The organism is Flavobacterium zubiriense (genome assembly GCF_041729725.1).
Lineage (GTDB): Bacteria > Bacteroidota > Bacteroidia > Flavobacteriales > Flavobacteriaceae > Flavobacterium > Flavobacterium zubiriense.
Genome location: NZ_JBCFQL010000005.1, coordinates 173015 through 222493 on the forward strand (window position 1 = coordinate 173015; position 49479 = coordinate 222493).

General features: G+C 32.9%; 49 protein-coding genes and 3 tRNA genes (1 of these 52 running past the window's edge). 39 read left to right on the forward strand and 13 right to left on the reverse strand.

Translation table 11 applies throughout. From position 1 onward, the window contains the following. Positions 1-2220 carry the 5' portion of a DUF5916 domain-containing protein gene (locus tag AAGV28_RS06190; protein ID WP_373405956.1) on the reverse strand. Its footprint begins 192 nt before the window's first position, so only the first 2220 of its 2412 coding nucleotides appear in the window; its start codon is at positions 2218-2220; the stop codon falls past the left edge of the window. A 188-nt stretch (positions 2221-2408) separates the two neighbouring features. On the opposite strand from AAGV28_RS06190, the gene AAGV28_RS06195 reads away from it, so the two are divergent. The 3 genes from AAGV28_RS06195 (at position 2409) to AAGV28_RS06205 (ending at position 3496) form a co-directional block, all read left to right on the forward strand. Continuing rightward, the gene (locus AAGV28_RS06195) at positions 2409-3128 is read left to right on the forward strand and encodes a murein L,D-transpeptidase catalytic domain family protein (RefSeq protein ID WP_373405957.1); all 720 of its coding nucleotides are present in this window, start codon (positions 2409-2411) and stop codon (positions 3126-3128) included. Between the two features lie 180 nt (positions 3129-3308). Continuing rightward, a tRNA-Gly gene (locus AAGV28_RS06200) sits at positions 3309-3381 on the forward strand. Between the two features lie 42 nt (positions 3382-3423). Next, positions 3424-3496: transfer RNA gene (locus AAGV28_RS06205), tRNA-Gly, on the forward strand. A 297-nt stretch (positions 3497-3793) separates the two neighbouring features. Here the strand turns inward: AAGV28_RS06205 and pepE are convergent. Further along, the gene (gene pepE / locus AAGV28_RS06210) at positions 3794-4501 is read right to left on the reverse strand and encodes a dipeptidase PepE (RefSeq protein WP_373405958.1); all 708 of its coding nucleotides are present in this window, start codon (positions 4499-4501) and stop codon (positions 3794-3796) included. A gap of 134 nt (positions 4502-4635) precedes the next feature. Between pepE and AAGV28_RS06215 the strand changes: the two genes are divergently transcribed. The 5 genes from AAGV28_RS06215 to AAGV28_RS06235 all read left to right on the forward strand — a co-directional run bounded on the left by AAGV28_RS06215 (position 4636) and on the right by AAGV28_RS06235 (position 7862). After that, complete coding sequence (locus tag AAGV28_RS06215) at positions 4636-5400, forward strand: hypothetical protein (RefSeq protein WP_373405959.1); 765 nt, start codon at positions 4636-4638, stop codon at positions 5398-5400. Further along, on the forward strand, positions 5387-6112 hold the full coding sequence (locus tag AAGV28_RS06220) for a carboxypeptidase-like regulatory domain-containing protein (RefSeq protein ID WP_373405960.1): 726 nt from the start codon (positions 5387-5389) through the stop codon (positions 6110-6112). Before AAGV28_RS06215 ends, AAGV28_RS06220 begins: the two co-directional genes overlap by 14 nt. Then, complete coding sequence (locus tag AAGV28_RS06225) at positions 6102-6854, forward strand: hypothetical protein (RefSeq protein WP_373405961.1); 753 nt, start codon at positions 6102-6104, stop codon at positions 6852-6854. Before AAGV28_RS06220 ends, AAGV28_RS06225 begins: the two co-directional genes overlap by 11 nt. A gap of 118 nt (positions 6855-6972) precedes the next feature. Beyond that, positions 6973-7299, forward strand: coding sequence for a Sec-independent protein translocase subunit TatA/TatB (locus AAGV28_RS06230; protein WP_373392378.1), 327 nt, complete (start codon positions 6973-6975; stop codon positions 7297-7299). Further along, positions 7299-7862: a phosphatase PAP2 family protein gene (locus AAGV28_RS06235; protein WP_373405962.1), complete on the forward strand. Its 564-nt coding sequence runs from the start codon at positions 7299-7301 to the stop codon at positions 7860-7862. Before AAGV28_RS06230 ends, AAGV28_RS06235 begins: the two co-directional genes overlap by 1 nt. A 94-nt stretch (positions 7863-7956) precedes the next feature. Here AAGV28_RS06235 and AAGV28_RS06240 read toward each other — a convergent pair whose 3' ends face one another. From AAGV28_RS06240 to AAGV28_RS06250, 3 genes are read right to left on the reverse strand one after another with little or no spacing between them, the layout of a single operon-like run. Then, on the reverse strand, positions 7957-8598 hold the full coding sequence (locus AAGV28_RS06240; RefSeq protein ID WP_373405963.1) for an O-methyltransferase: 642 nt from the start codon (positions 8596-8598) through the stop codon (positions 7957-7959). Further along, the gene (locus tag AAGV28_RS06245; RefSeq protein WP_373405964.1) at positions 8598-8888 is read right to left on the reverse strand and encodes a type II toxin-antitoxin system RelE/ParE family toxin; all 291 of its coding nucleotides are present in this window, start codon (positions 8886-8888) and stop codon (positions 8598-8600) included. The genes AAGV28_RS06240 and AAGV28_RS06245 overlap by 1 nt, the downstream gene beginning before the upstream one ends. After that, positions 8878-9144 carry a hypothetical protein gene (locus AAGV28_RS06250; protein ID WP_373405965.1) on the reverse strand — a complete coding sequence of 89 codons (267 nt, stop codon included), beginning with the start codon at positions 9142-9144 and terminating at the stop codon, positions 8878-8880. Before AAGV28_RS06250 ends, AAGV28_RS06245 begins: the two co-directional genes overlap by 11 nt. A 91-nt stretch (positions 9145-9235) precedes the next feature. Between AAGV28_RS06250 and rlmN the strand changes: the two genes are divergently transcribed. The 3 genes from rlmN (at position 9236) to dnaG (ending at position 13498) form a co-directional block, all read left to right on the forward strand. Next, positions 9236-10276: a dual-specificity RNA methyltransferase RlmN gene (rlmN, locus tag AAGV28_RS06255; RefSeq protein WP_373405966.1), complete on the forward strand. Its 1041-nt coding sequence runs from the start codon at positions 9236-9238 to the stop codon at positions 10274-10276. A 65-nt stretch (positions 10277-10341) separates the two neighbouring features. Beyond that, positions 10342-11319 (forward strand): polyprenyl synthetase family protein, encoded by a 978-nt coding sequence (locus tag AAGV28_RS06260; RefSeq protein ID WP_373405967.1) that lies wholly within the window; start codon positions 10342-10344, stop codon positions 11317-11319. Positions 11320-11443: 124 nt separating this feature from the next. Beyond that, positions 11444-13498, forward strand: coding sequence for a DNA primase (gene dnaG, locus AAGV28_RS06265; protein WP_373405968.1), 2055 nt, complete (start codon positions 11444-11446; stop codon positions 13496-13498). On the opposite strand, the gene AAGV28_RS06270 is transcribed toward dnaG, so the two are convergent. Continuing rightward, positions 13499-14128 carry a LuxR C-terminal-related transcriptional regulator gene (locus tag AAGV28_RS06270; RefSeq protein WP_373405969.1) on the reverse strand — a complete coding sequence of 210 codons (630 nt, stop codon included), beginning with the start codon at positions 14126-14128 and terminating at the stop codon, positions 13499-13501. Positions 14129-14221: 93 nt separating this feature from the next. Next, entirely contained in the window at positions 14222-15022 is an 801-nt protein-coding gene (gene nadE / locus AAGV28_RS06275) for an NAD(+) synthase (protein ID WP_373405970.1), read from the reverse strand. A gap of 99 nt (positions 15023-15121) precedes the next feature. On the opposite strand from nadE, the gene gldB reads away from it, so the two are divergent. Together gldB and gldC are read left to right on the forward strand one after the other, a co-directional pair. Beyond that, on the forward strand, positions 15122-16078 hold the full coding sequence (gene gldB, locus AAGV28_RS06280; RefSeq protein WP_373405971.1) for a gliding motility lipoprotein GldB: 957 nt from the start codon (positions 15122-15124) through the stop codon (positions 16076-16078). Continuing rightward, a complete protein-coding gene (gldC, locus tag AAGV28_RS06285; protein WP_373405972.1) occupies positions 16078-16413 on the forward strand; it encodes a gliding motility protein GldC in 336 nt (111 codons plus the stop codon). Before gldB ends, gldC begins: the two co-directional genes overlap by 1 nt. Positions 16414-16495: 82 nt before the next feature. On the opposite strand, the gene yihA is transcribed toward gldC, so the two are convergent. Together yihA and AAGV28_RS06295 are read right to left on the reverse strand one after the other, a co-directional pair. Next, positions 16496-17116, reverse strand: a complete 621-nt coding sequence (yihA, locus tag AAGV28_RS06290; RefSeq protein ID WP_161644289.1) for a ribosome biogenesis GTP-binding protein YihA/YsxC — start codon at positions 17114-17116, stop codon at positions 16496-16498. 26 nt (positions 17117-17142) lie between these two features. Continuing rightward, complete coding sequence (locus tag AAGV28_RS06295) at positions 17143-17922, reverse strand: alpha/beta fold hydrolase (protein ID WP_373405973.1); 780 nt, start codon at positions 17920-17922, stop codon at positions 17143-17145. 379 nt (positions 17923-18301) lie between these two features. Here AAGV28_RS06295 and mraZ point away from each other — a divergent pair, with 379 nt between their 5' ends. The 17 genes from mraZ (at position 18302) to AAGV28_RS06380 (ending at position 36274) form a co-directional block, all read left to right on the forward strand. Then, positions 18302-18772 carry a division/cell wall cluster transcriptional repressor MraZ gene (gene mraZ / locus AAGV28_RS06300; protein ID WP_373405974.1) on the forward strand — a complete coding sequence of 157 codons (471 nt, stop codon included), beginning with the start codon at positions 18302-18304 and terminating at the stop codon, positions 18770-18772. Continuing rightward, positions 18747-19655 carry a 16S rRNA (cytosine(1402)-N(4))-methyltransferase RsmH gene (gene rsmH, locus AAGV28_RS06305; protein WP_373405975.1) on the forward strand — a complete coding sequence of 303 codons (909 nt, stop codon included), beginning with the start codon at positions 18747-18749 and terminating at the stop codon, positions 19653-19655. The genes mraZ and rsmH overlap by 26 nt, the downstream gene beginning before the upstream one ends. Before the next feature lie 60 nt (positions 19656-19715). After that, the gene (locus AAGV28_RS06310) at positions 19716-20063 is read left to right on the forward strand and encodes an FtsL-like putative cell division protein (RefSeq protein WP_373405976.1); all 348 of its coding nucleotides are present in this window, start codon (positions 19716-19718) and stop codon (positions 20061-20063) included. Then, the gene (locus tag AAGV28_RS06315) at positions 20054-22057 is read left to right on the forward strand and encodes a penicillin-binding protein (protein WP_373405977.1); all 2004 of its coding nucleotides are present in this window, start codon (positions 20054-20056) and stop codon (positions 22055-22057) included. Before AAGV28_RS06310 ends, AAGV28_RS06315 begins: the two co-directional genes overlap by 10 nt. A 41-nt stretch (positions 22058-22098) precedes the next feature. Then, positions 22099-23565: a UDP-N-acetylmuramoyl-L-alanyl-D-glutamate--2,6-diaminopimelate ligase gene (locus AAGV28_RS06320; RefSeq protein ID WP_373405978.1), complete on the forward strand. Its 1467-nt coding sequence runs from the start codon at positions 22099-22101 to the stop codon at positions 23563-23565. A gap of 7 nt (positions 23566-23572) precedes the next feature. Continuing rightward, positions 23573-24802, forward strand: coding sequence for a phospho-N-acetylmuramoyl-pentapeptide-transferase (gene mraY / locus AAGV28_RS06325; protein WP_373405979.1), 1230 nt, complete (start codon positions 23573-23575; stop codon positions 24800-24802). Positions 24803-24849: 47 nt separating this feature from the next. Continuing rightward, complete coding sequence (locus AAGV28_RS06330) at positions 24850-25212, forward strand: four helix bundle protein (RefSeq protein ID WP_373405980.1); 363 nt, start codon at positions 24850-24852, stop codon at positions 25210-25212. A 51-nt stretch (positions 25213-25263) separates the two neighbouring features. Next, positions 25264-26598: a UDP-N-acetylmuramoyl-L-alanine--D-glutamate ligase gene (gene murD, locus AAGV28_RS06335; protein WP_373405981.1), complete on the forward strand. Its 1335-nt coding sequence runs from the start codon at positions 25264-25266 to the stop codon at positions 26596-26598. 109 nt (positions 26599-26707) lie between these two features. Continuing rightward, entirely contained in the window at positions 26708-27997 is a 1290-nt protein-coding gene (locus AAGV28_RS06340; RefSeq protein ID WP_373405982.1) for an FtsW/RodA/SpoVE family cell cycle protein, read from the forward strand. A 10-nt stretch (positions 27998-28007) separates the two neighbouring features. Continuing rightward, on the forward strand, positions 28008-29102 hold the full coding sequence (gene murG, locus AAGV28_RS06345) for an undecaprenyldiphospho-muramoylpentapeptide beta-N-acetylglucosaminyltransferase (RefSeq protein WP_373405983.1): 1095 nt from the start codon (positions 28008-28010) through the stop codon (positions 29100-29102). A 21-nt stretch (positions 29103-29123) separates the two neighbouring features. Beyond that, the gene (gene murC / locus AAGV28_RS06350) at positions 29124-30476 is read left to right on the forward strand and encodes a UDP-N-acetylmuramate--L-alanine ligase (protein ID WP_373405984.1); all 1353 of its coding nucleotides are present in this window, start codon (positions 29124-29126) and stop codon (positions 30474-30476) included. Beyond that, entirely contained in the window at positions 30460-31185 is a 726-nt protein-coding gene (locus AAGV28_RS06355; RefSeq protein ID WP_373405985.1) for a cell division protein FtsQ/DivIB, read from the forward strand. Before murC ends, AAGV28_RS06355 begins: the two co-directional genes overlap by 17 nt. Positions 31186-31191: 6 nt before the next feature. Next, positions 31192-32571 (forward strand): cell division protein FtsA, encoded by a 1380-nt coding sequence (ftsA, locus tag AAGV28_RS06360; protein WP_373405986.1) that lies wholly within the window; start codon positions 31192-31194, stop codon positions 32569-32571. Between the two features lie 51 nt (positions 32572-32622). Next, positions 32623-34575: a cell division protein FtsZ gene (gene ftsZ / locus AAGV28_RS06365; RefSeq protein WP_373405987.1), complete on the forward strand. Its 1953-nt coding sequence runs from the start codon at positions 32623-32625 to the stop codon at positions 34573-34575. Positions 34576-34758: 183 nt separating this feature from the next. After that, complete coding sequence (locus AAGV28_RS06370; RefSeq protein ID WP_373405988.1) at positions 34759-35208, forward strand: GatB/YqeY domain-containing protein; 450 nt, start codon at positions 34759-34761, stop codon at positions 35206-35208. A gap of 86 nt (positions 35209-35294) precedes the next feature. Beyond that, positions 35295-35368: transfer RNA gene (locus AAGV28_RS06375), tRNA-Arg, on the forward strand. A 90-nt stretch (positions 35369-35458) separates the two neighbouring features. Continuing rightward, positions 35459-36274: a zinc-dependent peptidase gene (locus AAGV28_RS06380; protein ID WP_373405989.1), complete on the forward strand. Its 816-nt coding sequence runs from the start codon at positions 35459-35461 to the stop codon at positions 36272-36274. Between the two features lie 36 nt (positions 36275-36310). Here the strand turns inward: AAGV28_RS06380 and rpe are convergent, their stop codons facing one another. The 3 genes from rpe to AAGV28_RS06395 all read right to left on the reverse strand — a co-directional run bounded on the left by rpe (position 36311) and on the right by AAGV28_RS06395 (position 39682). Beyond that, entirely contained in the window at positions 36311-36973 is a 663-nt protein-coding gene (gene rpe, locus AAGV28_RS06385) for a ribulose-phosphate 3-epimerase (RefSeq protein ID WP_373405990.1), read from the reverse strand. A 164-nt stretch (positions 36974-37137) separates the two neighbouring features. Beyond that, positions 37138-38001, reverse strand: coding sequence for a sigma-70 family RNA polymerase sigma factor (locus AAGV28_RS06390; protein WP_007804760.1), 864 nt, complete (start codon positions 37999-38001; stop codon positions 37138-37140). Positions 38002-38158: 157 nt separating this feature from the next. Then, the gene (locus AAGV28_RS06395) at positions 38159-39682 is read right to left on the reverse strand and encodes a helicase HerA-like domain-containing protein (RefSeq protein WP_373405991.1); all 1524 of its coding nucleotides are present in this window, start codon (positions 39680-39682) and stop codon (positions 38159-38161) included. Positions 39683-40063: 381 nt separating this feature from the next. On the opposite strand from AAGV28_RS06395, the gene AAGV28_RS06400 reads away from it, so the two are divergent. From AAGV28_RS06400 to AAGV28_RS06430, 7 genes are all read left to right on the forward strand, one after another. Further along, positions 40064-40882, forward strand: a complete 819-nt coding sequence (locus AAGV28_RS06400) for a MotA/TolQ/ExbB proton channel family protein (protein WP_373405992.1) — start codon at positions 40064-40066, stop codon at positions 40880-40882. A 42-nt stretch (positions 40883-40924) separates the two neighbouring features. Next, a complete protein-coding gene (locus AAGV28_RS06405) occupies positions 40925-41548 on the forward strand; it encodes an ExbD/TolR family protein (RefSeq protein WP_373405993.1) in 624 nt (207 codons plus the stop codon). Positions 41549-41567: 19 nt separating this feature from the next. Then, positions 41568-42122 carry an ExbD/TolR family protein gene (locus tag AAGV28_RS06410; RefSeq protein WP_373405994.1) on the forward strand — a complete coding sequence of 185 codons (555 nt, stop codon included), beginning with the start codon at positions 41568-41570 and terminating at the stop codon, positions 42120-42122. Positions 42123-42162: 40 nt separating this feature from the next. After that, entirely contained in the window at positions 42163-42975 is an 813-nt protein-coding gene (locus AAGV28_RS06415) for an energy transducer TonB (protein ID WP_373405995.1), read from the forward strand. Between the two features lie 232 nt (positions 42976-43207). Further along, positions 43208-44119: a PstS family phosphate ABC transporter substrate-binding protein gene (locus tag AAGV28_RS06420; protein WP_373405996.1), complete on the forward strand. Its 912-nt coding sequence runs from the start codon at positions 43208-43210 to the stop codon at positions 44117-44119. Between the two features lie 43 nt (positions 44120-44162). Then, a complete protein-coding gene (locus AAGV28_RS06425; RefSeq protein WP_373405997.1) occupies positions 44163-45827 on the forward strand; it encodes a tetratricopeptide repeat protein in 1665 nt (554 codons plus the stop codon). A gap of 140 nt (positions 45828-45967) precedes the next feature. Then, entirely contained in the window at positions 45968-46600 is a 633-nt protein-coding gene (locus AAGV28_RS06430) for a 7-carboxy-7-deazaguanine synthase QueE (RefSeq protein WP_373405998.1), read from the forward strand. A gap of 48 nt (positions 46601-46648) precedes the next feature. Here AAGV28_RS06430 and AAGV28_RS06435 read toward each other — a convergent pair whose 3' ends face one another. Beyond that, on the reverse strand, positions 46649-47356 hold the full coding sequence (locus AAGV28_RS06435; protein WP_373405999.1) for a class I SAM-dependent methyltransferase: 708 nt from the start codon (positions 47354-47356) through the stop codon (positions 46649-46651). A gap of 76 nt (positions 47357-47432) precedes the next feature. Here AAGV28_RS06435 and AAGV28_RS06440 point away from each other — a divergent pair, with 76 nt between their 5' ends. Then, positions 47433-47930: a YkgJ family cysteine cluster protein gene (locus AAGV28_RS06440; RefSeq protein WP_373406000.1), complete on the forward strand. Its 498-nt coding sequence runs from the start codon at positions 47433-47435 to the stop codon at positions 47928-47930. A 51-nt stretch (positions 47931-47981) separates the two neighbouring features. Next, on the forward strand, positions 47982-49217 hold the full coding sequence (locus AAGV28_RS06445) for an ABC transporter permease (protein WP_373406001.1): 1236 nt from the start codon (positions 47982-47984) through the stop codon (positions 49215-49217). Positions 49218-49479 lie beyond the last annotated feature (262 nt).

Here is a 49479-nt window from a genome sequence, read left to right on the forward strand (position 1 = left end):
GGATAAATCAAAATTCCAAGAATTAAAATTTCGATTCTTATTTGTATTGAAACTATCGTTTGGCGTAACATGACCATCATCATTTAATGTGTAAAAGCTTTTGTTTGATGAATAAGACCAGTAATAACGGGCAGTTAGGTTAATTGTCATTTTATCGGTGATGGAATATTTTCCTGTAAAATCGTTTTGAAAGGTCTCGGTATTTCGTTTGGCAAAAATAATATCCGAATTATCAGTCCCAACCCATCCTAAATCATTCATTTGACGAGTGTAATCAATGTAATAAGCTACAGAGAGTTTGTTATTAAAACGGTATTTTGGCCCAGCATATATATTATAGGTCGACCGACCTTTTTCGTTGTATTTAATTCCAGAGAGATAGATGTCAAAATTAAGATTGTTGTTTCTGTTTGATTCAAATCCTATATAGCTTTCTGAAGCACTTGGAATATAAACATATCTGCCGGAGCTTCTCGGTTCGTAAAAATCAAAGTTCTCAAATGGACTTATAATAAACCCAAATTCTAAATAATGATTTTTTAAAGTAGTGGCTTTTAGTATTGTTTTATACCAAGACTCTTGTAGTTTTCCAGTGGTATTTTGAATTTCTACATTAATTTCTTGTTCAGCATTAAAGGTATTGAAATATTTTGTTGGATTTAGTATCCGATAGCTAGTATTAGCGTAGATACTATGATAATTGGTATAGAAAATAAGACCTAGATCGTTTACATCATAATTTCCTGAAATGTATTTTCCTGAAAAAATGTATCGGTATTTTCCACTTGTTTTGGCAAAATTAAGATAGGTTTTAAAGCCGTCGTAGTCCTCAATGTCATTAATATTACTGTATTTGAAATCTCCCGAAAGTTTATAAGTGTTTGCTTTTGTATTCAAATCGAAAATCAATCCTGCTACATTAGCATCTCTAAAATTTCCATTTCGAGTGGTGTTCAAATTGATGAAGGAAACAGATGAATTTTGTCTAAATCGCTGATCAAATACTAAGATGTTGTAATTAGTTAATGGATTAATGATTTCTTTTTGGCTAGTGTTGGTATCTGTGTTTTCTACTGTTGCATACGTTTTCTCAGTAATTGCGTTTAGAAAACCAATTCCTAATCCGTTTTTAGTTCTTCCTGATATTTTAACCGCATTAATAAGGTCTACTGTGCTAGGAAATTGTGTAATGTCTTCATTTTGCTTTAGTTCTTCTTCTAAGACTTGTTTTTCAACAATAGGAGTTCCGCCAATTCGTCTTGAATAAAAAAGATTTCCAATATTAAAAAGATTAGTTCCTTCGGTAAAAAAAGGTCGGTTCTCATTGAGCTCTTGTTCAAAAGGTTCTAAGTTTAATATGGCATTGTCAAATTTAGTTTGTCCAAAATCAGGAACTAAAATTGCATCTAAGGTAAAAGCATCATTAATTCCGTATTTAATATCTAATCCAGCCTTAAATGTTTTGTCCGTATTTAAAGGATCTTTTTGATAGTAAGCTGAGGTATAAGGAATAAAGAAAAGGCGAGTGGGCGGATTGATATTTTCTATTCCTTTTAATTCTCCAGATTGCGTTAAGACAGCACCAATTTTAGCATCTACATAATTCCAGGTGTATTTTTGATTTTGTCTTTTAATTTCTCGCATGAAATTAATTCCCCAGCTTTGTTTTTTGTTTTTTGGAAAACGAAAAGCAGCATACGGAATTTTCATTTCTACCGTCCAGCCTGTTGAGGTTATTTCTACGCTGCTTTGCCAAATAGCATCCCATGTAAAATCTTCCGTTTCTTCGGTGGCTAAACAATCCATTTGTGTTCCTGAAGCACTTACAAAAAAGCGATAATCTTGTTGTCCGTCGTTAAAGCCATTGATATAAACTGCAAAATGATCGGCTACACCAAAAACATCTCTTTGGGTAAGTTCACGTTGTATTTTTTTAGGTTCGTTATCATTCATTATTGCCGAAATATAGATGGCTTCGTTGTCGTAAAGGATTTTTACGTCTGTTTTTTTATCATCACTGATTATTTTGCCGTTGTCCGGAATGAACATTACAAAATCTGAAGCAATATGAGTGTTATTGTGCCATTCGTCTTCTTCAATTTTCCCGTCAATAGTAATGTTTCCACCTTTTTGTTTTGCTAAAATAATTTTTTTTTGAGCAAAAACACTTAGGTTTAACAGCGAGAGAAAGCAATAAATGGATAATCGAAATAACACCATGAAGAAATAATATGTGGAGCAAAAATAATAAAATTAGCGGGATTAACAATTTTTTAACAACTCATTTTGTAATTAAAAAACTACTAACGAGTTAAATGCGTCTTATAGTGTTGTTTGGAGTTTTTTTTAGCGTCTTTTTTGTATATTTTTGGCAACCAATTATTTGTAATCTAATTAAATAATAGTCAATGATTTATAAGAAGTATGTTTTCTTTTTGGTGTTAGTTTTTTTATTAATGTCTTCGAATGTATTTTTTTCTAAAGCTAGTTCGAACACCTTGGTTTTAAAAACAAATGTATTGAAAGCCAATGAAGATTCAAGTGTAGAGGAAGTATATAAGAAGTTGCATTCGGCTAATTTTAATTTACCCAAAATAGAAAGTTTTAAGGAAGCTTTGGAAGGTTTTTATAAACTAAAATCCCGAGGTTTGGTTACTAAAAATATTTTGACGCTGATAGATTTTAGTTTATCAGCAAATACTAAGAGACTTTGGGTAATTGATTTGGATACTCAAACTATTCTATTACATTCTCTAGTTGCTCATGGAAGAAATACGGGTCAGGAATATGCTAATAACTTTTCTAACGCTGCCGAATCTTACAAAAGTAGTTTAGGGTTTTATAGCACAGGAGAAATTTATAATGGAAAGCATGGTAAGTCATTAAAGTTAGATGGTTTAGAACCTGGGATTAATGATAATGCGCGCAATAGAGCAGTAGTGGTTCATGGAGCTAATTATGTCTCGGAATCCTTTGTTAAAAATAATAAACGATTGGGAAGAAGTCTTGGTTGTCCAGCGGTTCCAGTTGAAATTACAGATGAGTTGATTCGTATTATAAAAGATAAGTCTTGTTTGTTTATTTATTTTCCTTCTGAGTCCTACAAGCGCATTTCTAAATTAATTTAGCGGTAAGAAATAGACGGAGGAATTATAAAAGTAAGGTTTTGGAATAATGTACTTTTAAAAAAGTAAGACTGTAACAATTTAGTTTTAAAAAAGTTAGCAATTAATTTTAGTTTTAAACAAAAATTCTACTTAAAAAATTTGTTTTAAACTTAACTTATTCTTTATATTTGCAGCCGTTATGCGAAAGTAGCTCAGTTGGTAGAGCTCCAGCCTTCCAAGCTGGTTGTCGCGAGTTCGAGCCTCGTCTTTCGCTCTAAAAGCAAGAATAGTTTGCTAGAGTTCTAAAAATATTAATGCGAAAGTAGCTCAGTTGGTAGAGCTCCAGCCTTCCAAGCTGGTTGTCGCGAGTTCGAGCCTCGTCTTTCGCTCTTTGAAACCGAAACTTAACAGTTTCGGTTTTTTTTGTTTTAGGCTGGTTGCGAATAATTTTCAAAATTCTAAATGTTTGGAATCTTGGAATTTTTAAAATTTGGGATTTGATTACCCTTAGCTTTTATAAAAAGGCAAAAGTTCGCAAATCTTTCTATTGATTTATGTTTGCGAACTTTGTGCTTTTAGAAGTATTCTTCGTTAAAATCTTTGCGTTCTTTGCGGTAAAAAATAATTAGAGCGTAGGGTTTTTGTGTTTTTCCACAACATTTAGCATTGATCCATTTGATTGAACTTTATTGGATATAACTCAATTCTGTTTCTGCTGCTATTTCTAATGGAGTCTGATTTTTTCTAAATAATTTAGCGGATAAGTTCCCTTTTAAAGTTGTTTTGCCCTTTTTTATTTCGAGCCAACTCCCTTCTTTTAATCCTAAAACAGGAAAATTGTTGAATTGCAGGAATTCGTTGATTCTGGTTTCACGTGATTCTCCCATGTGTGTCGATTGCGAATCAATATCTAAAAAATGTACATTTAAATTAAACGGAATTAATCCCAAGGTTTTAAAGCTGGGCGGATAAACAATAGGCATGTCGTTTGTGGTTTGCATGCTGAGTCCTGCAATGTTGCTTCCTGCGCTAGTTCCTAGATAAGGAGTTCCTTTTTCAAGAGTTTCTTTTAGTATAATCATGATTTTGTAATAGTATAATTGACTCACTAATAGAAAAGTGTTTCCTCCGCCGGTATAAATTCCTTCTGCATTTTGAACGGCTAATGCTGGATCTTCAAATTCATGAATTCCTTTTATGGTAATATTTATTTTGGCGAAAGCCAAAGCTGTTTTTTGAGTGTATTCTTCATGAGAAATTCCGCTGGGTCTGGCGTACGGAATGAATAATACTGTTTTGCAATTCTTAAAATGTATCTTTAATTCAGGAAGTAAATAGTCTAGATAGTCGCTTCCGTGTAAGGTTGAAGTACTTGCTAAAAGTAAATTTTTCATTTTCTTCTTTTTTAGAGTTTAAAGGTATAAATCAGTTGGGTAAATAGTGGGTTTTATTAACAAATTTTTACCAGCTTTTTAGTAGCAAATTGGCAAAGCCTTAGTTTATTTTTACTGTCTTGGAATAATCATAAATGAATAAAATTTTAATTGCTTTTTTTGTTTTACTTACTGCTACTTTCTTTGGTCAATCAAATGATTTACTGGAAGTGAAAGGGCAAGTAAGTGCTTATATTTCTAATTTGGAAGGAATATATGTCATCAATTTGCAATCGGAAGAAACGGTTTTTACAGATGAAAACGGAAATTTTGCTATTAAAGCTAATGTTGGCGATGTTTTAGTTTTTTCGGGAATGCAGTTCAAGCGGAAAGAAGTGGTGTTGTGTGCTGAAGATTTTGAGAATAAAAGTTTTAAAGTACATTTGGGCGCTATTTTTAATGAGCTGAATGAAGTTGTTATTCGAAATTACAGTACTATTAATGCTGTTTCACTTGGAATTATTCCTTCTAATCAAAAATCATATACGGCAGCCGAAAGGAAATTAAAATCAGCTACTGATTTAGATCCTTCAGCAAGTGCGGGTGGTCTTGCGGGCGGTTCAGTGGCTTTCGATCCTTTGATTAATTTAATTTCTGGAAGAACTGCAATGTTGAAAAAAGAATTAGAAGTTGAGAAAAAAGAAGCTTATATGATGCTTTTAGAAAAAATGTTCGATAAAGATCATTTTATTACTAGATTGCAATTACCTTTAAACTATATAAAAGGCTTTGAATATTATGTGGTGGATAATCAAAAATTCACAAAAATACTAGAAATGAAAAATAAGACAACAATTGAGTTTTTGCTTGCAGAATTAGCTCCAAAATATAAAGAGATAATAGCTTGTGAAAACGAATAATACTTATTTTTTTATATTGCTTTTACTGTGTCAAGTTGTTTTTTGTCAAAATAATGATAGAAGAGAAATTCACGGATTTATTAGTGTTAATTCTGTTTTAGTAGAAGGAGTTAATATTGTAAATGAAACTACTCAAAAAGCGACTTCAAGTAATCGCGATGGAAAATTTATTCTTCTTTTAAAGGAAGGAGATGTTCTAGTGTTTTCTGCTGTAAACCTCAAAACATTACGTAAAAAGATATTCTCTTCTGATTTAGATAACAAGGTTTTAGAAATTCAATTAGAAACAGAAAGTATTCCTCTTGATGAAGTAATTATCAAAGAAGAATCTAAAATTACTGCCGAAAGCTTAGGGATTATTCCTTATGGTCAAAAAAAATATACTGTAGCCGAAAGAAGATTGTATACCGCAAGATCTGGTTTGTTGGATCGGCCTTTAAATTGGATGTCCGGAAGGACTGCTCAACTAAGGAAAGAATTAGTAGTTTCTGAAAAAGAACAATTATTAGCAAAATTAGAGTATCTTTTCGAAGAAATTTTTTATATTGAGACTTTAAAAATCAATAAAGATTACATTAGAGATTTTCAATTGTATTGCATAGAAAACGATGATTTTGCATCTTCATTGAAATCAAAAAACAAAACTCTGTCAAAGTTTTATATTATTACTTTGGCTAAAAACTATAATAAAATAACAGTATATGAAAACTAAAATTACGATTGTCTTTTTTCTTCTCTTAGCTCAATTTTCTTTTTGTCAAGTGGGAACAGCTCGTAAAACTTTAAAAGGACAGGTTCGAAATGATTTGGTTCCAGTAGAAAACGTAATTGTTTTTAATGTGAATGCGAATGAAGGAATTGTGGTAGATCAATTTGGTTCATTTGAAGTTGAAGCTAAAGTTAATGACACCTTAGTTTTTTCAAGTTTGTCTTTTAAATCTAAAAAAATTATTCTAAGCGAAGCAGATTTTATTATGGCTAAATTAATTGTAAAAATGGATGTTTTTACAAATGAATTAGCCGAAGTTCTTATTCGTGCTAAAAAAGAATTGAGTCCGATTGAAGGAAATTCTCAAAAGTATGTAGATATGAAATATTTTGATGACGAAAAATCATCACCTAAAAACAGAACGTTGCCTCCAGTGGGTGGTATTGAAAACGGGATGGATTTTGTTCGAATTTATAAAGATGTTTTAGGTGTTTTAAGAAAGAATAATCCTCAAAAATCTGATTTTTATAAAGAAACAAGTTTTTCAGAATTTGCATTGCACAAGGTGAATTACTCCTTTTTTTCTAATACATTGCACTTAAAAGACGATGAGATTAAATTGTTTTTAATGTTTTGTGAAAATGATTCTAAATCTAGAGAATTAATGCAACCAACCGAAGAATTCAGGCTAATGGATTTTCTTGTAAATAAGAATAAAGAGTATAAAAAAATCACTAAACACTAAGGTCTCATTTAAGAAAGCAAAGTCTATTGTTAAATATTACTTCTGTTTTTATTTTATGAAAAAATTAAAAGTAGGCTTTTTTAATTTTGGTATATTTGCATATAAAAAAATATAGAATATGTTTGGTATTGGAGGAGGAGAACTAGTCTTTATAATGTTTGTTGTGTTGTTGCTTTTTGGTTCTGATAAAATACCAGAAGTGGCTCGTACTATGGGTAAAGCCATGGCGCAATTGAAAAATGCAACGAATGATATAAAGAGTGAAATTCAAAGAGGAGCCGAAGAAAATGGTCTTGATCCTAAATCCTTGACAGAAATGACAGGTGGTTTCAATGCACAAATTAATAAAGTAAAAGAAGATCTTCTTGGAGATAGCGTCGTTCAAGCTAATAAAATTAAAGAAGATATTGAAGATATTGCAGGTCCAGTAAAACGTAGCCGATAATGTTAGACAAACTCCTTTCATTAGATGTTCAACTTCTGGTTTACTTAAACGGACTAGGATCGGAATCTTACGATGGATTATGGCTTTTTATAACTAAGCAAACCAATTGGATTCCCCTTTTCTTAATTTTACTCTATATTATTTATAAAAAAATAGGTGCTAAACAAACTTTATATGTTTTATTGTTTATCTCTCTATTGATACTAATCACAGACCAAACTACTAACTTGGTTAAGTATGGAGTTCAACGATTGCGTCCTTGCAATAATCCAGATATTGATTCGATTATTAGAATTGTTAAAAGCTCAAAATCATTTAGTTTTTTCTCAGGTCATGCATCTAATAGTATGGCGTCAGCAATGTTTATATATCTTTTAGTCAAGCCGTATTTTAAATACACATTTTTATTGTTTTTATGGCCGTTAATTTTTGCATACAGCCGTATTTATCTGGGATTGCATTATCCATTGGATATTCTGTCTGGATATCTTTTTGGAATGATGACAGGATTATTTATTTATAGAATTTATCAGTTTACACAAATAAAATATTTTCCGCTTTAATTTTTTAAAGCCTGATTGTAAACACAAACCGCATATCCGAAATCTATATTAATTTCGAATATGCGGTTTGTGTTTTTAGGATTTTAAGTTGAACTTAAAGTACTCTGCTTACTGTTAATCCATCACGAATAGGAAGCAATACCGTTTCTACTCTTGGATCTTCTTTTAAGAGTTTATTGTATTCGAGTAATATTTTAGTGCTAACATCCTTTGGGTTTAGTGGTTCAAGAATTTTTCCGCTCCATAATACATTATCCGAAAGTATAATGCCGCCTTTATTCATTTTTGGAACAATTAATTCAAAATAGTTGATGTAGTTTTCTTTATCGGCATCAATAAAAACCAAATCAAATTTCACATCTAATGTTGGAATAATAGCTACTGCTTCACCAAGATGTTGTCTGATTTGTTTTCCCCAAGGTGATTTGTCAAAATGTTTCCTTTGGAAATCAATTAATTCTTCTTTGATGTCTATGGTGTGAAGTTGTCCGTTTTCTTGCATTCCTTCACATAAACACAAAGCGGAATAACCAGTGTAAGTACCAATTTCAAGAATATTTACAGGACAAATTAATTTAGATAACATGCTCAAAACACGTCCTTGAAAATGTCCGCTAAGCATTCGAGGCAAAAGAATTTTTTGATAGGTTTCTTTGTTTAACGCAGCTAATAATTCAGGTTCTTTTTCAGAATGCTGTTCGATGTAGTCTTCTAATTCTTGGGAAATGAAATGCATTATTTTAATTTAAAATTACTTAAATCTTGGTAGTTGTTCCAAAATCGCAATAAGTAAACGGTTTCGTTTTTGATAGAATAATAAAGAGTAATTTGTTTTATAATTACTATTTTGTAAACATTGAGATAATCAGATTGTATGAAAATAACATTTCCTTTTGCTAATAAATTGAGAGAATAATCAACTTCGTTAATAAAATTCAAAACCTCCTTTTCTGTCCAATTATTTTCTAAGTATTCAATGTTTTTCCAATAATCCTCTCTAGCAAGTAATGTCCATTCAATTTTCATTCTTGAAATATTTGGAATATCTTTCTTTAGTTTCCTCCATTACTAATTCATGTGAAATAGTTTGATTGTTTTCAACTTGAATAAGTGCTTCGTCAATTGCTTTTTTTTCTAGTAAAATAGATTGATTTGGGATAGTGTCATTTGATTTATCTTCATTTAAATAACTATCACAAACAGATGAAACAATACGCAATAAACGTTCATCGGCATTTTCAATTTGCATTTGAATTTTATGTTTTAATTCTAGAAGTCCCATAACTTATTGTTTTACAAAACAAAGTTACAAAATATAATTTTGTAGGTCAGAAAAATTGATTATAATTCAAAATTGTAATTAACTTTGCAGTATGATTGAGAAAAAAGACATACGAGCCTTATCTAAAGAAGAATTACGCAATTTTTTTGTTGCCAATGGTGATAAATCTTTTCGAGGAAACCAAGTTTATGAATGGCTGTGGAGCAAAGGTGCTCATAGTTTTGAAGACATGACTAATGTGGCGAAAGCGACTCGTAATATACTCGAAAATAACTTTGTCATCAATCACATCAAAGTAGATACGATGCAGCGTTCGGAAGACGGAACGGTCAAAAACGCGGTTCGTTTGCATGATGGCTTGGTGGTAGAATCGGTTTTGATTCCTACGCAAACACGCACTACTGCTTGTGTTTCTAGCCAGGTGGGTTGTAGTTTAGATTGTAATTTTTGTGCTACAGCGCGATTAAAAAGAATGCGAAATCTAGAACCAGCCGAAATTTATGATCAGGTTATTGCTATAGACCGAGAAAGTCGTTTGTATTATAACCATCCTTTGTCGAATATTGTTTTTATGGGAATGGGCGAGCCACTCATGAATTACAATAATGTATTGAAAGCCATAGAAATGATTACTTCTGAAGAAGGATTAGGGATGTCTCCAAAACGAATTATGGTTTCGACTTCGGGAATTCCAAAAATGATTAAGAAAATGGCCGATGATGAAGTGAGATTCAAACTGGCCGTTTCGCTGCATTCGGCAATTGATGAAATTCGAGCCAGAATTATGCCTTTTAGTAAAAATTTCCCTTTGGCTGATTTGCGTGAAGCATTGGAATATTGGTACCGAAAAACCAAAAGTAAGATTTCTTATGAATATGTGGTTTGGAAAGGAATTAATGATGATAAAAAATCTATTGATGCACTAGTTAAATTCTGTAAATATGTGCCTTGCAAGGTCAATTTGATAGAATACAACCCAATTGATGATGGCGAATTCCAACAAGCATCTGAAGAATCCATCAATGCTTACATCAAAGCACTTGAGGCTACAGGAATAGTAGTTAAGGTGAGAAGAAGCCGCGGAAAAGACATTGACGCTGCTTGCGGACAATTGGCCAATAAAGAAGCATAAAAAAACGACTTTCAGTTCAAAAAAGTGCTGTTTTTTTACTCGGAAAGCAGTATATTTGGACTCGAATGAATATTACTTCTCAAATAAAACAGCCCATCCTGAAAGAAATGGAACTTTTTGAAAAAAAGTTCTATGAATCGATGACTTCGCAGGTGGCTTTGTTAAACAGAATCACTTATTACATAGTTAATCGAAAGGGAAAACAAATGCGTCCGATGTTTGTTTTTCTAACTGCCAAAATGGTTTCAGCTGGAATTGTAAACGAAAGAACCTATCGTGGCGCATCGGTTATTGAGTTGATTCATACCGCTACTTTGGTGCATGATGATGTGGTTGATGATAGTAATCGTCGAAGAGGTTTTTTCTCGATTAATGCACTTTGGAAAAATAAAATTGCAGTTCTAGTTGGAGATTATTTATTGTCCAAAGGATTGTTGCTTTCTATAGATAATGGTGATTTCGATTTATTGAAAATTATCTCAGTTGCCGTTCGTGAAATGAGTGAAGGCGAATTACTCCAAATTGAAAAAGCCCGAAGACTTGATATTACCGAAGGAATTTACTACGAAATCATTCGAAAAAAAACGGCTACTCTTATTGCTGCTTGTTGTGCTCTTGGGGCGAAATCAGTTATTGAAGATGAGGTTGAGGTAGAGAATATGCGTAAGTTTGGAGAACTCATAGGAATGGCTTTTCAGATAAAAGATGATTTGTTTGATTATACCGATGATGCCATAGGAAAACCAACCGGTATTGACATAAAAGAGCAAAAAATGACTTTGCCACTTATTCATGTTTTGAATAATTGTACTTCTAAAGAAAAAAGTTGGTTGATTAATTCCATAAAAAACCACAACAAAGACAAGAAACGAGTTAAAGAAGTAATTTCTTTTGTGAAAGATAATAACGGCTTGACTTATGCCGAAAATAAAATGGTCGAATTCCAGCAGGAAGCACTACAGCTTTTAGACCATTATCCTAATTCAGAATTCAAAGACGCTTTGACTTTGATGGTGAATTATGTTATCGAAAGAAAAAAATAAACAAAGACAATATCAATATCAAAAAATCAATTTCAATTTTAAATGGAGATTGATTTTTGTCATTGAAATTGAAAATTGCCATTGATATTGTATCTTTGATCTTTCCAACTTTATACCTTAAAAATTGATTTCAAAAGCGACCATAGATACTGTTTTCGAAACTGCTCGAGTAGAGGAGGTTATTGGCGATTTTGTGCAATTAAAACGAGCAGGAAGTAATTTTAAAGGATTAAGTCCATTTTCTGATGAGCGTTCACCATCCTTTATGGTGTCGCCGGCTAAAGGAATCTGGAAAGATTTTAGCTCAGGAAAAGGCGGAAATGCGGTGGCTTTCCTAATGGAACACTCGCATTTCACGTATCCAGAAGCCATTCGATATTTGGCTAAAAAATACAATATCGAAATTGAGGAAACAGAACAAACTGATGCCGAAAAAGCCAATACCGATGCACGAGAAAGTATGTATTTGGTCTCTGAATTTGCAAAAGATTATTTCCATAAAACACTTTTAAATACCGAAGAAGGGCAGGCTATTGGACTTTCGTATTTTAAAGAAAGAGGATTTACTACCGAAACGATTAAGAAGTTTAGTTTAGGATATTCGCCTGAAACCTGGGATGCTTTCACCAAAAAAGCGCTGGGCAAAGGTTATAAACTGGAATTTCTGGAAAGCACAGGTTTGACCATTCCAAGAGAGGATCGTCCTTTTGATCGATTTAAAGGGCGTGTAATGTTTCCTATCCAGAGTATGTCTGGAAGGATTTTAGGTTTTGGTGGTCGAATTTTGACTAATGATAAGAAAGCGGCTAAATACCTTAATTCTCCGGAAAGTGAAATTTACCATAAGAGTAAAGTTTTGTATGGTATTTTTCAAGCCAAACAATCTATAGCCAAATTAAATAATTGTTTTTTGGTTGAAGGTTATACGGATGTGATTCAGTTTAATCAAGCGGGAATTGAAAATGTGGTGGCTTCTTCAGGAACGGCTTTGACTCCAGATCAAATTAGACTTGTTAATCGATTGACTAAAAATATTACCGTTCTTTTTGATGGTGATGCTGCTGGACTTCGGGCTTCTATTCGAGGAATCGATCTGATTTTGGAGGAAGGAATGAATGTGAAAGTTTGTACTTTTCCTGATGGAGATGATCCGGATAGTTTTGCCAAAAAAACAGCACATGATGATTTGGTGGCTTATTTAGAAAACAATGCTAAGGATTTTATTCAGTTTAAAGCTTCGTTGTTAATGGATGAAGCCAAGAATGATCCTATTAAGAAAGCCGATTTGATTCGGGATATGGTGCAAAGTATTTCTAAAATTCCAGATCGTATTCAGCGTGAAGTTTATATTCAGGAATGTTCCCGAATTATGGATATCTCCGAGCAGGTGCTTATTAGTACTTTAGCTCAAATGATTCAAAAAGATGCTGCTGAAGTTGCTAAAAAACAAAAACAGGAACAAAAACCTTTTGAAGTTTATAGAAACCAAAAACAAATAAACACTGGGTATTCAGGAGGTGATCCAGAAGATCCTAGGTTTGGACCACCAGAGGATTATCCGGGAGAATCCGAATATCAAAGCGCGCCTACAGAAAAAGTAGATGTTCTATATCGTTTAGAGCGAAAAATAATTGAAATTTTACTTTTGTACGGAAATAAAACGGAAGAATTTGAAGATGTTTTGATGAAAACAAATGATGATGGAGAAATTGTTAATGTCTCAGAAAAGAAATCCTATAAAGTATTTCAACGTGTTTATTTGAGTTTGCAAGAAGATGAAGTTGAATTAGCTAATCCTTTGTTCCGCGCCATTTTTACTGATTTGATTAACCACTATCTTCAAAATGATACGTTCAGTTTAGAACAATACTTGATGCATTTACCCTCAGAATATGCACAAGAGGTGACTGATATTTTGATGGAAGACGAGCGATTAGTATTGCATGACTGGGAGGGACAGAATATTTTTCCCAAATCAAAACAGGATACTATAAGTCAAAATGTGTCTGAGACAATTTTAACCTTGAGATGGTATTTAGTGGGGAAAATTATAGATGAATTAAAAAACTCCATATCTCCTGACCAGGATAATATGGAGTCTTTAATGATGATTAGAGATTATAATGAACTTACTCGAGCTTTTTCAAAAAAGCTGGGTAGAGTCATGTCTCGTTTTTAATTAAACGATCTCTAAACTTTTAGCTTTATTTACTAAATCAACTAAGTTAGTTACATTTAGTTTTGTTAACAAACGCAATTTGTAAGTACTAATCGTTTTTTCATTTAAACCTAAGATTTCTGCAATCTCGTGGTTTTTCTTTCCTCCACTTAAGTAGCGTAAAACTTCAACCTCACGGTTAGAAAGTTTACGATACAAGCGTTCGCTTTTACTTTGTTTAGCAATTAAAGCTAGGTTTTTCTTAACCGTTTCATTCATGATAATTTTACCTTGATGAACTTTGATTATTGATTGTCCTAAAGTCTCTAATTTTTCTTTCTTATGAACATATCCTGAAACTCCTGCTTTTATAGCATTAGGAGCATAAATTTGTTCAGAAAGTCCACTAAAAATAATAATTTTTGTTTTAGGAAAACTTTTTAGAAGCGCTTTTACTTCAAAAATACTCGAAAGACCTTCTAACTCTAAGTCTAAGACCAATACGTCAATTTCTTTAGTTAAAAGAATATCTCTAATCATCAAAAAACTACCAACATTGGCAGTCATTGATATTTCTGCATGGTCTTTGAAGTACGATTTTACTCCAAAATGTACTACCGGAAAATTATCGGCTAGACAAACTTTAATCATGATTTTTTTTTTTAGGGTTGTATTTGTGTGAAATGTATATATAAAATTAGGAAAAAAAAAGGAATTGTGCTATTTATTATGGATAAAATCGTATTAAACCCGTTTAATAACACAAACGGGTATTGGATTCATCTTGTGTTGATTGATTTTGTTGAGTTTTTTGTAAATCTCAAACACCTTTTTTTCTCTTTCCGTGTAATTCGTTGTGTGGTTATTGTGTTGATCCTCAATCATTGCCCATTCTAATTCGTCATAAGAGGCACCTAATTGTTGCTCGTCTGTTTTTTCATCTCCAAATAAACCATCTGAAGGTTGTGCTACTAAAATGGAATGCGGAACTTGTAAATATTTGGCTAATACAAAAACATCCGATTTCATTAAATCAGCAATCGGACTCACATCCACTCCACCATCTCCATATTTAGTAAAAAAACCAACGCCAAAATCTTCTACTTTGTTACCTGTGCCTGCAACTAAAAGCCCGTGAATTCCCGCGTAATAGTATAAAGTAGTCATTCTTAATCTGGCGCGAGTATTAGCTAAGGTTAAATTTACTTTGTTTTCTTCAAAATCAGTAGGTACTTGACTTTTAAAAGTTTCAAATACAGGAGTCAAATCAGTATGCACGCTGCTTACATTGTCAAATCGTTTTTTGAGTTGCTCTATATGTTCTTGAGCCCGACTAACGTGGCTCGCATGTTGATGAATGGGCATTTCTACGCACAAAACTTGAAGTCCAGTTTGTGCACATAATGTTGAGGTTACTGCTGAATCTACACCACCAGAAATCCCTACCACAAAACCGTTGACTTTTGCAGTTTCGGCATAAGACTTTAACCAGTTGACAATCTGATTGTTCACTTGATCAACATTTATCGTAGTTTTTTTAGACATAATAGTTCATATTTTAGCTTTCAGCAACGTATCTTTGCGTGATATTTTGATAACATACTGGTTATCCTAATTTAATGATGCAAATTTAACAAAAATAAAATGAAAACTTGTGTAATTTTCTTAGTTCTCTCGTTCTTTTTTTTGTCATGCAATACTAAAAATAAAACGGAGAATTCTACAGAGGTATTTCCAGTAGTATTAGAAGTGATTCGCTTTGATAAAATATTTTTCGAAACAGAACCTCAGGATTTAGTAAAAGTTAAAAAAGAGTTTCCTTTTTTCTTTCCAGCTGGAAATGATGATGCTGTTTGGTTAGAGAAAATGCAAAATCCGCTATGGAGAGAATTGTATACCGAAGTTCAAAAGAAGTTTTCTAATTTTGATTCGTATAAAGCCCAATTGGAAACTACTTTCCAGAACATACAGCATTATTTTCCAAAAACAAAAACGCCAAAAGTGTATACTGTTATTTCCGAAATGGATTATAATAATAAGGTAATTTATGCAGATAGTTTATTGATTATTTCCCTTGAAATGTATTTGGGTAAGGAACATAAATTCTATCAGTTTCCTAATTATATTAAACAAAATTTTGAAGACCAACAACTTTTACCTGATGTGGTAGAAAGTTTTGCTAAAAGTCAAATTCCACCTTCAAAAGAAAAAAGTTTTTTAGCTGCGATGATTTATGTTGGAAAAGAATTATATAGTAAAGATAGGCTTTTGCCTGATTATAAAGATTCCGACAAAATAGGCTATACGCCACAACAATTGCAATGGTGTGAAGAAAATGAAAGTTACATGTGGCGTTATTTTATTGAAGACCAATTGTTGTATAATGATGATCCTAAATTAATTCCACGATTCATTAGTCCAGCACCTTTTTCTAAATTTTATTTAGAGATTGATAATGAGTCGCCGGGTAGAGTGGGAACATGGATAGGTTGGCAAATTGTTCGCTCATATATGAAAAATAATGAAGTATCTTTGCCGCAATTAATGCACACTAGTGCTAAAGAAATCTTTGAAAAATCAAAATATAAACCTAAAAAGTAATGTCAGATAAAAATAGATCAGAAATTAATTTTCTAGTAGAATTAGATGAAAACCGCATTCCGGAAAAATTGTATTGGACAGCAAAAGATGGCGGAATAGAATTAGAGGAATCAAAAGCGATAATGTTGTCTGTTTGGGATAGTAAAGTGAAAGAAAGCATGCGTATTGATTTGTGGACAAAGGATATGCCAGTGGATGAAATGAAGATTTTCTTTCACCAAACTTTAGTAGCAATGTCTGATACGTTTCATCGTGCTACTGGCGATGAAAAAATGGCGGCTACAATGAAAGATTTTTGTGAGTATTTTGCAGAAAAATTAGAGTTGACTAAATAAGTTTTGAAAAATCCAATACAAAAATCCCAAATTCCAATTGTTAAACTTGGAATTTGGGATTTTTTATATTGGGTGTTTTTATCTAAAATCCGCTGTTGTTCTTGAAGATTTCTTGATTTACTTCGTCAATATAGCTTAATAAATCTTCTTTTCCTGTTCCTTCAGTTGACGAGGTTACGAAATAAGGTGGCATTTCGGCCCAATGGTTAGCAAACATTTGTTTTTTGTAGGCAGCAACGTGCGCGTCGATTTTTACTCTACTGATTTTGTCAGCTTTGGTAAAAATAATGCAAAAAGGAATTTCGCTTTCGCCCATATAGCTCATAAATTCAATATCGATGGCTTGTGCGTCATGACGAATATCAATCAGTACAAAAGCGCAAGCTAGTTGTTCTCTTTTTTCAAAATAATCGGTAATGAATTGTTGGAAAACTGATTTTGTTTTTTTTGAAACTTTAGCGTAACCATATCCCGGCAAATCGACTAAAAACCAATTGTTATTTATTAAAAAATGATTAATCAATTGTGTTTTTCCTGGTCTTCCAGATGTTTTGGCTAATTTTTTTTGGTTAGTCAACATGTTTATTAATGAAGACTTTCCTACATTCGACCTGCCTATAAAAGCATATTCGGGCAAAAAGTCTTTAGGACATTTGCTTACGTCTGAGTTGCTAATTACGAATTCGGCGGTGTTGATTTTCATATTTTTTGATGTAAAAAAGCTCTAAATTATAGTGTAGGAACTTTTAAATTAGTTTTTGTTAGCCATTCTTCTAGTAGATTATTGAATTCATCTGGGCGTTCCATCATGGCAGCATGGCCACACTGGTCGATCCAGTACAAAGAAGAATTTGGTAATAATTTATTGAATTCTGTTGCTACTTCCGGAGGGGTAACTTTATCATTTTTTCCCCATATAATGCAAGTTTGAACGTGCATTTTTGGTAAATCTTTGGCCATATTATGACGAATGGCACTTTTAGCAATGGTTAACGTTTTGATTAATTTGATACGGTCATTTACCGTTGCATATACTTCGTCAATCAATTCTGGAGTAGCAATTTTTGGGTCGTAAAATACGTCTTCAGCTTTTTTCTTAATGTATTCGTAGTCTCCTCTTTTAGGGTAGCTGTCGCCCATGGCGCTTTCGTAAAGTCCTGAGCTTCCTGTTATTACAAGTCCTGCTACTTTTTCAGGATACATTTTAGTATGATACAATGCAATGTGTCCTCCTAGTGAATTACCTAAAAGAATAACTCTTTCAAAACCTTTGAAAGTGATAAAGTCTTTTACGTATTTAGCGAATGCTTTTACGTTAGTTTTTAGTAAGCTTTGTGTATATATGGGTAAATCGGGTATAATAATTTTGTATCCTTTGTCAGAGAAGTAACGAGCTACGCCATCAAAGTTGCTTAAGCCTCCCATTAATCCATGTAAAATGACAATAGGGGTTCCTTCTCCTGCCTCGTAATAGCTATATCTTCCTTCTTTTTTATAGTTTTTTTCCATGCTTTTGAATGCGAATTTCAATTTCGACAAATATAGGATATAATCAGTTAAAATGAGTTTCTGAATACTTTTTTTGAGGAAAATATTATAGAATTTACTTGTGCTTGTAAATAACGGGTTTGGTTATGGTTTCGAATTTTTAATGCTTTTTTAGAAAATTAAGTTCTGTTTTATGCCTGATAAAAGCTTGTAGCAGCCACTTGCTTTTTTGAATTGAATTGTGTTGTCTACTAGAAAAGTGAAATAGCTAATGTTCTGATAGTCTAAAAATTAAGGGTTTTGTGGTAGAAGTGGGTAAACTTATCAACAAAGTGGTAGAAAGTGGTAAAAGGTGGTGAAATTTTTTATATTTTTGCTCTATATCATTAAAGCGATTCTTTTGAATACAATTGTAGGAACATATGAGTGTAAAGTCGATGCTAAAGGAAGGGTTTTGTTGCCTGCTCCTTTAAAGAAGCAATTGGCGGCCTCTCTTCAAGACGGTTTTGTCTTGAAGCGTTCTTTGTTTCAGCCTTGTTTAGAGTTGTATCCAATGGAAGAGTGGAATTTGATGATGCAAAAAATCAACAAACTCAATCGATTTGTAAAGAAGAACAATGACTTTATTCGCAAGTTTACTGCTGGTGTTAAGGTAGTTGAGATTGATGCTTTGGGGCGTTTATTAGTGCCTAAGGATTTGGTGAATTTTGCCAGTATTGCTAAAGATGTTGTTTTTTCGTCTGCGGTGAATATTGTGGAAATCTGGGATAAAGATTTGTATGAGCAGTCAATAGATGATGGAGTTGATTTTGCAGATTTGGCCGAAGAGGTAATGGGTAATATAAATGACGAGAACAATGGAGTATCATAATCCAGTTTTGCTTAAAGAAACAGTAGATGGTTTAAATATTAAGCCTGATGGAGTGTATGTAGATGTGACTTTTGGTGGTGGTGGTCATTCGAAAGAAATTTTAAGACGATTAGGTCCAAATGGAAAATTATTCGCTTTTGATCAAGATGAAGATGCTTTAGCAAATGCGCTTCCTGATGAGCGATTTGTATTGATTAATGAGAATTTTAGACATATAAAACGATTCTTGCGATTTTACGGCGCAAGAAATGTTGATGGGATTTTAGGCGATTTAGGAGTTTCTTCTCATCAGTTTGATGTGCCGGAAAGAGGTTTTTCAACTCGATTTGATGCCGAATTGGATATGAGAATGAGTCAGAAAAACGATTTGAATGCTTATAAGGTAGTTAATGAATACGATGACGCTAATTTGAGAAGAGTTTTCTATGATTATGGTGAGTTGAAAAATGCACCAGCTTTATCAAGAACAATTATAGAAGCCAGAGAAAATCGACCAATAAAAACTACCGATGAACTGAAAGATGTGTTGGCGAAATATTTACCAGAACGCGTTCGAAATAAAATTTTAGCCCAAATCTATCAAGCCATTCGTATTGAGGTAAATCAAGAAATGGATGTTTTAAAAGAATTTTTAGAGCAATCATTAGAGATTTTGAATCCACAAGGAAGATTAAGTGTGATTTCGTATCATTCTCTGGAAGATCGTTTGGTAAAAAGATTTATGAAAAACGGCATGTTTGAAGGAGAACCAGAACGCGATTTTTTTGGAAATTTTTCAGTTCCATTCAAAACAATTGGAAAATTAATTGTTCCGGATAACGAAGAAATTAAGATCAATAATAGAGCAAGAAGTGCCAAGTTAAGAATTGCCGAAAAAAAATAAAGATAACAAATTAACGCCCAGTTTTCCTCTACTTTGGAGAGGGTTGGGGGAGAGAAATAAATGAAAGCAAGTGTCTATAATTTATTAAAAGCAAGATTTTTAATCGATGATGATGCGATAAAGAATTGGCGTTTTATTGTTTTTTTGATTGTTTTGGCAATCGTTATGATTGCCAATACACAGCGTTACGAGCAAAAAGTATTTAAAATAGCCGAATTAACTTCAGAAGTAAAAGAAATGCGTTCGGAGTTTGTAGACAGACGTTCGGAATTGATGAAACTACGAATGGAATCTACGGTTTCTGAAAAAATGTTAGAAAAAGAAATTTTTCCATCAACAGTGCCTCCAGTGAAGATAAAAGTAAAAAAAGTAGAAGAAAAAAGTTTCCTAAAGAAATTATGGCAGTAGATGATAAATACATATCGTACCGAATTTATCTAGTTGCATTTGCTATTTTTTTAATGGCAATTGCAATTGCTGTTAAGTTGACCAATATTCAATGGGTTGAAGGAGATTATTATAGAGAATTAGCTAAGGAAAGAACGGTTAGAAACTTTGTTATTCCTGCTAATAAAGGAAATATTTATTCTTCTGATGGAAGTTTGCTTGCCACTTCGATACCAAAATACATTATTCGTTTTGATGCTTTGGCTCCAAAAAAAGAAGCTTTTGAGCAAAATGTGAATGCTTTAGCCGATTCATTAGCGACTATTTTAGAAAAATCAGCAGGCTATTATCAAAACGAATTAAGAAAAGCAAGAGCGAATAATAACCGATATTTTTTAGTTGCCAGAGATTTGAGCTATACTGATTATATGAAAATAAAGAGTTTCCCTTTATTTGGATTAGGTCCTTACAAAGGTGGAATTATTGTAGATCAAAAAACAGTGCGCGAACATCCTATTGGAAAAATTGCAGAGAGAACTATTGGTTACGAACGAAAATATCAAGAAGGACATTCGGATGGAAAAGGAATCGAATGGGCTTACAAAGATTATTTAAATGGTAAGGATGGTAGAATTCTAAAACAAAAAATTGCTAAAGGACAGTGGAAGCCTATTCGAGATATAAACGAAGTGGATCCTCAGGATGGATACGATGTCATTTCGACTATTGATGTTTACATTCAAGATATTGCCCACCACGCTCTGTTGAAACAATTGCAAGATTACGAAGCCGATCATGGTTGTGTGGTAGTAATGGAAACGCATACGGGTCAAGTTAAAGCAATTTCTAATTTAGGGAGAGCTAGCGATGGTACGTATTATGAAACTACTAATTATGCAGTAGCCGAATCTCACGAGCCAGGTTCTACTTTTAAATTAGTTGATTTAATGACTATCCTAGAAGATAAAGTAGCTGATACCAGTACCGTTTATGATACAAAAGGAGGGATAATTAGATATTCAGGTAAGGCGGTTAGGGATTCACATGAAGGAGGTTATGGAAAAATTTCTTTAGCGAGAGGTTTTGAATTGTCATCAAACACGGTTTTAGTTCAAGCGGTGTATGAAAATTATAAAAACAATCCTTCTAAGTTTGTTAATCGCGTTAATTCCTATGGTTTGAACAAGCGATTGAATATGGATTTTAAAGGAGAAGGACGACCGTTTATTCCGCAACCTACAGATAAAAACTGGTCTAATATCTCATTGCCATGGATGGCTTTTGGATATGGAGTTTCGGTTACGCCAATGCAAACCTTAGCGTATTACAATGCTGTTGCAAATAATGGTGTCATGGTAAAACCACAATTTGTTTCCGAAATTAAAGAATGGAACAAAACCATCAAAAAAATGGAACCTGAAGTGATTAATCCTAGAATTTGTTCACAAGAAACACTTTTAAAATTGAAAGAGGTTCTGAAAAATGTGGTTAAAAGAGGAACAGGTTCTAAATTATATTCTAAGGATTTTTCTATGGCAGGAAAAACAGGAACAGCTCAGGTAAATTATGGAAAAAGCGATGGCTCAAGCTTGTATTATGCTTCTTCTTTTGTGGGTTATTTTCCAGCTGATCATCCTAAATATTCTTGTATTGTAGTAGTGCATAAGCCTAATACAGCAAAAAACAACTATTACGGAGCCGATGTTGCTGGTCCAGTTTTTAAACGAATTGCACAAAAGATTTTTACCGAAGTTCCTTCGACAAACGAAATCAAAAAACTAGATAAAAAGATTCCAAAGCAAGAGAAAAGTTACAACGAATATTTTGTAAAGCTTCAAAAATCGCAACAATTGATTCCTAATGTTAAGGGAATGCCAGGGATGGATGCCATTGCTTTATTGGAAAACTTAGGAATGAATGTTAGAATAAAAGGTATTGGAAAAGTAAAAAATCAATCGCTACAGGCGGGTCAAAATATTATAAAAAACACCACTATAACATTAGAATTGTTGTAGCTCACCCAACCTCTCCACACGAGAGCGGAAAAATAAAAAAAATGAATAAATTATTAAAAGACATATTATATAGAGTAGCAATCGAAGCCGTTCATGGTTCGACTGATATTGCTATCGGTAAATTAGATTTCGATTCTAGAAAAATCGAAGCTAATGATGTGTTTATTGCCATTCGTGGTTCGATTTCAGACGGACATGATTATATTCAAAAAGCTATCGATTTAGGTGCTAAAGCCATTATTTGTGATACTTTTCCAGAACAATTTGTTAGTGAAATAACTTATGTTCAAGTAAGCGACACTAACAAAGCGCTTGCTTTTATGGCGGCTAATTATTTCGGAAATCCTTCTGAAAAATTAAAGTTAATAGGAATAACAGGTACTAACGGAAAAACGACAATTGCTTCTTTATTATATCAATTATTTAAAAAAGCAGGATTCAAAGTAGGCTTGCTTTCTACTGTAAAAATTTTGGTTGATGATGTAGAGTACAAGGCAACTCATACCACACCTGATTCTATTACAATCAATCATTTTTTGAATGAGATGATTAATGCAGGCGTAGAATACTGTTTTATGGAAGTGAGTTCGCATGGAATTCATCAAAAACGTACCGAAGCCTTGCATTTTAGAGGTGGCGTTTTTACTAATTTATCTCACGATCATTTAGATTATCATCCCACTTTTGCAGAATACAGAGATGTTAAAAAATCATTTTTTGACAATTTGCCAAAAACTGCTTTTGCTATTTCTAACATTGATGATAAAAATGGAGCGGTAATGTTGCAAAATACAATAGCTCAAAAAAGGACTTATGCACTAAAATCCTATGCGGATTATAAAGCGCAAATTTTAGAGAATTTGTTGTCAGGCTTATTACTGAAAATTGAAGGCAATGAAGTTTGGGTGAAATTAATAGGTGTTTTTAATGCTTACAATTTATTAGCTATTTACGGAACCGCTATCGAACTGGGTATGGATTCTTTAGAAACGCTTCGTTTATTATCCGAATTAGAAAGTGTTTCAGGAAGATTCCAATATATTGTTTCGGATTCGAATATTACTGCAATAGTTGATTATGCACATACTCCGGACGCTTTAGAAAATGTATTAAAAACCATCAATGAAGTACGTACTAAAAACGAACAATTAATCACAATTGTTGGTTGTGGTGGAAATAGAGATAAGGCTAAGCGACCAATTATGGGTGGAATTGCATCTGATTTGAGTAACAAAACCATTTTAACATCAGATAATCCCAGAGACGAAGATCCAGATGTTATTATTAGCGAAATGGAAGCAGGAGTGTTGCCGCACAATCACAAAAAAGTTTTTGCTGTTACTGATAGAAAGCAAGCTATAAAAATTGCTTGTCAATTGGCTCAGCCCAACGATATTATTTTAATTGCAGGAAAAGGACATGAAACGTATCAGGAAATCAAAGGTATTCGTACTGTTTTTGATGATATGAAAATTGTAAAAGAAATTTTAGACCAACTTCATAAATAGTAAAAATATGCTGTATTATTTATTTGATTATTTCAACAAAACATTGAATCTTTCTGGAACGGGAGTATTTCAATACATCACTTTTAGATCGGCATTGGCTTTTATTCTCTCATTGTTGTTATCTACAATTTACGGAAAAAGAGTAATTCATTTTTTACAAAGGCAGCAAGTTGGCGAAACGGTCCGTGAACTTGGATTAGCTGGTCAAAATGAAAAAGCAGGTACGCCTACTATGGGAGGTTTGATTATTATTTTTGCTACTTTAATTCCTGTTTTTCTGTTTGCCAAATTGCAAAATATTTATATCGTTTTACTAATTGTAACTACTTTATGGATGGGAACTATTGGTTTTGTGGATGATTATATCAAAATATTTAAAAAAGACAAACAAGGTCTTAAAGGAATCTTTAAAGTGTTTGGTCAGGTAGGATTAGGATTAATTGTGGGAAGCGTATTGTATTTTAATCCGCAGGTTACGGTTCGAACCGATACAGGAAAAATAAATATTTTTAAACAAACCACCGAAACTGTTATCACTCCAGCTGCTGTTGAAGAAAAATCCACAGCAACTACAATTCCTTTTTTCAAAAATAATGAGTTTGATTATGCTGAAATACTTTCGTTTATGGGAGACGGCTATGAAAAATGGGCTTGGATCATCTTTATTCCGGTAGTAATTTTCATTATTACAGCAGTTTCAAATGGAGCTAATTTAACCGATGGAATTGACGGACTCGCCGCGGGAACTTCAGCTATTTCAGTACTGGCATTAGCGATTTTTACTTTCGTTTCTGGAAATATTATTTTCTCTAATTATCTCAATATTATGTATATCCCTAATTCGGGAGAAATGACGGTTTTTATTGCCGCATTTGTGGGATCTCTCATTGGGTTTTTATGGTATAATTCATATCCCGCATCAGTTTTTATGGGAGATACTGGAAGTTTAACTATTGGAGGAATTATCGCAGTTTTAGCAATAGCTGTTCGAAAAGAATTATTGATTCCTTTATTATGCGGAATTTTCCTGGTCGAAAATTTCTCAGTCGTTTTGCAAGTGGCTTATTTTAAATATACCAAGAAACGTTTTGGCGAAGGCCGAAGAATTTTTCTGATGTCGCCGTTGCATCATCATTATCAAAAGAAAGGCTACCACGAAAGTAAGATTGTTACCCGATTTTGGATTGTGGCCATCATGTTAGCTATACTTTCCATTGTTACCTTAAAATTAAGATAGATAGTGTAATTAAAAATTGCGAATTACGAATTAAAAATAGATCACAAATGAAGGAGAATATAATTCAACAGAAATCATTTTTATTCGCAGTAAGGATTGTTAATTTATATAAATATTTGGTTTCTGAAAAGAAGGAATTTGTATTAAGTAAACAATTATTAAGGTCAGGTACATCGATAGGAGCTAATATTGAGGAATCCATTGGAGGTCAATCTGAAAAAGATTTTTTATCTAAGTTGAGTATATCATATAAAGAAGCAAGAGAGACAATTTATTGGTTAAAACTACTTAAAGAGACTGAATATATTTCAAAAAATGAATTTGAAAGTATTTTTAACGAAGCGGAAGAAATTTGTAAAATATTAGCAAAAATTCAGATAACAATAAAAAATAAATTTATGAATCAGTAAGTGAATGTGCGTAATGTAATTCATGATTTTTAATTCGTAATTTTTAATTAAATGAAGAGATTAGTAGTATTAGGTGGAGGCGAAAGCGGAGTAGGGACAGCCATTCTGGGAAAGGAAAAAGGATACGATGTTTTTGTATCTGATTTTGGAAAAATAAAAGAAAGTTACAAAGAAGTTCTTATAAAAAATGGTATCGATTGGGAGGATGAAAAACATACAGAATCTCTTATCTTAAATGCTGATGTGGTGATGAAAAGCCCTGGGATTCCAGAGAAAGTACCCATAGTAAAAAAATTAGTCGAAAAGGGAATTCCAGTAATTTCTGAAATAGAATTTGCAGCTCCTTTTACTAAAGCCATTACGATAGGAATAACAGGAAGTAACGGAAAGACAACCACAACAATGTTAACCTATCATTTGCTAAAATCAGCGGGGTTGAATGTAGGCTTGGCAGGGAATATCGGAAAAAGTTTTGCAGAACAAGTTGCCGAAGACAAGTACGATAGTTATGTGTTAGAGCTGAGTAGTTTTCAGTTGGACGGAATCATAAATTATAAGCCGCACATAGCTATTATAACGAATATTAGTCCAGATCATTTAGACCGATACGATTATAAATATGAGAATTATATCGCTTCGAAATTTAGAATTACCATGAATCAAACTGAAGAGGATTATCTCATTTATGATGCAGATGATGAAGCGATTTCAGAATGGTTACAAAAGAACAAAACAAGAGCAAAATTAATTCCTTTCTCACTGACAAAAACATTTGAAGAAGGAGCCTTTATAAAAAACAATACAATGGAAGCAACAATCAATCAAGAGGAATTTAAAATGGAAACAGAATCAATTGCCTTGGAAGGAAAACATAATTTAAAAAATGCAATGGCAGCAACTTCTGTAGCTAAATTGATGCAAATTAGAAAAGCAACAATTCGCGAAAGTCTATCTAATTTTCAAGGTGTTGAACACCGTCTTGAGAAAGTATTGAAAATCCAAAATGTACAATACATCAATGATTCGAAAGCAACAAATGTAAATGCTACTTTTTTTGCTTTAGATAGCATGAATACGCCAACAGTCTGGATTGTGGGTGGTGTTGATAAAGGAAATGATTACAATGAATTGATGGCTTTAGTTCGTGAGAAAGTAAAAGCTATTATTTGCCTTGGAGTAGATAATAAAAAAATTATCGATGCTTTTGGAAATGTAGTTGATATGATGATTGAAGTACAAAATATGCGTGAAGCCGTTATTATGGCACAACGTTTAACTGAAAAAGGAGATACGGTTTTGTTGTCGCCAGCTTGTGCTAGTTTTGATTTGTTTGAAAACTATGAAGACAGAGGTCGTCAGTTTAAAGATGCAGTACATAATTTGTAAAAAAAGTTAGGAGTTAGAGGTTAGGAGTTAGAAGTCCTCCATTTATTGAAAGTTTTTTCTAATAACCCAACCCCATAACTTATAACTGACAACACATAACTTAAAAACGATGAAACAACTAATTAGCAGATTAAAAGGAGATAAAGGGATTTGGTCATTCGTGGCCTTATTAGCCTTGTTTTCCTTTATGCCTGTTTTTAGTGCCAGTAGTAATTTGGCTTATTTGGGTCATGGAACGGGAAATACTTTAGGGTATTTGTTGAAACATTTGGCGCATATTGGCTGTGGTTTTGCCATTATTTATTACATTCATAAAATACCGTATCATTATTTCCGTTCTATATCTAAATGGTTGTTGCCTATAGTTTGGGTAGTTCTAGCCATTACCATGATAAAAGGAACGGTAATTGGCGGAGCTAATGCTAGTAGGTGGCTCCAAATTCCGTTTGTGGGGATTTCATTTCAGCCATCAGCTTTTGCGGCTTTGGTTTTGTTTGTATTTGTAGCACGTTATTTATCAAAAACAAGAACAGCACCTATTGATTTCTTAGAATCGTTGAGAGAACTTTGGTTGCCCGTTTTTATCACTTTGATATTTATTCTTCCTTCGAATTTTTCTACTACTGCATTAATTTTTTCTATGGTTTTAATGTTGGTCTTCATTGGGAAATATCCCATGAAGTACATCGGAATTATTGTAGGTTCTGGAATTATATTTCTAACCTTTTTTGTTTTGGTTTCCAAAGCGTTTCCAGATGCTAAATTTTTTAGTAGGGTTAGAACCTGGGAAAGCCGAATTGAAAATTTCAGTACAGATAAACCAGATGAAGACGATTACCAAATAGAGAAAGCTAAAATTGCTATTGCATCAGGTAAAATATATGGATTAGGACCAGGGAAAAGCGTTCAGAAAAACTTTTTGCCACAATCTTCTTCCGATTTTATTTATGCCATTATTGTTGAAGAATATGGTTTGATTGGAGGTTTAGGAGTGTTGTTTTTGTATTTGTTGTTGCTTTTTAGATTCGTAATAGCTTCGCATAAGGCCAATACACTTTTTGGGAAATTAGTCGTCATAGGACTCGGTTTTCCAATGATTTTTCAGGCTATGATTAATATGGCTGTGGCTGTAGAATTATTACCTGTTACGGGACAAACCTTACCTTTAATTAGTAGTGGAGGAACTTCAATCTGGATGACTTGTATTGCATTGGGAATTATCATTGGTGTAACCAAAAAAGAAGAAGAAATAGAACAGGAACAAAAAGATGCAGCGAAAAGAGAAGAAGCATTGCAACGATTAATTGATGCTGAAATTGCATTAGAAGAACAACAAAAAGAGTCTTATTCGATAGAAGATAAAATGGCTAATCCGATGAATGCCGTTTTAAATAAATAGATTGATAGCAATGAAACAGTATAAATTCATATTAAGCGGCGGAGGAACAGGTGGACATATCTATCCTGCAATTGCAATTGCCAATGAATTAAAATCGCGATTTCCGGATGCGGAATTTCTTTTTGTGGGAGCTGAAGATAAGATGGAAATGCAAAAAGTACCGCAAGCAGGATATGCTATTAAAGGTTTATGGATTGTTGGTTTGCAAAGAAAATTAACTTTGCAAAATTTATTGTTCCCGGTTAAACTCTTTGATAGTTTACAGAAATCGAGAAAGATAATCAAACAATTCAAGCCCGATGTCGTTATCGGTACAGGAGGTTTTGCAAGTGGTCCTTTGTTGCAAATGGCCAATACGCTTGGGATTCCAACGCTAATTCAGGAGCAAAATTCTTTTCCAGGAATTACTAATAAATTGTTGAGTAAAAAAGCACACACTATTTGTGTGGCCTATGAAAATCTAGAACGATTTTTTCCAAAAGGGAAAATGATTTTGACAGGAAATCCTGTTCGTCAGGATTTAATTGCTATTGAAAGCAAAAGAGCAGAAGCAATAGCATATTTTAATTTGGATGCCAATAAAAAAACGCTTTTGGTTCTTGGTGGAAGTCTAGGTGCCAGAAGAGTAAATCAGTTAATTGAAAAAGAACTAAAAAATATTCAGGATCAAAATGTTCAAATTATCTGGCAATGTGGAAAATTGTATTTTGAAGAGTATAAAAAATACAATTCAGAAAATGTTCAGGTAGTAGCTTTTATTGAAAAAATGGATTTTGTTTATGCTGCTGCTGATGTTATTATTTCGCGTGCAGGAGCTTCTTCGGTATCGGAATTATGTATTGTGGGGAAACCAGTAATTTTTATTCCATCGCCTAATGTGGCCGAAGATCATCAAACAAAAAATGCTAAAGCTATTGTCGATAAAAAAGGAGCACTTTTAATTAAAGAATCCGAATTGGAATCTGAATTTATTTTGGTTTTTGAAGCTTTGCTGAAAGATCCGGAAAAACAAAAGCAGTTGAGCGAAAATATAAAAGAACTCGCTTTGCCTGAAGCAACAAAGCAAATTGCTGACGAAATTGTGAAATTAATTAGAAATAAATAATCAGAAATACATTTAATAATTATGAACTTAAACCAAATACATAACGTCTATTTTATCGGTATCGGTGGTATTGGTATGAGTGCTTTGGCGCGCTATTTTAAGTATATTGGAAAACAAGTTTCTGGTTATGATAAAACACCAACAATTTTAACGAATGAGTTAATTGAAAGTGGAATTGATATTCATTTTGATGATGATATTAGTTTAATTCCCAAAGATTATTTTATCGAAAATACCTTAGTTATTATTACGCCTGCAGTTCCAAAAACACATGCCGAATGGAATTTCTTTTTAGAGCGTGATTATCAGGTCAAAAAAAGAGCAGAAGTTTTAGGAATAATTACCAAGGATACTTTCTGTTTTGCAGTGGCAGGAACACACGGGAAAACGACTACATCTAGTATTTTAGGACATATTTTACATGAAAGTGGTGCTGATGTTACGGCTTTTATTGGTGGAATTGTAGAGAATTACAATTCGAATTTAATAGGAAGTGGAAAAACCGTTACGGTTGTTGAAGCAGATGAATTTGATCGTTCGTTTTTGCATTTGCATCCGGATATTGCTTGTGTGACTTCTATGGATGCCGATCATTTGGATATTTATGGTACTAGTGATGCTATTAAAGAATCGTTTACTGAATTTGCTAATAAAGTAGAAGATAAAAGAAGGCTGTTTATTACTACTGATTTGCCTCTTTCGGGAGTTTCAGTAGGAGTTAATGAAGAAGCTGTATATAATGCTTTTAATATCAGAATAGAAAATGGTAGTTATGTTTTTGATGTACAAACACCTAATGCTATTTTAAAAGATTTCCGTTTTGGTTTACCAGGAAGACATAATTTGATGAATGCTTTAATGGCTCTTGCGATGGCTGTAAATTTCGGTACCCCAACCGATGCGATTGCAAAAGCCTTGGCTTCATTCAAAGGAATAAGAAGACGTTTTTCATACCAAATTAGAACTGAAAATTTTGTTTATATTGATGATTACGCTCATCATCCTACTGAAATAAATGCAGTGCATCAAGCGGTGAGGGAATTGTATCCAAATAAAAAAGTATTGGCTATTTTTCAACCGCATTTGTTTAGTAGAACAAAAGATTTTGCAGAAGATTTTGCAAAAAGTCTTTCGCAATTTGATGAAGTGTTGTTGATGGATATTTATCCAGCTAGAGAATTACCTATGGAAGGAGTAACTTCGGAATGGTTGTTGTCTAAAATGGATAACGAGAATAAAAAAATAGTTTCGAAAGAAGATTTAATAGCAACAATGTTGAAAAGTGACGCTCCAGTTGTAGTAACAATTGGTGCGGGCGATATAGGTGAAATGGTAGGAGCAATTAAAATAGCTTTAGATGAAAAAAATATTTAATTGGACAAACATCAGACTAATCCTAATGCTAGGGCTAATGGTTTTTCTTTTTTCATTCACTTCAAAGCGAAATGAAAAACGTAAAATAAGTAAAATTGATGTTGTTTTTGTAGGAGAAAACAATCTTTTTATTAAATCGGAAACGGTTAATAAATTGTTAATAGAAAATAAGAGTAACCCCTTAGGTATTGAAAAAGATAAATTAGATTTGAATAAGCTGGAAAGAAAACTCAATTCAAATGCGATGATTGATAAATCGGATGTTTTTGTAAGTATTGATGGTGTTCTAAAAGCGGTGGTGAAGCAAAAAACTCCTGTAGCCAGAGTGGTTGATGATTTTGATTCTTTTTATATTGATTATAAGGGAGGTAAGATGCCGTTATCGGATAATTTTACAGCTAGAGTTCCTCTCGTTTCGGGTAATGTAAATACTCAAAATGCAGAAAAATTAGCACAATTGTTTCGGGTAATTCATGAAGATGATTTTTTGAAAAAAAACATCATTGCAATTCAGGTTATGCCCAATGCTAGCTTAAAAATGTTCAATAGAAATTACCATTACCAAATTGAGTTTGGCAGTATGATGGATTTTGAAACAAAATTTAAGAACTATAAAGCTTTTTTTCAAAAAGCAGTTTTAGATAGTACATTGTATAAATATAAGAAGATTGACCTCAGGTTTACAAAACAAGTAGTTTGCACTAAATAATAGGAAATGGAAAAAGAGAATATTGCAGTAGGTCTAGATATAGGGACAACCAAAATCGTTGCCATGATAGGCAAGAAAAATGAGTATGGTAAGTTAGAGATTTTGGGAGTTGGAAAATCCAAAAGTCTAGGTGTGGCTAGAGGTGTGGTTAATAATATTACACAAACCATTCAGTCTATTCAGCAAGCAATTAATGAAGCAGAAACAAATTCAGGTTATAAAATTAAAGATGTTGTTGTAGGGATTGCAGGTCAGCACATTCGTAGTATTCAACATACTGATTACATTAGTAGAAGTAATCCAGAAGAAGTAATCGGTGGAAATGACATTCAATTATTGATTGATCAGGTAAATAAATTGGCCATGTTACCGGGTGAGGAAATTATTCATGTTTTACCTCAGGAATTTAAAATAGATGGACAATCGGAAATAAAAGAACCAATCGGAATGTATGGTGGACGACTAGAATCTAGTTTTCACGTTGTTGTTGGTCAGGCATCGTCTATACGTAATGTAGGACGTTGTATTCAAAGTTCTGGTATCGAATTATCAGGTTTGACTTTAGAGCCATTAGCTTCGTCTGATGCAGTTTTGAGTCAAGAAGAAAAAGAAGCAGGAGTAGCACTAATTGACATTGGTGGTGGAACAACTGATTTGGCTATTTTTAAAGATGGAATTATTCGTCATACGGCAGTAATTCCTTTTGGAGGAAATGTAATTACTGATGATATCAAAGAAGGCTGTTCTATTATAGAAAAACAGGCGGAATTGTTGAAAGTAAAATTTGGTTCAGCTTGGCCAGGAGAAAATAAAGACAACGAGATTGTATCTATTCCAGGATTAAGAGGAAGAGAACCAAAGGAGATTTCGTTAAAAAACCTATCAAAAATTATTCATGCTCGTGTAGTAGAAATAATCGAGCAGGTTTTTACAGAAGTAAAAGCGTATGGTCACGAAGATCCAAGAAAAAAATTAATTGCTGGAATTGTACTTACTGGAGGTGGAGCTCAATTGAAACACATCAAACAATTAGTAGAATACATCACAGGAATGGATACCAGAATAGGATATCCTAATGAGCATTTAGCAGGAAATTCAGATGAAGAATTTTCTAGTCCTTTATATGCAACAGCAGTGGGATTAGTAATGAATAGCATTTGTAATAATACACAAAGTGCTATTAGAAAAGAAGAGGTTGTTGCCCAAAGAGCGGTTTATTATCGCGAACCAGTTGTTGAAACTGTAGAACGATATGAGCATGAAGTAGAACAGTTAGAAACACAAAGTTATTCTAAAAAAGAAGAATCAACAGGAGAAAAAATTAAACGTTCCTTTTTTGATCGGTATGTTGATAAGATTAAAGATTTTTTAGATAACGCAGAGTAGTAAGATAAAACGATTAAAGACATAATAAATTAATATCAAATACCAAATAATATGACGAGCAACTCAGAATTTGGAAGCATTTCATTTGATTTACCCAAAAATCAATCCAATGTTATAAAAGTAATAGGTGTAGGTGGAGGCGGAAGTAATGCAATTAATCACATGTTCAAGCAAGGAATCAAAGGAGTTGATTTTATTGTTTGTAACACGGATTCACAAGCATTACAAAATAGTTCAGTTCCTAATAAAATTCAATTAGGAGTTAATCTAACAGAAGGTCTTGGTGCTGGAGCAAATCCAGATGTGGGACAACAATCAGCTATAGAAAGCATTGCCGATATCGAAAAGATGTTAGATCGTGGAACTAAAATGGTTTTTATTACAGCTGGAATGGGTGGTGGTACCGGAACTGGTGCAGCCCCTGTAATTGCTCAACTGGCTAAAGAAAGAGAAATTCTTACTGTAGGTATTGTAACCTTACCGTTTACTTTCGAAGGAAAAGTGCGTCAGGAACAAGCGCTTATTGGAATTGAAAAATTGCGTAAACAAGTAGATTCTTTAATTGTTATCAATAATAACAAATTAAGAGAAGTATATGGAAATCTTGGTTTTAAAGCAGGATTCTCAAAAGCAGACGAAGTTTTGGCAACAGCCTCTAGAGGAATTGCCGAAGTAATTACACATCACTATACTCAAAATATCGATTTACGTGATGCTAAAACCGTATTAGCAAATAGCGGAACAGCTATCATGGGTTCATCTGTAGCTTCAGGTGAAAACAGAGCTAAAGAAGCTATAATTGCGGCTTTAGATTCTCCGTTATTAAATGATAATAAAATTACAGGGGCCAAAAACGTATTGTTGCTCATCGTTTCTGGGTCTAACGAAATTACCTTAGATGAAATTGGTGAAATTAATGACCACATTCAAAGTGAAGCGGGTTATAACGCTAATATCATCATGGGAGTTGGTGAAGATGATACATTAGGTGATGCAGTTGCTGTAACAATCATTGCAACTGGATTTGATATTGAACAACAAAACGGAATTGTAAATACAGAACCAAAAAAAATCATACACACGCTGGAAGATGAGCAAAGAAGTGTTCATAATTTAAGTAATAATACAGTTGCAGGTTTTGATTTAAATATTGACAAACCAGTAAATAAAACCGAAGATAGAGTAGTATTTGATTTAATAGATGAAGATGAAGTGGTTGCTTTTGCTCCAACTCCAATCGTTCCAGTTGAGGGAAACGAACAATTGATGGCAATGTCTGAATTTATTAAAAATATAGATGTTACTTTCGAAATAGTTTCACCAATTAAAGAAGAAGAATTTACTTTTTCTACACCAAAAGTAGAAGAAGTAAAACAACAACTAATTATTGAACAACCAAAAGCATTCGAAAAACAAGAACAAACTTCTATTTCTTTTGATATGCCTTTGTTTAAAGCAGAACCAGTTCAGGAAAAAGAAGAAAAAGTATTTTTCGAATTAACAAATGAAACTAAAGAGATAAAAGTAAATCAAGCGGTTCAATTTGTGCCAGTTACTGAATTATCCGACAAAGGAGTTATCAAGTATTCTCTTGAAGAATATATGGATGCAGAAAATGAATTATTAGCTTCTAAACCAGTTTCAAAAGTGGCAGAAGAAGTAATTCCAGAGGAGTTAAACATTACAATGAAAAAAGTAGAAATGGCTCCAGAAAATTTTTCAAATGCCGAAGATATTTCTCCTATTGAGATGACAATTGAAGAAACTTTGCGTTTAAGAGCCGATGAAAGAAGAAAAAAATTAAAAGAATTTAATTATAAGTTTCATAACAACGTTTCTAAAATTGATGAGTACGAAAAAGAACCTGCTTACAAAAGATTAGGCATCGATATTTCTAACAATCAAACTAACAATGCTAACTCAAGAATTTCAGTGGGAACAGATAGTAATAACGATTTACAATTGCGTTCTAATAATTCTTATTTGCATGATAATGTAGATTAGTGAACTTAACTTTTTAGAGAATAACCCGAAAATTGCATTTAATTTTCGGGTTATTTTTTTTACCTTCGCATGGGGTTTAAGTCAAAGGAAATGCTTTTAAAAAGTATTTCTATCTTATCAAATTCGATTTATTCAAAACAACATCAAACAAAGCAGTTATTGCTTTTTAATAAAAAAATACAAATGAGTTTATCAACACAAATCATGGATGAAATGAAAACAGCCATGAAAGCCAAAGATACCGTTGCATTAGAAGCTTTAAGAGCCATAAAATCAGAATTACTTTTAGCACAAACTGCATCAGGTTCTAAAGAAGAAATTTCAGAAGATGAAGAGGTTAAATTGTTACAACGTTTGGTGAAAACTCGTAAAGAAAGTGCTAGGATTTTTGCAGAACAAAACCGTCCTGATTTAGTAGAGCCAGAATTAGCTCAAGTTGCAGTAATTGAGAAATTCTTACCAGCTCAATTAAGTGAAGAAGAAATTGAAGCTATAATTGCAAAAATCATTGCCGAAACAGGAGCATCTGGAATTGCATCTATGGGAAAAGTAATGGGATTAGCTTCGGCTCAACTAGGAGGGACTGCTGAAGGAAAAACTATTTCAACAATCGTAAAAAAATTATTAGTTTAATAAAATAGATTGTTAGTTTGAGATATTGGTTGAGTGATTTTTAAATCTAAAATCAGCAATCGTTAATCTAAAATCAACAATCAAATGACTGAGTAGTTCAACTGGATAGAATATCAGATTTCGACTCTGAGGGTTGCAGGTTCGAACCCTGTCTCGGTCACAAAATAAATAGCCTCAAAAATAATCAAGTGAGATTGGTTGTTTTTGAGGCTTTTTATTTTAAATTGTGTCCAATTATAAAATCAATTTAATGGAGTTCAATATATTATTTCATCTTTTTGTGCTTCTTGTTTTTGGAATACTTGCTCTTCTGTTGATTGTATTTAGGATTATTGAACCAACTTATGTTTTAATCTTTAAAAAACCGTTGTTTTTGCATATTTATCCTTTGTTGAAAAAGTTGAATGATGAGCAAAAAGTGATTTTAAAAAATCATTTCCCTTTTTACAATCGGCTTAATTTAAAAAAGAAAAGGTATTTTGAACATAGAGTAAAAGAATTTATAAGTAAATATGAGTTTGAGGGTAAGGATATAGAAATTACCGAATTCATGAAAATACTTATTGCTGGAACGTATGTTATGTTAACTTTTGGATTAAGGAAATATTTGATTGAATTATTTTCAAGAATAGTTGTTTATCCGTCCAGTTATTATTCGTCTTCAAATGATGCGTATCATAAAGGAGAATTTAATCTTGGAATGAAATCAGTTGTTTTTTCATGGGAAGATTATATTTTAGGGAATGAGATTTCCAATGATAATATTAATTTAGGATTGCATGAATTTGCTCATGCACTGCATTTTCATTGTTTGAAGAGTAATGACCCTAGTGCAGTTATCTTTTATGATGAGTTTAATAAAAGTATGCGATATTATAAAGATGAATTTCTGAATAATGAACTACGTTCTAAGGGCTATTTCAGGTTATATGCTTATCAAAACCAATTCGAATTTTTAGCTGTAATCCTTGAGCATTTTTTTGAGACGCCAGCTATTTTTAAAAAGCAGCATCCGGAACTATTTAAAATTATCGTAAAGATGATTAATTTTGAAGAAAGGGTTTAAAAATAAGAAAGTCCCAATTAAGGGACTTTTCTAGTTTTATAATGTGGTGATTTTCTTCAGATCGGCTACTGTTGCAATAGGATCAGCAGCGCCAAAAACGTAACTTCCTGCTACAAGAACGTCAGCACCTGCTTCTACGAGTTGAGCAGCATTTTTATTAGTAACGCCACCGTCAATTTCGATAAGTGTTGAAGCTCCTTTTTTATTAATCAAAGCTTTTAGTTTTCTGATTTTATCGTATGTGTTTTCAATAAATGATTGTCCTCCAAAACCAGGATTCACACTCATGATGCAAACTAGGTCAATATCATTGATTACATCTTCTAACAAATCTACATTGGTATGCGGATTTAATGCCACTCCTGCTTTCATTCCTTCGGCCTTAATCGCTTGTAGAGTTCTGTGTAAGTGAGTTGTTGCTTCCAGGTGAACCGTAAGTACATCAGCTCCTAGTTTTTTAAAAGTGCTAATATATCTGTCTGGGTCAACAATCATCAAGTGTACGTCGATAGTTTTTGTAGCGTGTCTTTTAATTGCTTCTAAAACCGGCATTCCAAAAGAAATATTAGGAACAAAAACACCATCCATGATGTCAATGTGAAACCAGTCTGCCTCACTAGCATTAATCATTTTGATGTCACGTTCTAGATTAGCAAAATCAGCTGCTAAAACTGAAGGGGCAATAAGTGTGTTTTTCATTATGGTTGTGTTGTGTATGATTTTTTGCAAAGGTACAAAATCAAATTAGAAATTATGTTTTCTTGATTGAGCAGTTTTTTTGCATGACTAAAAAGGGGGCGTTATGATTAGTGCAAAAAAAACTCCAGTGTTTAGCTGGAGTTTTTGTGATATTAATTTTAGGATTAACCTAAATATGTTTTTAATATTTTACTTCTAGAAGTATGTTTTAATCTACGGATTGCTTTTTCTTTAATTTGGCGAACTCGCTCACGAGTTAAGTCGAAAGTTTCTCCAATTTCTTCTAAAGTCATTGGGTGTTGATCGCCAAGGCCAAAATACAAACGAACTACATCAGCTTCACGAGGAGTTAATGTTTCTAATGAACGCTCGATTTCAGTGCGCAATGATTCATGGATTAATTCTCTATCTGGATTTGGAGATTCACCTGAACGCAATACATCATATAGGTTAGAGTCTTCTCCTTCAACAAGAGGTGCATCCATAGATAGGTGACGACCAGAGTTTTTCATAGACTCTTTTACATCATTTACTGTCATGTCTAGTTCTTTTGCGATTTCCTCAGCAGAAGGTGGACGCTCATTAGATTGCTCTAATAACGCATACATTTTGTTGATTTTATTGATAGAACCAATTTTATTTAAAGGCAAACGTACAATACGAGATTGTTCAGCTAAAGCTTGCAAAATCGATTGACGAATCCACCATACAGCGTAAGAGATGAATTTGAAACCACGAGTTTCATCAAAACGTTGAGCCGCTTTAATTAAACCTAAGTTTCCTTCGTTAATTAAATCAGGAAGGGTTAATCCTTGATTTTGATATTGTTTTGCTACCGAAACAACGAAACGTAAATTGGCTTTCGTCAATTTTTCAAGAGCTCTCTGATCTCCAGCTTTGATGCGTTGCGCTAATTCTACTTCTTCGTCAGCAGTAATAAGGTCAACTTTTCCAATTTCTTGTAAATATTTGTCTAATGATGCAGTTTCACGATTAGTAACCTGCTTGGTGATTTTAAGTTGTCTCATGATAATGTTGTCCCAATTTTTATAGTGTACAAATGATTATACGTGTACAGTTGAAAAAAGTTACAAAACTTTTAAAATAATTTATTTAATTTCAATATTGAACATTTAAAAAGCTAGTTTGAAGTGTACTTTTCGAACAGTCTTTCTTGTTTAGTCTTTATTTTTTTCTTAGAATTTTAGAAAGAATCCCAAAAGCACCCCGGATAAAAGTAGCACTTGTAAGTACTTTTAAGACTGATTTCCCAACAACTTCGGTAGTGCTAGTTTCTTTTTTGGCAGAAGTTTTTGTTGCTTTTTTTTCCTCTTCTTTGATGTTTTCTTCTTCAATATGTGCAATTTTTTTGTTCAGTATTTCATAAGCACTTTCGCGATCAATGTTTTCGCTGTATTTTTTAACCAGTTTAGATTTAGTGTTAATTTCTTGAATTTCACTTTCGGTTAAAACATCCATTCTACTCATTGGGGCTCTGAGCATTGTTGCTGCTAATGGTGTTGGAATTCCTTTTTCGTTTAAAGCGGTTACTAAGGCTTCTCCAATTCCAAGACTAGTTAGTATTTCGCTGGTGTTGTAAAATTCAGAACTCGGGTAATTATCAGCAGTTTGCTTGATGGCTTGTCTGTCTTTGGCAGTAAAAGCTCTAAGCGCGTGTTGGATTTTAAGGCCTAATTGGGCTAGTATCCCACTTGGTACGTCCATTGGATTTTGAGTGATAAAGTAAATTCCAATTCCTTTCGAACGAATTAATTTTACAATCGTTTCAATTTGTTCTAATAGTGTTTTGCTTGCTTCTTTGAATATTAAATGCGCTTCATCAATAAAAATCACTAATTCAGGTTGGTCTGCATCTCCCTTTTCAGGCATTTGTTGGTAGATTTCGGCAAGTAAACTTAGCATGAATGTGGAGAATAATTTGGGTTTGTCCTGAATGTCAGTCAAGCGAAGAATGTTTACATAGCCTTTTCCGTTTTGATCGATTCTCATTAAATCATCAATGTCAAAGGACATTTCTCCAAAAAAGAGTTCTGCACCTTGTTGTTCTAATTCGATAATTTTTCTCAGAATAATTCCTGTTGTTGAAGTTGATATTTTACCATAACTGGCTGATATTTCTTCTTTTCCTTCTTCGGTAATAAAATTAATTACTTTTTTAAAATCTTTGAGATCGAGTAGTGGCATCTTATTATCGTCACAATATTTAAATATAATAGATACAACACCTGCTTGCGTATCGTTTAAATCTAATATTCGAGAGAATAAAACCGGGCCAAATTCAGAAACCGTTGCTCGCATCCGGACACCACTTTGTTCTGATAAACTTAAAAGCTCTACTGGAAAACCAGCTGTTTGATAGGGGATATTGATTTTGTTATGTCTTTCGGTAATGAATGATTTTTCTTCCCCTTCTTTAGCGATGCCACTGAAATCACCTTTTATATCCATCATTAAAACGGGAATTCCGAAGGAAGATAGTTGTTCAGACAAGACTTGAATGGTCTTGGTTTTCCCCGTTCCAGTTGCTCCAGCAATCAATCCGTGTCTATTTAAGGTCTTTAAAGGTATTTTTATGTGGGCATTATTTAAAGTTTCTCCGTCTAGAATAGCTCCACCCAGTATTATGCTTTCTCCTTTAGATTGGTAACCTTGAGTGATGTGTTCGGTAAATTTTTCGCTCTTATTCATGAAAAGTGTGGGTATTTTAAGGTTATACAATATATGTGATTAATGTTCATTGGGGTTATCAATTTAATATTTACTGTAATTTTAAGCCTTTTTTTTTGTTAAATGAAAAAAAAAAATGCTTTTTGCACAAAGGAATCATATCTTGAAATATTACTGTATATAATCACAAATTAATAAATTTTTTTATCAAAATCTGTCGATTTTTATGAAGATATTGATAAAAAAATAATGTCAATGTTTTTTAAACATCAATTTACAATTGATTAATTTGAATATAATGAAAAAAAATTTTTTTATTTGAACTAAACATATAAATTTGCGGGACTACAAGTTAATTATAACTATATTAAATTATTTAAAACTATTAAAATTTAAAAAAAAATGGCAAACGTTAAAAAAGAAAGCAGTTCAAAAGGAGGAGGAATGATTTCAGGAATCATTATTTTATTGTGTGTGGGTGTAGGAGTTATGATTTGGAAATTTGTCATGGGCTCACCTGCTAACTTTGAGGGAGGAAATCCAGAAACTGGTCACCCAATTAATGCTTTAGGACAAGTATACCATGGAGGTGCAATTGTACCAGTATTGTTAGGGATGTTATTGATGGTTCTTGTTTTTTCAATCGAGAGATATTTTGTAATTTCTAAAGCGGCTGGAAAAGCAAATTTAGATGTTTTTATGACAAATGTTCAATCAAGTATTAAAGGTGGGCAAATTGAAGAAGCTATTGCTGCTTGTGACAAACAACAAGGTTCGGTTGCAAATGCAATCAAATCAGCATTAATTAAGTATCAAGACGTTAAAAAAGAAGGATTCAATAGTGAAGAAGCTTCTGAAACTATACACAAAGAAATCGAAGAGGCTACGTCACTGGAAATGCCAATGTTGCAAAAAAACATGACTATCATTTCTTCTTTAGTGTCTTTAGGTACCCTTATTGGTTTGTTAGGAACGGTATCTGGTATGATTAAAGCGTTTGGTGCGTTAGCTTCTGCTGGTACTCCCGATCAAGCTGCTCTTGCAAGTGGTATTTCTGAGGCACTTATCAATACTGCAACTGGTATTGGAACTTCTGCTGTAGCAATTATTTCTTATAATTTCTTTACTTCTAAAATTGATGATTTGACTTATTCAATTGATGAGGCTGCTGTTTCAATTGTAAATACTTACAGAAGATTCAGAGGAAGTTTGAAGCAATAATTATTTTGGTATTTTATAATATCAAATTAAAAAACAAAAAGAATGGCTAAAATAAAAATAAATAAAAATCCGGGGTCAACAGATATGACCGCCATGTGTGATGTTGCATTCCTTTTGCTTACTTTCTTTGTTATGACTTCAACAGCTAAGATTCCTGAAGTAATGCCTGTTGACACACCTGCATCAACTGTTCAAACAAAGTTGCCTGATTCAGATTTGGCAACCTTGACTATAGGTAATGTTGATGGTGAGGATAGAGTGTTTTTTGATCTTAAAGGGAAAGATGTTCGTAAAAAAACGCTTGAACTGATGGCAGAAAAATATGGTGTAACTTTCTCAGAAGAAGATAAGGATAAGTTTGCTTTAATGACTGATTTTGGAGTGCCAATTGGAAGTCTTAAGCAAATAATCGATATGAAATCTTCTGATCGTGTTAAGGCTAATCAAACTGGTATACCAATGGATTCGCTAAACAATCAATTGAAAGAATGGGTTTACAACGCTCGTAAGGCGAATATTGAAGTGAATGATAAAGAGTTGCAGGTAGCAATAAAAGGTGATGCTAAAGAGCAATATCCTGTTATTAGAAAAGTAATGGATCTTTTGCAAGATCAGAATGTAAATACTTTTAGCTTGATAACTGGACTAAGAGGAAAAGATTTTTAATAAATAAAAATACACTAAAATGGCTGAATTAAATACCGGCGACAGTGGTGGTGGTAAAGGCGGCAAAGTAAGAAGTAAAAAACAAAATTCAAAGGTAGATTTAACTGCCATGGTGGATTTGGCCTTCCTGCTAATTACGTTCTTTATGCTTACTACTTCGTTGTCAAAACCTCAATCGATGAGTTTAGGGTTGCCAGATAAAAAACCTAAGGAAGATTCAAAGGATATGAAAGTTGACGAAAATCGTACAATGACAGTAATGTTAGGCGAGAATGATGAATTAACTTTTTATATGGGGTTGATTTACAGTCCCATAGCTGGCCCGAAGAAGATTGCTTACGGTAAAGATGGGATACGCAAAGAGTTGTTAAAAAGGAAAAAAGAAGTTTTAGCATATTCTACTGCAAAAGGAAGACCAGATCAAGGAATGATTGTTATTATCAAGCCTACTAAAAAGTCTACTTACAAAAATGTGGTTGATATTTTAGATGAAATGGCAATTTCTTCTATTCCTATCTATACAATTAGTAATGACTTTTTGCCTGAGGAACAAAAATTGTTAGAAGGAAAATAAGAGTAATCTTATTTTCTTAATAACCTAATAATTAAGAAAAATGAAATTAGATATATTAAAAAATTCATGGGTTGATATCGTTTTCGAAGGACGTAACAAACTTTATGGAGCTTATGATTTAAGAAAATCTAGCGGCAAAACTTCTACAAAAGCTCTTATTCTTGGCGCTTTGTTTTTTAGTTTGGCAGTTAGTGCTCCTCTTATTATCAGTATGATTCCTAAATCGGTTGATGATGAAGATCTTACAATAAGAGAAGTTAAGCTTACAGATGTAAAGTTGCCTCCAAAGAAAGTTGAACCACCTAAATTGAATGCACCGCCACCTCCACCACCACCTCCAAAAGTTGATCAGGTGAAATTTGTTAAGCCTGTTGTGGCCAAAGCAGAAGAAGTAGTTGAGGAACCGCCTAAGATTGTCGATTTGAAAGATAAAAAAATCGGTAATCAAACTATAAAAGGTGATCCAGATGCTGTACTAACTGTAGCTCCAGCTGGTACTGGTCCTAAGACTAGTCAAGTAGTTGAAGAATCTGATGATCAAGTTTATAATACTGCGGGTATTGAAGTAAAACCTGAGTTTCCTGGTGGTATGGAAAAATTCTATTCTTTTGTAGGTAAAAACTATCGTACTCCAGAAGAAGAAGGTTTAAAAGGAAAGGTGTATGTTACTTTTGTTGTTGAAAAAGATGGTTCATTAACAGATATCAAAGTATTAAGAGATATTGGTTATGGAACAGGAAAGGAAGCGATAAGAGTATTACAAAAATCACCAAAATGGAATCCAGGTATACAAAATGGAAAGCCTGTTAGGGTTCTTTACTCCTTACCGATTTCAATTCAAAGTGCTGATTAATGCTGCGAAAATTTATTACAAATAGGAAGAAGAAATCGCTGAAAGAGCGATTTCTTCTCGTTATAGCCGTTTTGTTTTTTATGCTATACTTCGTTTTGGGATTAGTTGTTCTATTTATGGATGATTTCCCAATTAAAATGCCAATGAATTATCGAATTGCTTTTGGAATACTTTTGATGGTGTATGCTTTTATTCGCTGTTGGAGAGTTATTAATGATAATAAGGAATAGTTATGAAAAAATTAATGTTATCACTTTCTTTTTTTTTGTTTCTAGCAATAGGGATTTTTGTTTCGTGTAAGCAATCGGATTCGAAAAAAGATAAAGAATCTATTATTAAAGGTAAGGTTGACTTATTAGTTGATGAGACTGTAAAGCCTTTGCTAGAGGATCAAATAGCTGTTTTTGAAAGTGAATATGATGCTCAAATTACACTTCAAGCTAAATCCGAAAAGGAATTAATGCAAAAATTCCTTAAAGATACTTCTGGTATTGCTATTTTGACAAGACCTTTAAGTGCAAATGAAACTAAGTTTTTCGAACAAATGAAAATCAAGCCTAAAACAACCAAATTTGCAACTGATGCGATTGCTTTAATTTCGAATAAAAAGGATTTGGATACTTTAATTGCAATGAAAGATGTAGTTGCTTTTTTGAAAGGGGATTTAAAAACTAAGATTAAAGGTTTGGTATTTGATAATCCTAATTCAAGCACAGTTCGCTATTTTACTGCTCTTGCAGGAGTAAAAGAAGTTCCTAAAGAAGGGGTCTATTCTTTTAAATCGAATGAAGAAGTTGTTAAGTTTGTAGCGGAAAACGATGGGATTATTGGTGTAATAGGAGTAAATTGGTTATTGCAGCCCACAGCTAGTATTAAGGATTATTTAACTAATATTAATGTATTAAGTGTCCAAGGTTTGAATAAAAATTCTTATTTTGCACCTACTCAGAACAATCTAGCAGAAGGAACTTATCCTTTGGCACGTGATTTGTTTATTATTAATTGTCAGGGGTATTCAGGATTAGGGATGGGCTTTGCTTCTTTTTTAGCTGGAGACATTGGACAAAGAATCATTTTGAAATCAGGAATGCTACCTAAAGATATTCCCGGTCGAAAGATTTTGATAAAAAGTAGATTGAAATAAAGTGTAAAGAAAAATGAAAATGAATAAATTAAATAAAACAACAATGAACAATTTTAAAATTTTAAGTGTTGCTCTTTTTGCTTCGGTTTCTGTGGTTAATGCACAGGATATTAATGAGGTAAAGAAACAAATTGATGCAGAGCAATTTCAAAAAGCTAAAACATCTTTAAAATCGATAATTAATTCTAATCCTTCAGAAGGAAAGGCTTTTTTTCTTTTAGGAAATATATATTTGAATCAATCAGTTATTGATTCGGCTAGTATTACTTATAATGAAGGTTTAAAAGCTAAAAATGAAGCTCATTTTAATTACATTGGATTGGGGCAAATTGATTTAGAGAAAAAAGATGTAGCTGCAGCAAAAGCAAAGTTTGAGTCAGCTAAAAAAGAAATGCGTAAAAAAGATTTTGAAGAATTCATTTATATAGCAAAAGCGTATATGGATAATTCAAATCCTGATTACAAAGCGGCTCTTGCAATTTTAGAGCTTGCAAAAGAAAAAAATGCTGCTGAACCACAAGTGCTTTTAGCTTTAGGTGATGCCTTTTATGGAGATAAAAATCAAAATGAAGCTTTTTCAGCTTATCGTAATGCTTTTCAAGCGGACAATACTTTAATTAGGGCTAAAATGCAATTAGGAGTTTTGTTAAAGGGAGCAAAAGCATATAAAGAAGCTGTAGCTGCATACAACGAAGTAATTGCTTTAAGTCCAAATTATGGCCCTGTGTACAGAGAATTAGCTGAAACCTACTACTACTGGGCATTAAATGTACCTGGTCGTTATGAGGAATACATGAAAGAAGCGTTGTCTTTTTATGAAAAATACATGACTCTTACAGATTATTCATTAGTTTCTCGTATGCGTCATGCTGATTTCTTAATTCTTGCTAAAGATTACAAAGCTTTAGAAATAGAAGCTAACAAAATGAAAGAATTGGATAAAGTTAATCCAAGAATCCTAAGATATTTAGGATATGCTGCTTTTGAAAATGGTAATATTGAAGAGGCAATTTCTTCTTTACAAGAATTTATCAATGCTCCTGGTAATAAAGTCATTTCATTAGATTATTTGTATTTAGGTCAAGCAAAAATTAAAAAAGGAACAAGTGCAGATGGAACTACAATTGATCCACTTCTATTTGAAGAAGCAACTGTATTAATTAAAAAAGCAGTTGAGCTTGAAAAATCTATTGCAGCTGATCTTGGAGATATAGGTAAAGATTTATATGGTAAAAAACTGTATAAAGAAGCAGCAACTATTTTTGAAATTGCTGTAACTGATCCTGAATCTAAAAATTATTTACTTGATAATTTTTATTTAGGTACTTCTATATACTTTGCTAACGGAAGTTTACCAGAAGGACAAAAAGCAGATCCTATTGTTTTACAAAAAGCTGATACAGCTTTAGGAAATTTAATTACAGGTTCTCCATCTACTTTAGATGCTTATATTTATAGAGCTAGGGTTAACAGTTTGGCAGATAAACCAGCGATGATGATTCAGTACTATGAAGAATTTATAAAAGTTGCAAATGGAAGTGGAGCTGAAGAGTTAGCAAAATCTTCTACTAAAGCAAAATTAGCAGAAGCATATAATACTATTGCTGCTAATTCTGATAAAGTAAAAGCAAAAGAGTATTTCACTAAAACATTGGAAATTGATCCAACTAATAAGTTTGCTACTCAATCTTTGCAAACTTTAAAATAGAATACTAGATCATTCAAGAAAGCCGGTAATTTTAAATTATCGGCTTTTTTATTTATTTATTACTATGTTATAAAAGCCATCTATAGTTTAGTGTGTAACTCTTTTACAAATTAGCTATCTTTGCACCCTAAATTATAAAAATGCTATCAAAAGAAATTCAATTAGAAGTGAACAAAGGTGCGATGTTGCCTTTAATGGAGGAATTTTATACTATTCAAGGAGAAGGATTTCATACCGGAACAGCAGCTTATTTTATTAGAATTGGTGGTTGCGATGTGGGTTGCCACTGGTGTGATGTAAAGGAAAGTTGGAATGCCGAATTGCATCCGCCAACTGCATTGGATGTAATTGTCGAAAATGCTAGTAAATATGCTGATACTGTAGTGGTGACAGGAGGCGAGCCACTAACATGGGATATGACTTTATTAACGCAAAAGTTAAAAGAAAATAATAGAAAAGTTCATATTGAAACTTCTGGAGCTTATCCGCTTTCAGGAACCTGGGATTGGATTTGTTTGTCTCCAAAGAAAAATAAGTTACCAACTCAAACTGTTTATGATAATGCACATGAGTTAAAAGTAATTATTCACAACAAACATGATTTTATTTTTGCCGAAGAACAAGCAGAGTTAGTAAATGAAAATGCAATATTATTTCTTCAGCCAGAATGGAGTAAAAAAGAAGAAATGACTCCACTAATTGTTGATTATGTTATGAATCATCCTAAATGGAGAATTTCTTTGCAAACACATAAATATTTGAATATTCCTTAAAAACAAAAAAGCCAGTAAAATTTTTACTGGCTTTTTTGTTTTGGATTTTTACAAAGTCAATCGAGCTAAATAATCATAATGTTCCCCTTCTAGAATTAATTCGCATCCTAAACCATTGGCGAAAGCTGCATTTTGCAAAGTATTGTAATCAAGATAAAGCCACGAAAAGGAATCTTCTTTTTCGCCTTTATACGAAAGTGAAAATACTAATTCTCCATAATATCCATTAGCGGGGATTTCGTGTGCTCCGTCTTCATCTTGGTCAAACATATAAATAATGTCGGATGAATCAATAAGAATCTGACCATTTGGTAGAAGTAAGCTTTTTAGTTTTTGTAAATATTTAGCCGTTTCTTTCAATGTGCCAAATATTCCTGTACCGTTCATTAATAATAAAATGGTATCGAACTTTTCGTCAGAATCTAAATCGAGGATATTAGTCACTTTTGTGTGAGCTAAACCCCTTAATTGACAAGCTTCGATAGCATTTTTCGAAATATCGATAGCGGTAACATCTAAATTCCTCTTGTTTTGTAAATAGAGGCTGTGGCTTCCTGCACCGCAACCCACATCGAGTGTTTTTCCTTTAGCTAATTCTAATGCTTTTTGTTCGATTAGAGGCATTGCTTCGAAATTTCGAAATAAATAAGAAATACTCATTTCGTCTTCTTCTGAAATAGAAGTTTCGGTGATTAAATTCTCTGGTGTATTGTTGGTTTGGAAATCAAGTATTGCTTTGCCAAAAAGGTCTTTCATAATAGTTTATTTGGTTATTCGGTTATTTGTAAATTCGTTTTGTGTAATTTTGCGATTCATTTATCAAATAACCAAATTGACAAATCCACAAATTAATATACTACAAAAGCTGGCCAAAGATAAGCATATCGAAAATAAAAAGTATTTTGATAAGTTGAAAAAGAAACCGCCAAAGAATTTAGATTATGTAATGCAGGATTTACACGATGCCGAATTCAAAAAAACGGATTGTTTGGATTGTGCTAATTGTTGTAAAACTACTGGTCCGTTATTTACGCTAGCTGACATTGAGCGTATTTCAAAACATTTGAGACAAAAACCACAGCAGTTTATTGAGCAATATCTTCGAATTGATGAAGATCAGGATTATGTTTTGCAAAATGTACCCTGTGCTTTTTTAGATACTGATAATACTTGTTTTATATATGATGTACGTCCAAAAGCTTGCCGAGAATTTCCGCATACCGACAGAAAGAAGTTTCAACAAATAACGGATATTACTTTAAAGAATACGCCTATTTGTCCCGCAGCTTTTAATATAGTAGAAGAAATGAAAAAGAAATTGCCTCTTTAGCCATTTTATCCAGATAGAATAATGTTTAACATCATTTGATACCCTATAAATTTGAACTTAGAATATTTTATAGCCAAAAGACTTATTACTGCTAAAAATAATAAAAGCAGTATTTCAGCACCAATTATAAAAATTGCAATTTCAGCAATTGCTATCGGTATGATCATGATGATTGTTTCGGTTGCAACGGGTATTGGACTGCAGCAAAAAATTCGAGAAAAGATATCGGCTTTCAATGGCCATATCATAATTGCTAATTTTGATAATAATCAATCCGAGACTACTTTAGTTCCAGTTTCTAAAAAACAGGATTTTTATCCTAAATTTAGTTCCGTTCCTGAAGTCAGCCATATACAGGCTGTTGCTAGTAAGGCGGGGATTATTAGAACGGCTGATGCTTTCGAGGGGATTGTTTTTAAAGGAGTGGGAACAGATTATAGTTGGGTTAATATAAAAGAATATTTGGTTTCAGGACGATTACCTAATTTGTTGGGCCAACTTAATCCTGAAGTTATCATTTCTCAATATTTAGCTAATCGACTAAAATTGAAAGTAGGTGATGATTTTAATACTTTCTTTATTAAAGAAGGTCAAAATAAGTTACCTAATATTAGAAGATTTAAAATTGTAGGGATTTTTAATTCGGGTTTTCAGGAATTTGACGCCACATTTGTATTGGGTGATATTCGACACATTCAGCGAATCAATAAATGGAGTGCTGATCAGGTAGGGGCTTTTGAGGTTTTTGTAGATGATTTTGATAATATCAATACAGTAGGAGAGAAAGTCTACGAGCACACGGGTTCTACTTTGGATTCTAAAACAATTGTAGAAAAATACAGTTATATTTTTGAATGGCTTCAATTGTTTGATTTCAATATTGTGGTTATACTTATTGTAATGATATTAGTGGCTACTATAAATATGGTAGTCGCTTTGTTGGTTTTAATTTTGGAGCGAACTCAAATGATAGGAATCTTAAAAGCATTAGGCGCAAATAACTGGTCGATTAGAAAGGTGTTTTTGTATAATGCCTCTTATTTAATTTTGAGAGGATTATTTTGGGGGAATTTAATAGGTATTAGTATTCTTTTAATTCAAAAGTATTTTGGGGTTATCGAACTCAACCCGGAAAATTACTACGTAAACCAAGCGCCGGTATATATTAATGTAGTGTATATAGTGCTGTTAAATGTATTAACGGTGGGGGTTTGCTTTCTGGTTTTGTTGATTCCATCCTATATTATTACTAAAATCACCCCAGTCAAAGCCATCCGATTCGATTAACTAAGTGTTGATATATTATATAAAGAGGCTAAAACGGTATTTTATTGCTGTTTTAGTCTCTTTTTTTTTCTGAAGCTCTTTCCTGCTATCCGTTTCAATCTTTCATGCCTCCCGAAGACTCGGGACCGGCATAAAAGGATTTCCACTGCTATCAGGGCTAGGGTTGTGGTTGTTAAATAAAGTTTTAGTTATCACTTCGAGTGATTTTAAATAATAATGCGGTAGCTTTATTGTTTAAAATTGTATCGAGAAGCTTTGTTTG

Coding starts and splice junctions, on each gene's coding strand:
- gldB (WP_373405971.1), top strand. CDS start 15,122: ATGAAAACTTGTGTAATTTTCTTAGTTCTCTCGTTCTTTTTTTTGTCA.
- ftsZ (WP_373405987.1), top strand. CDS start 32,623: ATGACGAGCAACTCAGAATTTGGAAGCATTTCATTTGATTTACCCAAA.
- mraY (WP_373405979.1), top strand. CDS start 23,573: ATGCTGTATTATTTATTTGATTATTTCAACAAAACATTGAATCTTTCT.
- AAGV28_RS06230 (WP_373392378.1), top strand. CDS start 6,973: ATGTTTGGTATTGGAGGAGGAGAACTAGTCTTTATAATGTTTGTTGTG.
- AAGV28_RS06355 (WP_373405985.1), top strand. CDS start 30,460: ATGAAAAAAATATTTAATTGGACAAACATCAGACTAATCCTAATGCTA.
- AAGV28_RS06245 (WP_373405964.1), bottom strand. CDS start 8,888: ATGAAAATTGAATGGACATTACTTGCTAGAGAGGATTATTGGAAAAAC.
- AAGV28_RS06225 (WP_373405961.1), top strand. CDS start 6,102: ATGAAAACTAAAATTACGATTGTCTTTTTTCTTCTCTTAGCTCAATTT.
- AAGV28_RS06235 (WP_373405962.1), top strand. CDS start 7,299: ATGTTAGACAAACTCCTTTCATTAGATGTTCAACTTCTGGTTTACTTA.
- AAGV28_RS06310 (WP_373405976.1), top strand. CDS start 19,716: ATGAAAGCAAGTGTCTATAATTTATTAAAAGCAAGATTTTTAATCGAT.
- rlmN (WP_373405966.1), top strand. CDS start 9,236: ATGATTGAGAAAAAAGACATACGAGCCTTATCTAAAGAAGAATTACGC.
- AAGV28_RS06250 (WP_373405965.1), bottom strand. CDS start 9,144: ATGGGACTTCTAGAATTAAAACATAAAATTCAAATGCAAATTGAAAAT.
- AAGV28_RS06430 (WP_373405998.1), top strand. CDS start 45,968: ATGCTATCAAAAGAAATTCAATTAGAAGTGAACAAAGGTGCGATGTTG.
- murD (WP_373405981.1), top strand. CDS start 25,264: ATGAAGAGATTAGTAGTATTAGGTGGAGGCGAAAGCGGAGTAGGGACA.
- AAGV28_RS06420 (WP_373405996.1), top strand. CDS start 43,208: ATGAAAAAATTAATGTTATCACTTTCTTTTTTTTTGTTTCTAGCAATA.
- AAGV28_RS06320 (WP_373405978.1), top strand. CDS start 22,099: ATGAATAAATTATTAAAAGACATATTATATAGAGTAGCAATCGAAGCC.
- AAGV28_RS06410 (WP_373405994.1), top strand. CDS start 41,568: ATGGCTGAATTAAATACCGGCGACAGTGGTGGTGGTAAAGGCGGCAAA.
- AAGV28_RS06435 (WP_373405999.1), bottom strand. CDS start 47,356: ATGAAAGACCTTTTTGGCAAAGCAATACTTGATTTCCAAACCAACAAT.
- pepE (WP_373405958.1), bottom strand. CDS start 4,501: ATGAAAAATTTACTTTTAGCAAGTACTTCAACCTTACACGGAAGCGAC.
- AAGV28_RS06315 (WP_373405977.1), top strand. CDS start 20,054: ATGGCAGTAGATGATAAATACATATCGTACCGAATTTATCTAGTTGCA.
- AAGV28_RS06295 (WP_373405973.1), bottom strand. CDS start 17,922: ATGGAAAAAAACTATAAAAAAGAAGGAAGATATAGCTATTACGAGGCA.
- AAGV28_RS06340 (WP_373405982.1), top strand. CDS start 26,708: ATGAAACAACTAATTAGCAGATTAAAAGGAGATAAAGGGATTTGGTCA.
- murC (WP_373405984.1), top strand. CDS start 29,124: ATGAACTTAAACCAAATACATAACGTCTATTTTATCGGTATCGGTGGT.
- gldC (WP_373405972.1), top strand. CDS start 16,078: ATGTCAGATAAAAATAGATCAGAAATTAATTTTCTAGTAGAATTAGAT.
- AAGV28_RS06240 (WP_373405963.1), bottom strand. CDS start 8,598: ATGCATTTCATTTCCCAAGAATTAGAAGACTACATCGAACAGCATTCT.
- murG (WP_373405983.1), top strand. CDS start 28,008: ATGAAACAGTATAAATTCATATTAAGCGGCGGAGGAACAGGTGGACAT.
- nadE (WP_373405970.1), bottom strand. CDS start 15,022: ATGTCTAAAAAAACTACGATAAATGTTGATCAAGTGAACAATCAGATT.
- AAGV28_RS06270 (WP_373405969.1), bottom strand. CDS start 14,128: ATGATTAAAGTTTGTCTAGCCGATAATTTTCCGGTAGTACATTTTGGA.
- AAGV28_RS06425 (WP_373405997.1), top strand. CDS start 44,163: ATGAACAATTTTAAAATTTTAAGTGTTGCTCTTTTTGCTTCGGTTTCT.
- ftsA (WP_373405986.1), top strand. CDS start 31,192: ATGGAAAAAGAGAATATTGCAGTAGGTCTAGATATAGGGACAACCAAA.
- AAGV28_RS06330 (WP_373405980.1), top strand. CDS start 24,850: ATGAAGGAGAATATAATTCAACAGAAATCATTTTTATTCGCAGTAAGG.
- rpe (WP_373405990.1), bottom strand. CDS start 36,973: ATGAAAAACACACTTATTGCCCCTTCAGTTTTAGCAGCTGATTTTGCT.
- yihA (WP_161644289.1), bottom strand. CDS start 17,116: ATGAAAATCAACACCGCCGAATTCGTAATTAGCAACTCAGACGTAAGC.
- AAGV28_RS06400 (WP_373405992.1), top strand. CDS start 40,064: ATGGCAAACGTTAAAAAAGAAAGCAGTTCAAAAGGAGGAGGAATGATT.
- AAGV28_RS06260 (WP_373405967.1), top strand. CDS start 10,342: ATGAATATTACTTCTCAAATAAAACAGCCCATCCTGAAAGAAATGGAA.
- AAGV28_RS06405 (WP_373405993.1), top strand. CDS start 40,925: ATGGCTAAAATAAAAATAAATAAAAATCCGGGGTCAACAGATATGACC.
- AAGV28_RS06215 (WP_373405959.1), top strand. CDS start 4,636: ATGAATAAAATTTTAATTGCTTTTTTTGTTTTACTTACTGCTACTTTC.
- AAGV28_RS06395 (WP_373405991.1), bottom strand. CDS start 39,682: ATGAATAAGAGCGAAAAATTTACCGAACACATCACTCAAGGTTACCAA.
- AAGV28_RS06415 (WP_373405995.1), top strand. CDS start 42,163: ATGAAATTAGATATATTAAAAAATTCATGGGTTGATATCGTTTTCGAA.
- AAGV28_RS06195 (WP_373405957.1), top strand. CDS start 2,409: ATGATTTATAAGAAGTATGTTTTCTTTTTGGTGTTAGTTTTTTTATTA.
- rsmH (WP_373405975.1), top strand. CDS start 18,747: ATGACGAGAACAATGGAGTATCATAATCCAGTTTTGCTTAAAGAAACA.
- AAGV28_RS06390 (WP_007804760.1), bottom strand. CDS start 38,001: ATGAGACAACTTAAAATCACCAAGCAGGTTACTAATCGTGAAACTGCA.
- AAGV28_RS06380 (WP_373405989.1), top strand. CDS start 35,459: ATGGAGTTCAATATATTATTTCATCTTTTTGTGCTTCTTGTTTTTGGA.
- AAGV28_RS06370 (WP_373405988.1), top strand. CDS start 34,759: ATGAGTTTATCAACACAAATCATGGATGAAATGAAAACAGCCATGAAA.